The following is a 50,906-nucleotide window of genomic DNA, read 5'->3' as shown; positions in this document are numbered from 1 at the left end:
CCTCCACCCAGAAATGAAGCCGGATGATAGGATGACGGAATCCCGCGTTCTATGGATTACATGAGACAAATCAGAGAGAATGCCTCATATTGTAAGGGTCAAACCTCAGGAGACCTGATAACCATATGATCGACGAGCTGGACCGGAACATCATCGACATTCTAGCCGGGGATGCCCGCATCTCCCTGAAGGAGCTGGCTCAGCGGGTGAATCTGTCTTCGCCCAGCGTCTCCGAGCGGCTTCGACGGCTGGAAGAGCGCGGCGTAATCCGCGCCTTCACCGTCGACATCGATCCCCATGCGATCGGCTACCAATTGCAGGCGATCGTCCGGATCCGCCCCCTCCCCGGCAAACTACACGCGGTCCAGCAGTTGATCGAGGAGATCCCGGAATTCTCGGAATGCGACAAGGTCACCGGCGATGACTGCTTCATCGGCCGGCTGCATCTGCGCTCCATCGAACAGCTCGACCAGATCCTCGACCGGATCGCGGACAAGGCGGAGACCAGTTCGGCCATCGTGAAGAGCCAGCCGGTGAAGCGGCGCCTGCCGCCGCTATGAGGTGCAGGCTCCGCGCCGCGATTGATCAGGCTCGCCTGGTCACGACAATATGTGTGGCGGCGGGCGTCGCACTGTGCTGCGTGCTGGTATAGCCCAATGCGGGCAGGTCGAGATCAATGAAGAGGTTCTCGCCGGTGCCGAGCAGGATCGGCGAGACGGCGAGGTGCATCTCGTCGACTGCCCCCGCGCGCAGATAGTCCCGGATCGTCGCAACGCCACCGCCGAGCCTGATGTCCTTGCCACCTGCGGCTTCACTGGCGCGTTGGAGTGCCGCCTCCGGCCCATCGGTGACGAAGTGAAATGTCGTGCCGCCCGTCATCTCCAGCGGGGGGCGCGCATGATGGGTCAGTACGAAGACCGGAACATGATAGGGCGGATTGTCCCCCCACCAGCCTTTCCAGGCCTCGTCCGGCCATTCTCCCCGGATCGGCCCGAACATGTTCCGGCCCATGATCCAGGAGCCGATATTGGCAAAGCCGCGCGCGGCAAAATCGTCATCGACGCCGGTTTCGCCGCCCTCTTGCCCGAACATCTCTCGGAAAGTGCGCGTGCCGAACGCCCAGCGATGCAGCTTCGCACCGTTCACGCCGAGCGGATTGTCGACATCCTGGCTGGGTCCGGCACCGTAACCGTCCAGCGACAGCGAAAACCCGCGAACCACCAGCCTCGTCATGGCGATCATTCCAAACCAGTTGCAAAACGATATCGGATTCTTGCCATAACCGATCCTGATATGCAACCGGTCATCCCAATCGGACGATAGTCACGAAACTGACAGCCTGGCTTTCGCAGCCCGGAATTTTGCCTAAACCTTGGCTGCGGGAACGCAGCGGGAGCGAAGTTCATGAGACTGTCGACGACGCTAGGCCGAGCCGTCTTCGGATTGCTCGCGACGCTGGCGTGCCTGGCGCCGGCGCAAGCCCAATCCGACGAGCCCGGCTGCCGCCCGGAGATGGCAAGCCTCCGCCCGCCGATCCAGCGCGCGGCGCTCGCCAAGGACGAGGTCCGGCTGACCTTCGTCGGCCACGCCACCTTCCTGATCGAGACGCCCGGCGGCGTGAAGGCCGCCACCGACTACAACGACTACATCCGGCCGCGCGAAACGCCGGATATCGCGACGATGAACAAGGCGCATTCGACCCACAATTCGCGCAATCCCGATCCCGCCATCAAGCAGGTCCTGCCCGGCTGGGACCCTGCCGGCAAGGGCGCCGCGAAGCACGACGTCACGCTCGGCGACATGCGCGTACGCAATGTGCCGACCAATATCCGCTCCTATTCCGGATCGACCGATTTCGACGGCAACTCGATGTTCGTCTTCGAGATCGGCGATCTCTGCATCGCCCATCTCGGGCATCTGCACCACCCGCTCGAACCCGGCCATCTGCGCGCRCTCGGCCGCGTCGACGTCGTGCTCTTCCCGGTCGATGGCAGCTATACGCTCGATCAGGAAGGCATGATCGAGGTGCTGAAATCGGTGCAGGCCAAGGTGATGATCCCGATGCATTTCTTCGGCGGCTCGAGCCTCAGTCGTTTCCTCGCGCGCTCCCAGGATCTCTGGCCCGTCGAACGCCGGGCCGAGGCCGAAATCACGATCAGCAAGGCTATGCTGCCGCCCAAGCCGACGATCATCGTCCTGCCCGGAAACTGACCGGCCTCTCCGGTTTTCAGGCGCGCATTAACCCCTCGCTCAGCCTGGCGAGAGGCTTTTCTTGCCCTCCCGTTCCGCAGCGGCAATCTGTTCCCGTCTCATGGGAGTGCAGCATGATCCGGGTTCTCACGACTGCCGTCATTGCCGCCCTGTTGCTGCCGGCGGGTGCCGAAGCCGCGAAATTCCGCGGCGGAAGCCGTTCGTCGCATGGAAGCTCCCAGACCAGTTCCAGCGGAGGAAGCGGGACCTCCGTCGGGGTCGCKCCGCGGGTCGGCCGATCCTCACAGCAGGAAGCGGCCAAGGGCGACGCCCCGTCGCGCCCTCCCTTCCCGACGGCCAGCGCGGCGGCCCCAGCGATGCTGCGGCTCAGCACCGCCGAGGAACCAAGGATCTGGTGCCGCAGCGAAGTGGTGGTCGGCGGCTTCTGCATGCTGAACTGAGCCGCCGCCAGGCCAATCTTCAGGTGTTGGCGCCCCCATCGATTGCAAAGCCCGCCCCGGTGACGAAACGCGCTTCTTCGCTCGCCAGATAGGCCACCAGCCCCGCGATATCCTCTGGCTTGCCGTAGCGCGGGATCGCCATGCGGGCGCGCTGCTCATCGGCCTGCGGGCCGATCGCCGGATTCATGTCTGTGTCGGTTGAGCCGGGATGCACGATATTGACCGTAATGCCGCGCGGGCCGAGGTCGCGGGCGAGCCCCYTGGTGAAGCCGATCAGCGCCGCCTTGCTCATCGCGTAGAGCGTCGCACCCTCTTCGACCACGCGATCTGCGAGGCAGGACCCGGTCGAGATGATGCGTCCGCCGACGCCGAGATGCGCCGCGGCCGCCTGTGAGGCGAGCACGACAGCGCGAACGTTGACGGCAAGTGTCGCGTCGATATCGGCGAGACTCCACTCGGCAACCGCTCCTCCACGCCAGATGCCGGCGTTGTTGACCAGAATGTCGAGCCCGCCCAGCGAGGCCGCGGCCTTGTCGACCGCCCCCTTGACCGCCACCGGATCCGCGCTGTCGGCAGCAAGTGCGAATCCCTTGCGGCCAAGGGCCTCGATGGCGCGGACCACCTCGCCTGCCTTGTCGGCGGAGTGCTCAAAGGTGATCGCCACATCGGCGCCCTCGCGAGCCAATCGCAGGGCGATCGCGGCACCGATGCCGCGGCTGCCGCCCGTGACCAGGGCCTTCTTTCCAGTGAAGCGTGACATCAGGCAGTTCCATTTCTGTGATGATTGATGCAGAAACAGATGGAGCGCTTGCCTCCCACCGTCAAGATAATTATCTACCGATCGATACAGAAAAGGAATGGCAATGACGGAACGCGGCCGCCCCCGCGCCTTCGATCGATCCKACGCCCTGAAGAAGGCGATGCTGATTTTCTGGGCAAAGGGCTATCAGGCCACCTCCCTCAGCGATCTGACGGGAGCGATGGGCATTGGCTCGCCGAGCCTCTATGCCGCCTTCGGCAGCAAGGAGGAACTCTATTGCGAAGCCATCGACTTCTTCGAAGCGAGTGAAAGCGATGAGATCGCCGGCCCGTTGACAGCAGCGCCAACCGCCCGAGAGGCGGTCTCGGCGTTCCTGGCTGCAAGCGCCGCCGTATTCACGCGGCCGGGGCGCCCGCCCGGCTGCATGATCGTGCTCTCGGCGGTGAATGCCGTTGGCGTCAGCGACGAGACCGCGACCAAACTGCGTGATATGCGCGCCGGAAGCGTCGCGACCATCGCCCGGCGGTTGCGCGCTGCGATCGACGCCGGCGAGATCCCGCCTGGTATCGATGCCGAAGCCCTCGCGAGCTATTACGTCACCGTTCAGCAGGGTATGTCGATCCAGGCGCGCGACGGTGCTTCCCGCCAGCAACTGGACGCGGTTGTCCGCGGCGCGATGGCGGGCTGGGAACAGTTGACGGCCGGCTAGTCTAGGGGCCGCCGACATCGCCATAATCATCCGGGGCGGAGCCCAGAATCTTGCCGGGCGCCTTAGGTGCGGTCAGCGGGGTCGGTATCGGTGTATTGCCGTGGAGGAGATCGTTGCCCGCATGAATATCGCTCGCGACCTGGAGATCCAGCCGTTCATCGTCGCGACGACGCACATCCTCGGCAATCTCAGCGACCTCCTCCTCCGACAGTCCCATGCTGCGCAGTGCGGCTGCGCCGAAAAGCATGGCGGATTCGAAGGTCTCACGAATCTGGTATTCGACATTGCTGCGGATCAGGTCCATCGCGTGGCCGCGATCATAGGCTCGCACGAACAGCTTCGCGTGCGGGAATTCGGCCTGCGCCATGGCGACGATCCTGTCGGCAGTCACGCGATTATCGACACAGACCAGGATCACCTGCGCCCGCTCGGCGCCGGCAGCATGCAGGATCTCGCGCCGCGTGCCGTCACCGTAATAGACTTTGAAGCCGAAATTCGACGCGGCACGGATCAGTTCGACATCGACTTCGATGATCGAGACGCTGCAGCCCCGCGCCAGCAATGTCTGGCTGGCAACCTGTCCGAAACGCCCAAAGCCGATCATCAACGCGCTGCCATGCAGGCCGGAGGCAATCTCGACGCCGTCCAGCGAGGTCTGCTCCGGTGGCAGGAAGCGATCGAGAGCCAATACGAGCAAGGGGGTAAGCGCCATCGACAGGATGACCGTGGCGCTGGCCACTGCGTTGACCTCAGCGCCGAAGATGCCCGCCGCTGCCGCAGCAGCATAGAGCACGAAGGCGAATTCACCGCCCTGTGAGAACAGTGCCACCCGCGTGATGGCGTCGCGGGTCCTGGAGCCGAACAGCTTGGCGACGATGAAGATACCACTGGCCTTCACCGCCATGAACGCCACCACGGCCAACGCGACCAGACGCCATTCACGGGCGATCAGGTCGAGTTCGAGCGACATGCCGACGGCAAGGAAGAACAGGCCGAGCAGGATCCCGCGGAACGGCTCGATATCGGCTTCGAGCTGGTGCCGAAAACTCGACTCCGACAACAACACGCCGGCGAGAAAGGCCCCCATCGCCATGGAGAGCCCACTCAACTGCATGGCGAGCGCTGCTCCGAGCACGACCAGCAAGGCAGCCGCGGTCATGACTTCGCGGGCTTGCGCAGCCGCAAGCAGCCGGAACATCGGGTTGAGCAACCAGCGCCCCGCCACCACGAGACCAATAACGGAGCCGGCGGCGATCAGAAGCGGGAGCCAGTCGCCGGTATCCCCCGGCTTCGCCGGCGCAAGGAGAGCAACGATCGCCAGCAGCGGCACGATCGCAAGGTCTTCGAGCAAGAGGATCGACACCGCCTGCTGCCCATGCAGTGTCKAGGTCTCGCCACGCTCGTTCAGCATCTGCATGACGACGGCGGTCGAGGACAGGACGAAGCCCATTCCGGCCACGAAGGCAGCCGGAAGGCTCAGGCCCGCGAGCAGGCCGACACCGGTCAGCAGCGCACCGCACAAGCAGACCTGCGCGACACCCAGCCCGAAGATCTCACCCTTCAGCTTCCAGAGCCGGGAGGGCTGCATCTCCAGGCCGATGATGAACAGGAACATGACGACGCCGAACTCGGCGACGTGGAGCACGGCCTCCGGGTTGGCGAAGAGACCGAGCCCCGATGGCCCGATGGCGACACCGGCGGTGAAGTAACCGAGCACGGAACCAAGGCCGAGACGACGAAAGATCGGCACCGCGACGACGCCCGCGCCCAGGAGCGCCACGACCTTGACGAGATCACCGGTAAGGCCTTCGACCGCCATGCGCCCTCCTGCTCCTGCCAGGCATCGGCCCGGCTGCGGCACTCGCAAGCGCCTATTGGCGCAGCCCATCCGGAAAGAGCAAGCTCCACGCCGGCGAGGCCGGCCTCAGGCCTTGCGCGTGATCCGGCCCTCCAGCGGGTAKGCTGGATCGCTGTAACCCGGCGTCGAGGGATGGCCGGCAGGCACGAGCCGATCGACCAGGGCCTCATCCTCGGCGTCGAAGCGGGCATCGAGCGCCGCGAGATAGGCCTGCCATTGTTCGAGGGTGCGCGGACCGGCGATCGCCGCCGTCACCAGCGCATTGTTCAGCACCCACTGCACCGCGAACTGGATCGGGGTCAGCCCCTTCGCGGCCGCATGGTCGCGGATCGTGCGGGCGATGATCAGCGATTCCTCGCGCCATTCGGTCTGCATGATCCGCTTGTCCGCGCGGCCGGCCCGCGTGCCCTCCGGCGGTGCCTGACCCGGTTCGTATTTCGCGGTCAGAATGCCGCGGGCGAGAGGCGAATAGGACGCGACACCCAGGCCGTAGAAATCGCAGGCGGGCAAATGCTCGACCTCGGGCATGCGGTTCATCGCGTTGTAATAGGGCTGGCTGACCACGGGCCGGTCGATGCCGAGTTCATCGCAGAGCCGGCAGATTTCCGCGACGCGCCAGGAGCGGTAGTTCGAAACGCCGAAATGCCGGATCTTGCMCTCACGCACGAGATCGGCGAGCGCATGCACCGTCTCGCCAAGCGGCACGGTGTGGTCTTCCTTGTGGAGATAGTAGATATCGATGAAATCCGTCCCGAGCCGCCGAAGGCTGTCCTCGCAGGCCTGCATCACCCATTTCCGGGAGAGGCCACTCTGATAGGGCCCCGGCCCCATAACGCTCGCGACCTTGGTGGCCAGAACCCAGTCATGCCGGTTCGCGGCAATCGCCCGCCCGGTCACCTCTTCGGAGCGGCCCTCGTTATAGACGTCGGCCGTGTCGATGAAATTGATCCCGGCCGCGCGCGCGTGATCGACGATGGCTCGTGCATCGCCTTCCTCAGTCGCACCTCCGAACATCATCGTCCCCAGGCATAGCGGCGAAACCTTCAGGCCGGAACGGCCGAGCCGACGATAGTTCATCTGCGTTGTCCCTGATGCATTGGCGCGCAAACCTGCCTCATCACCTGCGCCCGCACCAGAGCGAGGCACGCAGAGATGCCTTGCAAGGGCAAGAGATTCCTTAAGATTTCATGGGAAGCTGCGACAGTCAGTCAATGGTCGCTCCCGCATGAATCTCGCCGCTCTCGTCCAGAGCCAGACCCTCGCCACCTTGCTTGCCGCCTTGGCTCCCGGAGCCGGGCTCGAGCCCGGCAAGACGGTCGAAGCGCGCTTGCTCTCCCTGGGCAAGGACGGTACCGTGACCGCTTTGGTCGATGGMGTGAAGATCGATCTCGTTCTCGCCGGCCCGGAAGTCCGACAGGCTGCGCTGCAGCCCGGCACAACGCTCACACTCAAAATCGAGGCTCCGGAAGACGGTGGAACGGGGGTGCGGGCGACGCTGCTTGCGGCTCGCCCCCCTGGCGAAGCTCTCACTCCTCCGGCTCAGTTGGTGCCCATCGACGGTCCGCGGCGCGAGCCGGCGCTCGCACCGCTTGCGCTGGAGACGGGCCGCAGCGCCAAGCCGTCGGCTCCGGAGGCCGCCACCCCCGGCCTGCCGGCTTCGTCGCGTCTTGCCGGCGCGAGCTCTTCAGCACCTTTGCCAATCCCCGCTACCGTCGCGGTGGCCCCTGCGCCGACCCAACGGCTGCAGTCCGAGGCGACGCCCTCGCCGCGCGCACTTGCCGGCCCGCTGATGGGCGAGGCTCTCGCTCGCCAGGACAGTCTCGCGCCGCTCTTCGCCAATCTGCAGGTGCTTGCCAACGGTACGATCTCCCTCATCCTGCCCAAGCCCCTGATGGGCCTKATCGACCAGATCCTGGCTCAGGCCATGCCGGCCGAGCGTAGACCCGTAACCGGCCAGGGCTTKAAGCAGGCCGTCGCACGCTCCGGACTTTTCCTGGATGCGCAGGAGGCAAGACTGCCTTCGCGAGCAAGCGACCGCCCGGAGGCAGCCGCACCACGCCCCTCTCCTCACGGCGATCTGAAGGCGGGGTTACGCGCGCTCAGCGACATGCTGCGGCCGCTTGTCGCCCCGGACGCCGCCGCTCCAGGGCTCAAACCGTCGGGAACAGAACCAAGGACGGCAGAGCAGGCAACGAGCGATGCGGAAGCGCATATCCGCCCGTCCCCGCCACGGCGCGACGGCGCGCTCGCCCCTCAATCGATTGCCGAACCCACCCTGTCGGCCGGAGAGAAGCCGCTCGTCATCGCACGCACGCTGCTCGACCAGACCGAAGCCGCGCTCGACCGCGTCAAGCTCGCGCAGTTCGCATCTCTGCCGCCAGAACCCAACCGTCCCGAGGCCGCACAAGGCCAACGCTGGGTGACGGAGATCCCTCTCGCTTTCCAAGCGGGCACCGCGATCCTGCCGCTGCATATCGAGAAGGACCCGCCGCGACGCAGCCCCTCTGGTGTCGAAGGGCCCCTCTGGCGCGTGCGCTTTGCCCTCGACGCCGAGCCGATGGGTCCGCTGCAAGGTGTCGTAACGCTCAAGGGACGCGCGGTGAGCGTCTCGCTTTGGGCCGAACGCGAAGGAACGAGCCAGTTCCTGCGCGGCGCTGCGCCTGATCTCCAGGCAGCGCTGGCCAATGCAAAATTTGAAGACGGAACCGTCGACATTCATACCGGCCAGCCGCAAGCCAGGCGAGCGACCGCCGGCCAGTTCCTGGACCGTCTGTCATGAGCCCTCCCTCTCCCGATCCGCTCGCGGTCGCGCTCGAGTATGACGGCCATGGCGCCCCGCGCGTCACAGCAAAGGGCCGCGGAGAGCTTGCTCAACGCATCATCGAGACCGCCCGCGAACATGATGTCGACATCGAGCGGAACGCTGTGCTCGCGCAGGCTCTCTCCACGGTCGAGCTGGACGATCAGATCCCCGAGGAACTCTACCGGGCTGCGGCGCAGGTCATCGCCTTTGTGCTATCGTTACGGGGCGAGATGCGCCTCGGTAGGCAGGGCGGCGGCCAGTCTTGATCCAGTTCTGCCCAGAGCCTGCTTGCCGCCTCCGCACGAGGGTCGGATGAGCGCCGAGATCGTCATCAGGCGCACGCGGCTTGGCGATTATGTCGGCTATGGTGCAGCCTTCGCCGAACTCGCGGAACGAGCGGTCGAGCCCAATCCCGCCATGTCGCCAGCCACTGTCGCGGCTGCGCGGGTCCTGGTTCCAGATGACCGCATCGTCATCCTGACGGCCTGGCGCAGTGAAGCGCTCGGTTCCGAGAGCCTCGTCGGAATCTGGGTGTTGCGTCGGCAGCGCGACTGGCGCAGCGGCCTTACCCCCATCCTCGCCGCTCCGCTCGTGCCGCTCTACGAGGTTTCATCGGCCCCCGTGCTGGACCGCGACAATGCCGAGGATATCGCGCTCGCTCTGCTGCGCCACCTCGCCGCATCGCGCGACCTGCCGAAAACCCTGGCTCTGCCGCTCCTGCCCGTGCAGGGGCCAGGTTTTCGTGCGCTCCAGGAGGCTTGCCGGGTCACCGGCAGCGGGCTGACGACATTCGAAACCTGGCAGCGTCCCGTGATGATCGCTCAGCCCGGCGACGATGCCGAGCGCTATCTCCGTCGCGCCCTTGGCTCAAGCTACAAGAAGCGCATGCAGCAGTTCCGGGCGATCGCACGGAACGGCGTGGTCTCCTTCCAGCGCAAGCGTCGCCAAGCCGCAGGCGAGGCGTTCGAGACCTTCCTCGCGCTCGAAGCGGCAGGCTGGAAGGGGGAAGCCGCGACCGCAATCGCCTGCCTGCCTAATGACGCGGCCTATTTCCACCGGCTGGTCGAGCTCTTCGTCGAACAGGACGCGCTCCAGCTCGACACGCTGCTGCTCGATGGCAAGCCCATGGCGATGGGCCTGCTCGTCGAAAGCGGAAATACCCGCCAGTTCCTGAAGATCGCCTATGACGAGACCCAGGCGCGCCATTCGCCAGGGCGAGCGCTGACCATTGCGATGCTCCAAGCCGATTTCACGGAGACGCCGCCGGTCTTCTTCGACAGCGGCGCAGGCGACGGCGTCGATCCCGGAACCTATGTCTGGGGCGAGCGCAGGACCATGGCGAATGCGATCATCGCGATCGGCAGCGCGATACCGGGGCCGGCACAGGTCGCCGCCCTGGCCCGCACGTGGCTGCGGCGCCTGCGGAATCGTCATCAATCGGCAAAGCATCGATAGAGATCACGCGGCTCGCCTGGCGACCTCGCACGCATCAACTGAGAGCAACTCCGGCGACGCCGCCCTGTCGAGCCGACGTCGGGCTCGGAAGGCGGCGGCTCATGACGAGATTGACCAGGCTCGCCACCTGCCCGATACCGGCCAGGATCATCCTGCAACGGTGCGACGGCATGACCAGCGATATCAAGATCGGAATCGTCACGGTATCCGACCGGGCCTCAGCCGGCATCTATGCCGACGAGGGCGGCCCCGCCATTCGCGACTACCTGAAGAATGCGCTCACTTCGCCCTGGACGGCCGTTGCGCGGGTCATCCCRGACGACCGCAAGGCGATTGCCGACACCCTGATTGAACTTGCCGACCGCGAGGGCTGCTGTCTCATCGTCACGACGGGAGGCACCGGTCCCGCTCCCCGCGACGTCACGCCCGAGGCCACGGACGACGTTGTCGAGAAACCGATGCCCGGCTTCGGCGAACTGATGCGCCAGGTCAGCCTCACCAAGGTGCCGACCGCGATACTCTCGCGCCAGACCGCCGGCATCCGTGGTCGCTCGCTCATCGTCAACCTGCCGGGACGGCCCCGCGCGATCGCCGAATGCCTCGACGCCGTGATGCCCGCCATACCCTACTGCATTGACCTGATCGAGGGCCCCTACCTGGACACCGACCCGACCGTCATCGTCGCCTTTCGTCCGGGCCAGAAGGCCAAGGCCTGAATTTTTCCACGACCCTGCATTTAACCAATGGTAGTGACGTTGCTGTAAGGCAGCAGGGTCACGACCTGCCTGAGAAGAGCGCGCTTGATGTCAGTCCCGAAAATCGTTCCGCTCGTCATGGCCGGCGGAGCCGGCACCCGGCTTTGGCCGCTGTCGCGCGATACGTTGCCCAAGCAGTTCATTCCGCTGCTCGGAGACGGGATCTCGACCTTCCAGGCGACCCTGCAGCGGCTGCATGACCCGCGCTTCGATGCGCCGATCGTCATCACCAACAATGACTTTCGCTTTATCGTTGCCGAACAGATGCTCGCGATCGGCATCAAGGGCGAGATCGTCCTGGAGCCGGAGCGACGCGATTCCGCCGCAGCGGTCGCAGTCGGCTCGCTATTGGCAGAACAGCGCAGGGCCGGCGCAATCTGTGCGGCCTTTGCAGCCGATCACGTCATTCAGGCGACTGCGGCATTCCGCGACGATTGCGCGATCGCAGCCGAGCTCGCTGCGTCCGGCCTGATCATGACGCTCGGCATTCCCCCGACGCATCCCTCGACGGCCTATGGCTATCTCGCACCCGGCGAGCCGCTGCCCGGCGAGCGCGCGAAACGTCTGCAGCGTTTTGTCGAGAAGCCCGACCTGGAACGCGCCACGCGCTATCTCGAGGAGGGATATCTCTGGAACAGCGGCAATTTCGTCTTTGCCGCGGCGACGATGTGCGACGAGATGGAACGCCACGTTCCGGACGTGCTGAATGCCGCGCGTGAAGCGATTGCCAAGGCGACCCGCGACCTCGACTTCCTGCGCCTCGATCCGGAGGCCTTTGCCCAGGCCACCAAGATTTCAATCGACTACGCCGTGATGGAGCGGACGCGGGCGGCCGGTGTCGTGCAGGCAAGCTTCGACTGGTCCGATATCGGCGCCTGGGACTCGATCCACGAGATCAAACAGAAGGACGCCGATCGCAACGTCCTCGAAGGCGAGGTGGTCGCGCTCGATAGCCACGGCATCTATGTCCGCAGCGATGACGTGTTGACGACGGTTCTCGGCCTCGACGATGTCGTCGTGGTTGCGACGCGCGATGCCGTGCTCGTCTCGTCAATGGCCGCCGCCGGCAAGGTCAAGAACCTCGTCGAGTTGATGAAGACCGATGGCCGGCCGCAGGCGAGCGAGCACTTGAGGGTCTACCGGCCCTGGGGCTGGTATCAGCGCATCGATATCGGCCAGCGCTTCCAGGTTAAGCGCATCAACGTCAAGCCGGGCGGGCTGCTCAGCCTGCAGAAGCACTTTCATCGCGCCGAGCATTGGGTCGTGGTTTCGGGAACAGCCGAAGTTACGGTCGATGCCAAGGTCACGCACGTGCATGAGAATGAATCGGTGTACTTGCCGATCGGCTGCGTCCACCGCTTGCGCAATCCCGGCAGGATCGACCTCGAACTGATCGAGGTACAGGTCGGCTCCTATACCGGCGAGKACGACATCATCCGCATCGAAGACATCTACKCGCGTAGCTGAAGGCGGGCTCAGGCGGCGTGCAGCTCCTGACCGATAGCCCGGATCAGCTGTGAGCCGACCGGGTCCGAGCTCGCGGGAAAGCCGCCTACGAGGCTGCCATCGCGCCCGACCAGATACTTATGGAAGTTCCAGGTCGGGACTTCGGCCGGCCGCCGTGTCGCCGCCCAGCGATAGAATGGATGGGCGTCCGGGCCGCGCACGCTCGATTTCGCGGCGAACGGGTAAGTCGCGCCATAGGTCTGGCGCGCTGCTTCCGCGATAGCCACGCCTTCCAGCGGCTCCTGCCCGCCGAAGTCGTTGCACGGCACCGCCAGCAACATCAGGCCACGGCCGGAATAGCGTTGCCACAGCTGCTCAAGTGTTGCGAACTGCCCTGCGTAGCCGCAATTGGTAGCCGTGTTGACGATCAGGATCGGCTTGCCGCGATAGGCCGCCAGMGGAATATGGCCGCCCTCGAGCCGGGCGAACGCAAACTGGTAGGCGTCGGGTGCGCTCTGCATATCCGGCGATATGGCAAATGATGGGCTCGCAGCGAGCCCGCCGATCAGGCTCAACACGTCACGACGAAGCAGCGGCATGGCCTGCCCTCCCGCCAAACCTCATAATCCGGCGCAGATACTGGCGCAAATGAGAGCGCCCCGCAGCCATGATGGCCCGAGGCGCTGGATCACAATGGTGAGATTAGATCATCGGACAGGAAATCGTATCCGGTCCGATGATCTATCCCTTTATCTTTGCACCGGCTTTCCCGAAAACCGCAATCCACTTTTCGGGCCGATGCTTTAGCCTCGAGCCGCCTGCGCTCAGCAGGCGAGAACCTTCTTCACCCGCACCTCGAGATCGCGGAGCTCATAGGGTTTCACGACATAGTGGTCGGCGCCGTTGCTGGTCGCCTCGTCCATCTTGTCCACCGAGCGCTCGGAGGTCGCCATGATGATCTTGATCTGGTTGAGCTCCGGCACGGAACGGATCGCCCGCAGCAGATCGATGCCGCTCATTCCGTCCATGTTCCAGTCGAGCAAAAGCAGATCATAGCGCTTGGTCTGCATCTTCATCAGCGCTTCGCGCGCATTCTCCGCCTCATCGATGTCCTGGAACTCGATCTGCTTCAGGAAATAGGTGGCAAGACCGCGCATGCTCTTCTGGTCGTCGACCACGAGGATCCGGTAGTCACTTCTGGCTTTCATCACGCTCTCCTCACGCGGTGCGCTGATGCGGACGTTCTGCGATCAGGTGGCCGATAGCGGCGCCAATCTGGTCGAGTGCCACAACGCGATCAGCGGCCCCGATCTCGAATGCTGCTTTCGGCATCCCGTTTACCACACAGGTTTCGCCACTTTGAATTAACGTCTCGGCGCCGGCTTTGCGCATGGCTAACAAACCGTCTGCCCCGTCCCGGCCCATCCCGGTCAGCAGCACGCCTACCGAATGGGCACCCAGGCTGCGCGCCACCGAGTGGAACATGACATCGACCGATGGCGAATGACCGCTGACCAGCGGCCCTTCCTTCAGGACACAGACCAGTTCCCCACGGCGCTCCTCGATCTCGAGATGGCGCAGGCCACCTGGCGCGACGACCGCCATGCCAGGCTTCAGCTTGTCCCCGTCAGCCGCCTCGCGGACGTCAAGCCCGGTGGCCGCCGCCAGGCGTGCCGCGAATTTTGCCGTGTAGCCGGCGGGCATGTGCTGAACCACGACCATCGGGATGCGCAGATTGGCGAGGTCCCGCATCACCACCTGCACGGCCGGTACGCCGCCAGTCGAGGCGCCGATGGCGATCAACGACGTACGCCCACCGGGCGAGGCGGAAGCGCGCCCAGGTTCACGAACGGGAGCTGGCCTTGCCGGCGCGGCTTCGCGCGCCAGAGCGCGCGCGGCTGCAAGCATCTTTCGACTGGCCGAGGCGCGGTGAAGCGCAGCCACCAGATGCTTCATGAAGCCTTCGAGCGTATGCGTCGTGCCGTCCGGCTTCTCGATGAAGTCGATCGCCCCCAGTTCTAGCGCCTGGATGGTGTTGTCGGCGCCTGGGCCGCCGAAGGCTGAGACGATCAGCACCGGCAACGGATCCTGCTTCAGCACGCGCGCCAGCAATTTGAGGCCGTGCCGTCCCGGCAGTTCGAGATCGAGCGTCAGCAGGTCTGGCCGCAGCTCCTGGATCGCGTCCCAACCCTCCTCCGCGCTGCCGGCGACGCCGATCACCTTGAAGCCGGGGGCGGAGTCGATGATCTGCGTCATGAGCTTCTGCATCAGGACGGAATCGTCGACGACAAGGACAGTGACGGGTTTGGCCGATGGTGCTTGGTTCAGGGTCATGTGAAGATCTCGACATCACCTGCGACAGGCTGGGTCTTAAGTCGGTTGAGATAGGCCACTTCCTGCTCATGCTCGCTGCTGCGGACGCTCGGCTGCACATGCTGCACCCAGGCCCGTCCCGTGGAAGGCTGGTAGTGGATTCGCCGTGAGCGTGTGCCGCCGACATCCTTGGAGACGATGGGAATGCCTTCCCGGTTGAGGAAGTCGAGCACGAAGGCAATGTTGCCGTCGCCTATGGCGAGCATGGTCGCCCCCGACAGGACCCGTGCCCCGCCGAAGACCTTGGCTTCGAGATGATTTCGTTTGCCGCCGCGCTTGAGCAGGCCGTTGATGAGAACTTCCATCGCGGTGTCGCCATAACGCTCGCCGGCGCTGGCATCGTTGCCACTGTTGTTCTTCGGCAGCAGGAAATGGTTCAGCCCACCGACCCCTGCCTGCGGATCGCGCATGCAGACCGAGATGCACGAGCCCAGCACAGTCGCGACGATCTCGTCCTTCGCCGAGGTGATCTCGTGCTCACCTGGCGCGACCGTGATGATCGTCGCCTCGAAACGGGGGTCGAAATAGCGCCGAGAGGACCGCGTGATACTCATGGGGTTCTCTCGTAGATCGTGCGGCCGATCAGCCTGAGCTGCGGGTGAGGTTGCGGGAGCGACTCGGAATGACCGAGATAGAGGAAACCTCCCGGCGCAAGCAGATCGACGAAGCGGTCGAGGATCGTGGCCTTGGTCCGGGTATCGAAATAGATGAAGACGTTTCGGCAGAAAATGGCATCGAATGGGCCACGCATCGGCCAGTTTTCGATGAGATTGAGCCGCTTGAAGGCGATCAGCCGGCGCAGATCATCGCTGATCCGCGCCTCTCCACGCCCGACCTGCCCGTCCAGGCGCAGCAGCGGCCTGACATCGGCGGGCAGACGCTCGAACAGCTCCGCCGGATAGATGCCCGCTTCCGCCCGGTTGAGGATGTCCGTGTCGATATCAGTCGCCAGAATGCGGAAATCGAGATCGCTGCGTGAGCCGATGACGTCGCGCKAGACAGCCGCAATGCTGTAGGGCTCCTCGCCGGAGGAGMAGGCAGAGGACCAGATCCGGATACGCCCGCGCCGGCTTCAGGAAGGCGCAGTACTCCGCGACCGAGCCCATTCCCAGCGCCTTGACGCGTCGGGAAAGGCGACCGCGCGTCATCGCTTCCTTGTGTTCGCGGATGACGATGCCGGCATGCTCGTAGACGAGCTTCGATATGAAGCCCATGTCCTCACGCGTCAGCGTGGCTTCGGGAAGACCTTGAGGCGCGAGCATCACTGTGAACCTGACAACATCGAACTAGAACTCGGCCCAATCATCGACACGCCCATTGGCGATGCGGCGCGGCGCTGGACGGACCGCCGGGGCTTTCGTCAGTTCCGKCCGACGCGACTCCGGGCGGCGGACCGCCGGCGCGACACGCGCCTGCTCGACGAGCGCTGCAGCCGCAAGTCGCTGCAACCGGGCGGGCTCGGTCTGCGCAGCATGAACCGACGGCGCAGCGAACCCTTCCTCGATGCGGAAGACGGCAACAAGCTGTTTCAGCCTGTCGATTTCCGCCATCAGTTCATGTGCCGATGACGCACTCTGCTCCGCCAAAGCCGAGTTCTGCTGGGTCATCTCGTCCATATGGGCGACGGTCTGGCTCATCTCCTCGATGCCATGGGCCTGCTCGGCGGTCGCGGAAGAGATCTCCGCGACGGTCGCAGAGACCTTGCTCGCAGCGGCCACGATCCGCTCCAGAGCTTCACCGGTGCTGCGTACGAAGCGCACGCCCTCGCCGACCTGCTCGTTGGAGGTCGCGATGAGACCCTTGATATCCCGCGCAGCCTGAGCGGAACGCTGTGCCAGGGCGCGCACTTCGGAGGCCACAACGGCAAACCCCTTGCCCGCATCACCGGCCCGCGCAGCCTCGACCGCCGCATTGAGCGCCAGCAGATTGGTCTGGAAGGCAATACCGTCGATCACGGAGACGATCTCCGAGATGCGGACGGAGGACGTCTCGATCCGTTCGATCGCGCCAACCRCCTGGGACACGACAACCCTGCCGTCATTGGCCACATTCATGGCCTCTCCGGCCAGCTGGGTCGCCTCGCGGGAGCGGGCCGCGCTCTGCTTGACGGAGGCTGCCAGCTCCTCGGTCGTCGCGGCAGTTTCCTCCAGATTGCCGGCTGTCGCTTCAGTCCGCCTGGCAAGGTCGCCTGCGCCGGAATTGATCTCGCTCGCGGCTCGCGAAACATTGCCTGCCGTCAGTTGGATGGTCGAGACGGTCTGGCCGAGATGGGCGAGTGCTCCGTTCAGGCTGCGCTTCAGCTCTGCGAGGCGGCCGCGATAGTCCCCCTCCATGCGGTGGCTCAGGTCGCCCTCAGCCAGTCCACCGAGCACGCTCGAAAATTCGCCGACCGCGCCTTCGACCAGCGTATTGATCTGATTCAGGCCCTCGGCGATGCGAGCCATCGCCTCCGGCTTGCCCGCAAGCGGAATACGACGCGAGAAGTCGCCCTCGACGGCCGCCGAGACGACATCTGCAACCTCGTTGGCGGCGGCAAGTTCGTCGGTCAGTTCCAGCCATTCGACGGCGGTGCCGAGACGCTCGCCATTGGCATGCAGGACAGGGCTCAAAGACAGCGAAATAGTCCGCCGGCCGAGCGCATAGCGGATCGCGCGGGCCCCGCCGACATCATGCCGCCCGAACACGGGGTCGCCATAGACGGCATCCATGACCCGGCCAAGCATGTCCTTGGCCGAGCAGCCCGGGAAGGCCGTGCGAAAATCCTCCTGGGCCTCGGCAAAGAACTTCAGCAGCGACTTGTTGACGTAGACGACGCGGTTCTGCCGATCGCAGACCATAACATTGGTGCGGCAGTCATCGAGCGCGGCACGGATACGCGCAGCTTCGACCCCTGTCTCGTGAATGCTCTTCAGGGCGCGGGCAAGGTCGCCGATCTCGTCGCCGCGGGCGAGGCCCGGGATCGCGGCGTTCTCGCCCTGGGCCAACAGGCCGACCGCATCGCGCATCTCGACGATGGGCCGGTAGATCGACCGCGCCGCAAACCAGCCGACGGCCGCGATCGCGACCAGCGAAACGGCGCTGATCCCCAGCATCTGCGGAATGGCCGATCGCACGGCACCGTCGATATCGGCGGCGCTCAGCCCGAGCTGCGCGAGGTCATTCAGCCGCCCCCAGGCGACATGATAGGCGGCGGCGCCGATGGCGCCGCCCGAAACGAAAGCCGCGCCGAGAAACATCAGCGGCAGCCGTACCGAGAGTCTCGAAAGGGAACCGGCGAAGCTGCCCATGTTCTTGTCGTGTCTTTCTTGGCGCGTTGGCCTTCCCGGCTCAGTCATCTGGCGCGTTGCCGCGTCAGATGATGATCAAGCCGCCCGGGTGGTCCGAGCGAGAGGGGTTTCCGCCCCGCCTTCGCGGATCACGGCCGCGAGGTCGAGCAAGGCGACGATCTCGGTGTCGAGCAACACGAGGCCTTCGATCAGGCCATGCTCGTCACGCTCCAGATCCGGCGCCGGGCGAACCGCGCTGACCGGAACATCGACGATGTCGGAGACCGAGTCGACCAGCAGGCCGGCGGTCTTGTCCTCGACATCGACGACGACGATGACGTGGGTTGCCGTGGCATCGGTGACACCGAGGCCGATCGAGGTGCGCAGGTCGTAGACCGCGAGAATGACGCCGCGCAGATTGAGCACGCCGCGCACATGCGGAGCCGCATGCGGCAGGGGCGTGGTCACCTGCCAGCCCTTGATTTCACGAACCATGCCGACATCGATGCCGAAAGTCCGATCACCGACGCGGAAGGTAACGATACGACGCACGGCTGATTCAGGCTGCGCCGACGAGAAGTGCTTTTCGCCGAGTTGAAGGGTCATGATCATCCAGCCATTTTCAGTTCGGGAGCGGGTTGCCGGCTGCCGGTCGCGGCCAGCCTCAGCATCGAGTCGACATCGAGGATCAGGGCGACGAGGCCGTCGCCGAGGATGGTCGCGGCGGATGCGCCGTTGACCGCGCCGTAATTCGCCTCGAGGCTCTTCACGACGACCTGCTGCTGGCCGACGATCTCGTCGACCGCAATTCCGACATTACCGCCGCGCTCGGTTTCGGCGATGATGATGATGTTCTCGTCGCGCTGCCCGGACGAGCCCATCACGGCGCCGAGCCGGTAGAGCGGTGTGACCTCACCGCGCCAGCGCAGGACTTCCTGGCCGAAGGTGAGATGCTCGATCGGCGTATTGGCGAGGTGCTGGGTCTCGATCACACTCGCGATCGGGATGACGTAGCGATCGTCACCGCAGCGGATCACCATGCCCTCGAGCACGGCGAGCGTCAGCGGCAATGCCAGGGTGAACTTGCAACCGCGGCCGGGCTCGGAATCGACGCTGATGCGGCCGCCGAGCGACTCGACATTGCGCCGCACCACATCCATGCCGACGCCGCGGCCCGAGATGTCGCTGACGGCCTCCGCGGTCGAAAGCCCGGCGGCGAAGATCAACTGGTCGATCTCCTCGGGTGCAAGCTTTTCATCGGGGCCGACAAGACCACGCGAACGGGCCTTGCCCAGTAGCTTCTCGCGATTGATGCCGCGCCCGTCATCGGTGACGGAAATCACGATGCGCCCGGCCCGATGTTCGGCGGTGAGCTGGATCGTGCCCTCCGGCCCCTTGCCTGCTGCCAGGCGTTCCTCCGGCGTCTCCAGGCCATGATCCATCGAATTGCGGATCATGTGAGTCAGCGGATCGGCAAGCTCTTCGATGATCGTCTTGTCGACCTCGGTATTTTCGCCTTCGAGCACCAGGCGCACTTCCTTGCCCAGGGTCTGCGCAAGCTCGCGGACGAGGCGCGGCATGCGCTGGAACACGGCCTTCACCGGCTGCGCGCGCACGGCCATGACATGGTCCTGCAGCTCGCGTGTCTGGCGCGACAGCGTCAGGATGCCCTCGGCGGTCTTGGCATAGACGTCATAGGGCAGCGAGCGCACGCATTCGACCAGCATGGACTGGGTAATGACGATCTCGCCGACGAGATTCATCAGCTTGTCGATGCGGTCGAGGTCGACGCGAACGCTGACGGCCTGGCGTTGGCGGGCCGCAGGAGCATCATTGGCAGGAGCACGAAGCGCAGGACGCGGCACGGGCGGAGCCGTCGCCTCGACTGGGGCCGGGGCCGGCGCAGGAGCCGGCACAGGAACGGGTTCCGGCGCAGCGGCCGGAGCAGGCCCGAGCTTCGCCAGGATTGCCGAGAGATCGGCAGCAACCGACTGCGGCACCTCTGCTTCGACGGCAGCGACTGGCGCGAACGAGGCCACATCGTCATTGGCCGGCTCGGGCATCGCCTCGATCTCGAACTCCTCGGTCGCGAGGGTGAAATCGAACTTGCCGTGCAGCTCTTCGACCGACAACTGCGTGCGCAGGTTCACGGCAAAGCGCATCCAGCAATCGGTGACGTCGAGTTCCTCCAGCGACGGCACGTGGCTCAGGTCGCAGGAGACGGAAACGATATCCTCCGGCGGCAGAGCCGCCAGCACGACGCGGGGTTCGATCACACGGCGGAAGAGGTCGCGATCCGGCGTGATGCGCAGGCACATCTCGCTGCCGGCCTTCACCGGCTCGGCCGGAGCGACGGCGGCAACTGGCTCGTCGTCCCAGCCGTCATCGATCGGCTTCACGGGCGCGGCGGACTTCGCCTCGACCATCGCAAGCAGATTGCCGAGCGCTGCGATACCCGGCGGGGCGTCGTCGCTCGCAGGCGCGGAGGCCGATGGCACTGGAGGTGCGGAAGCGGCAGCGGCAGGAGCTGCTGCGACGGGTTCGGCCTGCCCGACACGTTCCAGCGCCTCGAGCAGATCAGGACGCGGGCGGGCCGGTTCGTCATTGCGCGCCGCCGACACCAGATCGGCAACGGCATCCGAGCAGCGCAGAAACAGTCCGAAGGGAGCGTCCTCGATCGCGACACGCCCCGAACGCAAATGATCGAGCGAAGCCTCGAAGACATGGGCGAAGGCGACGAGCTCCGTGCAACCGAAGGCCCCTGCCCCGCCCTTGATCGAATGGATCGCGCGAAATGCGGCGTTGACGTCCTCGGGCTCGCGTGAGCCCTCATCAAGCGCCTGAAGCTTTTGCTCCAGAGCGCCGAGAAGCTCTTCGCATTCCTGGAAGAACGTTTGTTTGAGTTCCGCTAACGGATCCATCGGCCAGCCTTAGTTCTGATAGCGAGCAACGAGGCCGAGCAGGGTGTTGGGCTCGAACGGCTTGACCATCCAGGCGCTGGCACCGGCGCGCCGGCCCTCCGCCTTGATCTCGGCGCCGTTTTCCGTCGTCAACACGATGATCGGCGTATTCTGGCCGGCCGGTCGGGCACGGCAGGCGCGCGTGAACTCGATTCCGTCCATCAACGGCATGTTGAGGTCGGTGATCACCAGATCGGGCTGGAACTGGTCGAACTTGACGAGGCCGTCCTCGCCGTTCTCCGCTTCCGCCACCTCATGTCCGGCATTGCGAAGCGTCAGGCTGAGCAGACTGAGCAGGGTCTTCGTATCGTCGATGGCCAGGATTCTCATCGATATCACTCCAGGACGAGAGCGCTTTGGGCAGGATCGAAGCCGATCGCCTGCAGGGACTTGCGGCACTCTTCCGAGGCCGCCTTGAGAGTGACGCTGAGCCCCTTTGCCTGCGCACTGGTCGCGGCGGCATGGAGCAACTGAATCCAGAGGCTGGGCAGGGGGCCAGCTTCAGCGCATTCGACGGCGATGCTCTCCTTCTGCTCCAGCGCGACAAGCAGCTGATTGCGGAAGGCTGCCGCCTCGGAACGACCGAGAAAGGCTGGAAGCGAGACGGTGATGACCACGGCGGCGGGACCCATGATTGGCGGATGGAAGATCACGCCAGATTGGTAAAAATTTCGCTAATCGGCGGCACCCCGGCATCAACGCTTTGGGCGTTTCCGAGGCAGATGTGGTCAGAACATGGCATTGCTGATGGCACGCGGAACGAGCGAGATGCTGCCGTTCTGCTCCTTGTACTTGCGCGGGATGTTGATGATCCCGGACAGGTGCAGCCAGAGCGCGTTGGGCGAGATCGGCTTGGTGATGATCTCGTGCGCCCCGAGCTTGGCCGCCTGCACGACCGAACGGCGGTCGGGGCGTTCCATCATCACCAGAACCGGAGCCTTGGCGAAGGGCGAAGTCTTGAACGAACGGATCGATGCCAGGCATTTGACACTGCCGGAATCGGGCAGGTCCCAGTCCAGGACCACGATGTTCGGCTGCTTCTGGATGAACATCGTTGCGGCCGAGGACAAATCCGGGGCCTCGAAGATGCGGTGGAGCGACGCCTGGTAGAGCATGGTCCGGACGATGCGCCGGTAATGCGCGCTGCTATCGATCAGCAGGACCGAGAGATTGGGAAAAGACGGCGCGATATGCATGACGCTGGACCGGACACTCACTCAACCCGACGCGCCATCCTGGCGCTACGCGTAGTCTTGCCTGCAGGAACGCTCACAGGCCGTTAATGCGGTCGCCTCAAACGCTGAGACCGAAGCGAATTCCGCCCCAATGGCGCCCCTTGACCCAGATCGGCGCGGAGAGGTCCTCCATGACGAGAAACTGGCCGCCGCCCATGTCGCGCCGATAGGTCTGCAGCAGGAAGGGTTTCTGGTTGCGGGCAGCCGCCAACCCGGTGCGATCCGCGAAGACGCGGCGGTTCCGGCAATTCGCGTTGTTCCAGATCGGATCCCGTCCCTGCGCCTGCGAGTACTTGCGGTTATGGGTCGGCAGAAAGCCGTTGCGATCGACGGCCGCGCAGAAAACGACGCGCTTGTTTGCGGCCAGCAGCCTTTCCTGGAGCGGCGGCAGCAGACGATCGGTCAACGCGACGAAACGCGTCATATGCTGCAGGGGGTCCGAGCCGCCGATCGGACGATAGGTCTCATCGAAGAGATCGGCCATCGCGATTTCGCCTTGTGCCACGGCGTCCTCGAAGAGGCCGGAAATGGCTTGCGCCGTCTCCATGGCGGTGGCGATCAGTTCCGATTGCGCGGTGCGCACGCCGGAAGCCGCAATCGAACCGAGGATCGCCTCGCTGATCGAGACGAGCGAAGCCGCCCGGCCCGACGCGAGATCGAGATTGCCGCTCGACTGGTCGACGCCGGCGACCAGCGCCTTGAGATCCTCGCCGACCTTGGCGAAGGCGATGGCATTCTCCCGCGTCGGATTCGAGATCGCATCGATATCGCCGATCAGCCCGACGACCGAGCGACCGAAAATGTCGAGTTCGCCGACCTGCCGGGATATTCCCCTGCTCTCCTCGCTCGCGCGGCGGGCGACCGCTGCATTCTCGAAACTGCGGCGGGCAAGCTGATCGACCGTTTCCACAAGCGCGTCGAGCTGTCGGGTGCTGAGTGCGGTCGCCTCACGCGTCTGCTCGGAGAGTTGCTTCACGGCCGCAGCGATGACCGCAAACCCGCGCCCCGCCGAACCACTCCGCGCCGCCTCGACACCGGCATTGATCGAGAGCAGTTGGATCTCGCGCGTGATCGTCTGGATGGCGTCGCTCGCCTCGCGAACCTTGTGGGCATTGGTGACGGCCTCGGCAAGCGCAGCCGAAATCGATTCGGCCCCCTGGCTCAGCGTCTCGATATCGCTCTGGGCAGCATTCAGCCCCTGCCGAACCGCTCCCGTGACCCGTTCCAGGCCACTCTTGACGACAGACGCCGCCTTCTGAGCGTCTTCCGCCGAACTCTGGATCGAGCGATTGGAGCGCGAAACCTGCTCGACGGACGCAACGACGCGGTGCAGCCCTTCGGCCTGGCCTTCGAGCTGTCGTGTGACATCGCCGATGCGGCCGGAAATATCCGTGATCTCGACCCCGAGCTTGCCGAAGCGCTCCGCGATCTCGCCAATGGCGCGGGCGGCCGCAGTCCCATTGAGCACATCCTCATTGGCCGTCTCCGGCAGCTTGAGAGCCTGTGCTTGCATGGCGAGATGTATCCGCGACCAGAGGAAGCCTCGCTTACCCTAGGCAAAACACGGTAAATCGCGCGTTAACGGCCAGTTCGGCCGTTAACCATCCCTCCGCGTACCGATCACGCTCTGTCGCAGGCGAGGCGGACATCGCCGAAATCGCGCAGCGGGGGGCGTTGCTGCGAACAGCGCTCGACGGCACTCGCACAGCGCGGGTGAAACGCGCAGCCGCTCGGCGGCGCAATCGGGCTCGGCACCTCGCCCGACATCGGCTTGCGCTCCCGGTTCGGTCTCTCGACATCGGGAATCGTGTCGAGCAGCAGCCGCGTATAGGGATGGCGCGGCAGGTTGAAGACCTCATCGGCGGGGCCGGCCTCGACGAAGCGGCCGAGATACATGATCGCCAGATGGTCGGACATGTGCCGAACCACCGAGAGATTATGGCTGATGAAGAGATAGGTCAGGCCGAACTCGGCCTGCAGCCTCACCATGAGATTGAGGATCTGTGCCTGCACGGAGACGTCGAGTGCCGAGGTCGGCTCGTCGCAGACCAGGAAATCGGCCTCGGTCGCCAGTGCACGGGCGATCGAGATGCGCTGCCGCTGCCCGCCAGAGAATTCATGCGGGAAGCGCCGGGCGTCGGCGCGGGACAGACCGACGATCTCGAGCAGATCGCCGACGCGTTCCGTCGCCTCGGCGTCATCGCGGCGCAGCTTCAGCTCGCGGATCGGCTCGGCGATGATGTCGCCGACCCGCCAGCGCGGATTCAGGCTGGCGTAGGGATCCTGGAAGATCATCTGAACGCGTGGCGGACCGAAGCTGCCATCGAGGCGGCGGATATCGGCGAAGCGCAAGCTGCCCTCGGTCGGGCGCTGCAGCCCGACGATCATCCGTGCCAGCGTCGACTTCCCGCAGCCGGACTCGCCGACGATGCTGAAAGTGGTGCCACGCTGGACCGTGAAGGAGATATCCTCGACCGCCCTCAACACACGGCGCGGCTCATGCGAAGCCAGACGGGACAGCCAGGGCGCCGAGACGTCGAAGCGGCACGACGCCGCCTTCACCTCGAGAATGGTTTCAGTTTCAGCCATGAACCAGCTCGCGCAAGGGGAAATGGCAGGCGGCGATATGGAGCCCCGCGCCCAGCGAAGGCCGCTCGTCGCGGCAGCGGTCGCGGCAAGAACCGCACCGCGGATTGAAGGCGCAGCCCTTCGGTATGGCGTTCAGTCGCGGCATGGCGCCGTCGATCTGGTTGAGATGGCGATGGCGCTCATGCACGCTCGGGATCGAAGCCATCAGCCCGGCCGTATAGGGATGGCTGGGGTGGCGCGTCACATCCTTCACAGGGCCGACCTCGACGACCCGTCCGGCATACATCACCGCGACCCTGTCTKCCGTCTCGGCGATCACGCCCATGTCATGTGTCACCAGCATGATCGCTGTGCCATGCTCGCGGCAGAGCCGCTTGAGCAGGCTCATGATCTGCGCCTGGATCGAAACGTCGAGCGCCGTCGTCGGCTCGTCCGCGATGATCAGCTTGGGTTCGGCGCAGAGAGCCAGCGCGATCACCACACGCTGGCGCATGCCGCCCGAGAACTGATGCGGATAATGGTCGATCCGCGTTTCGGCGGCGGGAATGCCGACTTCCTTGAGAAGGTGGAGCGCCCGTGCCCGCGCCTCGCCACGGCTGACCGGCAGATGCGCCAGGATCGTCTCGACGATCTGATCCCCAACCCGGAGCAGTGGATGGAGCGAGGTCAGCGGATCCTGGAAGATCGCGCCGATCTCCTTGCCCCGCACCAGGCGCATCGCCTCGGCTGGGAGATTGTCGATGCGCCGGCCGTTGAGATGGATGCTGCCGCCTGCAACCCGGCCGGGCGGATCGAGCAGGCCGATCACCGCCGTACCGGTCAGGGATTTGCCCGCCCCCGACTCGCCGACAACGCCAAGGATCTCGCCTGGCGCGATCTCGAGCGAAACGCCGTCGAGCGCCGTCAGCGGGCCATGGCGGCCGTCGAAGACGACCTTGAGGTCCCGCACCGAGAGCAGCGACTGGGGCACGGCCATGGCGGTCATGTTCTCTCCTCCCCACGTTCGACCGGATAGCTTGACGAGAAGATCTCGGAAGCCGGCGGGTGGCCATGTGTCCGGCGCGGGTACTGCGCCATCACGCCTTCGAACTGTTTCTGCGCGCGCCGCTTGTCCGCAGCTTCGTCGACGCCCGGGATCTCGCGGTCCTCCATGACGAAGCGGCCGTCGATGATCACCGTCGCGAAGTCGCGGCCGTGTCCGGCGAGCAGCATGGTCTGGATCGGATCGATGACCTGGCCGAGATGTGGCCGGTCGAGATCGAAGACCGTGATATCGGCCCGCGCGCCGGGCTGGAGCCTGCCGAGATCCGGGCGGCCAAGCGCATCGGCACCGCCAATGGTCGCCGCGTCGTAATAGTCCTCGCTGCGCACGCCGGCCGAGCTGCCCGCCATGGTGCGGGCGAGGATCATGCCGACCTGCATGTTCATGATCATGTCCGGCGGGCTGGTATCGGTGCCGAGGCCGAGATTCAGGCCCATCTCGCGATAGCGCCCGAAATGATCGATGGCATTGCCGTGGCGTCCGGAGACCAGCGGGCAATGCACAATGGTCGAACCGGCATCGCGGATGATCTCGAGATCGTGGCCAGGCCGGGAAATGTGCCYGCTGCCGGAGACATAGGTTCCGTGAGGCAGGAGCGTCCGCTCGGTCAGAAAGCCGAGCTTCTCCAGCCATTCCGGCGGGCTCATGCCGTGCTGCGCCAGCACGAGATCGTACTCGATCTTCGACTGGCAGCAGTGCAGCCGCACTGGCACGCCAAGGGTCCGGCCGGCCTCCGCCGTGCGCCGAAGCAGTTCGGCAGTCGAGGTCTCGATCCGGTCCGGCGCGAGCATGGTGCGGACGAGTCCGCTGGCGGCGCCCTCAAAGCGCTCACAGAAGGCGATCGCCTCTGCGAGCTCGGCAAGGCCGCGAGGCTCGTCATAAGCCGTCGTGATCCTGCCATCGGCCTCGACCACCTGGTTCCCGGTGCGGTAGGCCGGGCCGAGATAGGCGCGCAGGCCGAGTTTCGCCGCGGCTTCTGCCGCATCGGAGAACTCTTCCGGCGTCTCGCCCCATTGCCGGTAGAACAGCGAGGCGATCGGCAGCGCCGTGGTGATGCCATTGCGGATCAGCGTCGCGAAGGCATGATGCTTCTGGAAGGCAAGCTCCTCCCGCGAATACATCTCGACCGGGCCGGCCTCGATATAGGACCGCGGCCAGACACGCCCCTTCTTCCAGGCCGGTTGGTTGTCATAGGCGAGGATGGTGGTGTCGAGATCGGAAAGCGCGTCGAGATCGACGAAGCCGGGTCCGATCAGCGCGTTGCCGTAATCGATCCGGCGCATGACCTCGCCGGGGAAGCGATGGCCGATGAAGACCACTTCGCCATTCTCGAAGACGATCTCGCCATTCTCGATGAGCCGATGCCGGCCGTCGCGGTGGCCCACGAGCCAGCGCGCGGTCAGCAGGACCCTGCCCTTGGGGTGCGGCGCGGCCTGCAGCATCAGGGTGCGCTCTTGATCGAGACGCCGTCGCGCGCGACGATCTTGCCGCCCTTGACGACGCGACGCTTCGGCGAGCGGGTCACGATCGCCTCGGCCAGCGTCTCGCCGGGCACGAGCACGAGATCGGCCCGACAGCCCTGGCTCAGCCCGTAGCCGTCGAGTTCCATCACCTTGGCACCCTCGATGGTGCAGACATCGAGCGCGATCCGGAGTTCATCGTCGCGCCGGAAGTTGTTGCGCAGGCCGACGAACATGGCGCGCTCCAGCATGTCGGCATTGCCATACGGCCCCCAGGTGTCGCGGATGCCGTCTGAGCCGGAGCAGACCCGGATGCCGGCCTCGATCAGCCGCTTCACCGGCGGGGCCGGCCTGCTCGCCGGCGCCGTCGTCATGATGGCAATGTCGAGCTCGGCGAGCTGGGCGATCAGCGGATCGATGAGCGCCGGGTCCGGCGTGCCGAGGCAGAAGGCATGGCTGATCGTGACCTTGCCCTTCATGCCGAGTGCCCGTGTACGCTCGATGATCATGTCCATCGAGAAGGCGCCGACCTCACCCGGCTCATGCAGGTGGATGTCGAGCGGCTTGCCGTAGCGCTGGCAGAGCGCAAACACGGCGTCGAGATGGCCCTTGGGATCACGGTCGATCGTGCAGGGATCGAGGCCGCCGACCACTTCCGCGCCGAGCTTCATGGCCTCGTCCATCAGCTCCAGCGTGCCGGGCCGGCGCAGCATGCCGGACTGCGGGAAGGCGACGATCTCGACGTCGATGATGTCGCGATAATCGTCGCGCATCTTCATCACGCCCTCGACGCCCCACATGCCGTGGTCGGTATCGATGTCGATATGGCTGCGGATATGGGTCGAGCCCATCAGCGAGGACTGGATGCTCTGGCGGGCCGATTGCTGATAGGGATCGATGCCGAGCCGACGCTTGTTCAGGCGCTCATTGTCGATCTTGTCGAGAAGTCTCGGGCCAACTTCGTTCTTGTACCAGGGCAGGCCCCAGAGGCTCTTGTCGAGATGGGTGTGAGCCTCGACCAGGCCGGGCAGCAGGATCTCGTTGCGGCCATCCTCGACCACGACACCGGCCGGCGCGGCAAGCCCGGTCCCGAGGCGGGCAATCCGCCCCTTCTCGATCAGGATATCGGTCGCCTCGCCGCCAAGCGGGCGAATATTGCGCAGCAGAAGATCGGTAGCCATCGTTTCCTCGTCAGTTTCTTGTCAGCGGAGTTTCGGATTCAGCGCATCGCGTAGCCAGTCGCCGAGCAGGTTGACCGAGAGCACGATCAGCCCGAGCTGCAGTGACGGGAAGACGACCAGCCACCAGGAGCCGGAGAACAGGTACTGGTTGCCGATGCGGATCAGCGTGCCGAGCGAAGGCTGGGTGATCGGCATCCCGACGCCCAGGAAGGACAGGGTCGCTTCCGACAGGATTGCCAGACCGAGATTGAGCGTCGCGGCGACCATCACCGGCGTCAGGGTGTTTGGCAGGATGTGGCGGCGCATGATTCGCGCCGGCGCGACCTTGATGATGCGCGCAGCGAGCACGTATTCCTTGCGCCGTTCGACCATGGTGGAGGCGCGCACGGTGCGCGCATACTGCACCCAGTTGGTCAGCGAGATCGAGACCACCAGCACCACCGCAGCGAAAGGCTCACGCAGGCCGGGTGGCAGCAACTCGCGGAAGATAGCGCTGACCAGGATCGCCATCAGCAGGGTCGGGATCGAGAGAACGGTGTCGCCGAGGCGCATCAGGAGGTTGTCGATGCGGCCGCCATAGAAGCCCGAGACCAGCCCGACCGTAACGCCGAGCCCCATCGAGACGATCACCGCCGCGATGCCGATCAGCAGCGAGACGCGCGTGCCGTACAGAATGGCCGACAACACATCGCGTCCCTGCGGGTCCGTGCCAAGCAGAAACGGCCACTCCCCGCCGGCCTGCCAGATCGGCGGGATCTCGGCCTTGTCGATGAAGACCTGAGCGAGATCATGCGGGTTCTGCGGCGCGATCAGGGGCGCGAGAAACGCGGTCGCGATCAGCAGCACCAGCACCAGCGTCGAAAGCCAGGCCGCGGGAGTGCGGCAGAAGCTCCAGCCGATATCGCTGTCGAGGAAGCGGCGCAGGCGGCCGGGCTTGGCAGTGGCATCAACGGGCATTGGCGGCTCCCGAAATCGCATCTTCGCGCAGCCTCGGATCGACATAGGCGTAGAGCAGGTCGACCAGCGCGTTCAGTGACACGAAGATGAAGGAGACGACGATCAGATAGGCCGCCATCACCGGGATATCGACGAAGGTCACGGCCTGGACGAAGAGCATGCCCATGCCCGGCCATTGGAAGACGGTTTCGGTCACCAGCGCGAAGGCGATCAGGTTGCCGATCTGCAGACCGGTCACCGTGATCACCGGCATCAGGCAGTTGCGCAGCGCATGGCGGAAATTCACCGCGCGAGCCGGCAGGCCCCGCGCCCGGGCGAAGCGGATGAAATCGGTGCGCATCGTCTCCAGCATCTCGGCCCGCACCAGCCGCATCACCAGCGTGATCTGGAAGAGCGAGAGCGTGATGCCCGGCAGGATCAGCGCCCGCCGGCCGGACGGCGTCAGGAAACCTGTGCTCCACCAGCCGATCTGCACCACCTCGCCGCGGCCGAAGGCCGGCAGCCATTGCAGCGTCACCGAGAAGAGCAGGATGAACAGGATGCCGAGCGCAAAGCTTGGCAGGGAGACGCCGAGCACAGAGACGAATTGCAGCGACTTGGCGAGCAGGCTGTCACGTCTGATCGCCGTGTAGACGCCGAGCGGAATCCCGACTGCGAGCGACAGGAAGGTCGCCACCAGCACCAGTTCGAAAGTGGCCGGGAAGCGCTCCGTGATCAGCGTGAAAACATCCTGCTGATTGCGATAGGAGATGCCGAAATCGCCGCGCGCCGCGTTGCCGACAAAGGTCGCAAATTGCAGGACGAAGCCCCGGTCGAGACCGAGCCGCACGCGCAACTCGTCGCGCTGCGCCTGGCTCGCCTGCTCGTTCAGCATCAGCTCGACGGGGTCGCCGACGAAGCGAAAGATCAGGAAGGCGAGGAAGGCGACGGCGAGCATCACGCCAGCCGCGTTCAGCAGTCGTTTCAGCAGGAAAGCCGGCATCGTCCCCTCCGGTCACAATGGGCCGGGAGCGCCTAAACGCTCCCGGTCGGTCGATGCGGTTCAGCTTACTTCAGCATCGTCAGCCACAGGCGCGGCTTGTTGTCGGAGGCCTGCACGGTCGAGGTCACCGTGTTGCGCATCGCCCACGCCATCGGCTGCTGATGCAGCGGAATGAAGAGATGCTCTGCCTTGGCGATCTTGAGCGCCTCCATCATCATCGGGATGCGCTTGCTGTTGTCGAGTTCGACGCCGGCCTTGTCGATCAGCGCATCGATGCGCGGATCGCCCCAGTTGCCCCAGTTGAACACGCCGCCCGTGCCGCTCTTCGAGCGCAGCACCTGCACCAGCAGCGAGTAGGCGTCGATCATAGGCTCATTGGCCCAGCCAAAGGAGATCACGTCGAAATCGCCCTTGACGCGTTTCGGTGTCTGCTGGCTGCGCGGGGCGAGGCTGAGATTGGGCTTCAGGCCGGCGCGCGACCACATCGAAGCGACCGCCTGGCAGAACTCCTCCTCGTTGACCAGGCTGTCGGCCTGACAATTGAACTGGAAGGAGAAGCCGTTGGGATAACCGGCGGCCGCCAGCAGCTTCTTGGCCCCCTCGAGATCGAAGGGCAGGCGCACATCCTGGGACGGCTCGTAGCCTGGGATCGCCGGAGCGACCAGCGCGCCGGTATTGCGCGAGAGGCCGCGCATGGCCCGCTTCTGGACGGCATCGATGTCGATCGCGCGATAGAGCGCCTCACGGACCCGGATATCCTTGAAGGGGTTCTTGTCCTTCACATCGCTCTCGAACAGCGCATCCTTCAGATTGAGGGCGAAGAAGACCGAGCGCAGCTCGTTGGTCTGCAGGACCTTGACGTCGGGCGAAGCCGCGAGCCGCGGCAGATCCTGCAAGGGCGCGACATTGGTGAAGTCGATCTCGCCGGAGAGCAACGCGGCGACACGGGTCGAGGCCGAGGTGATCGGCGTGAACTCGATGACGTCGATATTGTGCTGCGGCTTGTCCCACCAGGTCGGGTTCTTGATGAAGATCGTCTTGGCGTCGGCGCGGCGGCTTTCGACCTTGAACGGGCCGGTGCCGTTGGTGTTGTCGGTTGCGTAGCCCTTGATACCCTTGCCGGAATCGGTCGGGAGCGAGGTGTTGTTCGCCTCCATCCACTCCTTGTCGAAGATGAAGATGTTGGTGAGGTCGTTCAGCAGCAGCGGATACGGGCCGTTGACCTCGATCTCGACGGTATAGTCGTCGATCTTCTTGGCGCTCTTGTAGGCCGGCAGATTACCCTTGAGCGGCGAGGTGTCATGCGTGACGCGGTCGAGCGAGGCGATCACGTCGTMAGCGGTGAAGGGGTTGCCATTGTGGAACTTCACACCCTGACGCAGCTTGAAGCGCCAGACCGTGGGGGAGACCGTCTCCCATGATTCCGCCAGGGCCGGCTCGATCTTGAGATCGCCGGTGTAGCGCACCAGCCCCTCATAGACATGATTGAGCACGGAGAGCGTGAACGTCTCGCCGTAGGAATAGGGGTCGAGCGAGGCGATCTCGCGCGACGCGCCCCATTTCAGGGTCTTCGCCTCAGCCGCGCCGTTCAGCGCCAGAGCCGCGACAGCCGCCAACAACCAGTGCTTCTTCATCGATCTCTCCTCTCGATGAACCTGCGGCGCATCTTTGGCGCTCGGTCAGGCTCGGTGCCCCTCGTGAATGCCCAATCCCGCGCCACCCTGGCACTTTGTGCAGCATCTCGTGCGCAATCAACAATCAATATTGCATACGATAGAGATATCGTATTGTATACGATTATCGCAGACAAGGGGAAACTGGAGTGGAGCGGGATCCCGTGACATGGAGTGAGGCTGAGACGGCCGAGCCAGAGCGGAGACGCACCATGCCGACGGAACCCCGCCCTCATGGATTGCGTGCGCAATCCGTGTACAAGGCGCTGCGACGCGCGATCATCGAGCAGGCGTTGCGGCCTGGCATGAAGCTTCCCGAAGACTCGATCGGCGAACAGCTCGGTGTCAGCCGTACGCTGGTGCGCGAGGCCTTCGGGCGGCTCGCCGTCGAGGGCCTGGTCGAGCTCAAGCCCAATCGCGGCGCCTCGGTCGCCTATCCCACCCTGGAAGAAGCCCGCGACGTCTTCGACGTCCGCCGCAGCCTTGAACGGTTGGTCGCCGAGACCCTTGCCGGCCGGCTCACTCCGGCGCAGATCACCGAACTTGAGCACCATGTCCGGCAGGAGGAAGCCGCACATGGACAGGACGGGCCGGAATCAATCCGGCTCTCTGGCGATTTCCACATCCGGCTCGCCGAGATGACCGGGAACGTCCTGCTGCTGCGCTATATCCAGGAGCTGAGCTCGCGCTGCTCGCTGGTTCTGGCGATCTACGGCCGTCCGCATTCGTCGGAATGCGCCGTCTCGGAGCACAGGCAGCTGATCGAGGCGCTGAAGCGCGGCGATGCGAAGCAGGCCGCCGAGCTGATGGATCATCATCTGCAGGCCGTGGTCACGCGCGCCCTGCTCACTCCCCGGGCGGAGCGCGACATCCGCGACCTGCTCGCCCCCTACGCATTGAGCGAAGGACTGACTCCCCCATGACCGCTCAGCCGCGCGTCCAGCCCAAGTCCGACACCCAGCCCTCGATCGTCACCTTCGATTTCGCGTCGCTCACGCCACGCGAGCGCTACAAGCTCCTGATCGGCGCGGTCGTGCCACGCCCGATCGCGCTGGTGACGACGGTCGATGCGCAGGGCGTCGTCAACGCCGCGCCGTTCAGCTTCTTCAACTGCCTTTCGGCCGATCCCGCGATCCTGGCCCTTGGCGTCGAGTATCGCCCGACAGGGGGCCAGAAGGATACCGGTCGCAATGTCCGCGATACCCTCGCCTTCACCGTGAACATCGTCTCTGACGCGCTCATTGCCGGCATGAATGTCTGCGCGGTGCCTTTTGCGCCGGGCATCGACGAATTGCGCGAAGCGGGGCTCGATGCCCTGCCGGGCGTCAAAGTGCCCTGCCCCTGGATCGGTCAGGCACCCGCCGCCTTCGAATGTCGCCACCACACCACGCTCGGCATCGGCAACTCCCGAGAGATCATCCTCGGCGAAGTMGTCTACGCCCATTTCCGGGCCGACATCGTCGACGAACGGCTCCATGTCGACCCGGTCGGGCTCGACGCCATCGGCCGAATGGGCGGTCATGGCTATGCCACGACCCGCGACTATTTCGACCTGCCCACGATGTCGGTCGACACCTGGACCCAGCGCCCGGAAGAGGCGAACCGGCGCACGTCGCTGAAGGACTGAACGTCCGATTGCAGGCTTGCGGAACGATCCGCTGAAGTGGAGGTTGGACAAGGCGCCGGCCCGGGCGCGGCCTCCAGGGACTGCATGACTCTCGATCAATCGCTCTCCATCGCCGTCATCACAACGATGATGGCGCTCTTCGTCTGGGGCCGCCTCCGCTATGATGTCGTCGCGGCGCTGGCACTCCTCGCCGCGCTGGCTCTGGGCCTTGTACCGGCCAAGGACGCCTTCAAGGGCTTTTCCGACGATATCGTCATCATTGTCGGCAGCGCGCTCGTGGTCAGCGCAGCGGTCGCGCGCTCCGGCATCATCGAGCGCGCACTCAGCCATGTTGCGCCCTATGTCCGCTCGACACAGATGCAGATCTCGCTGCTCGTGTTCTCGGTCGCGGTGATGTCGGCGATCATCAAGAATATCGGTGCGCTCGCGATGATGCTGCCGATCGCCTACCAGCTCGCCCGGAAGGGTGGAAAATCGCCATCCATCTTCCTGATGCCGATGGCCTTCGCCTCGCTGCTCGGCGGCATCGTCACGCTGGTCGGCACCTCGCCGAACATCATCGTCGCCCGCGTCCGCGAGGAACTGACCGGCCGCCCCTTCGAGATGTTCGACTTTGCGCCGGTCGGCCTCGGTCTCGCGCTCGCCGGCTGCCTGTTTCTATGCGTGGGCTACCGCCTGCTGCCGCGCGACCGGCAAGGCGCAGCCTCGCTCGAACAGGCGCTCGACATCTCCGACTATGTCACCGAGGTTCAAGTTCCCCAGCGCTCGGCGCTTGCCGGCAAAACCATCTCCGAGCTCAAGGCCATTGCGGAGGGTGAGGTCGATGTCGTCGCCATCCTGCGCTCCAAGACGCGGCTGTCCGCCCCGTTCCCAGATGCCGGCCTGCGTCCCGGCGATATCCTGTTGCTGCGCGGCGAGCCCAAGGCGCTTGAGCGCGTGGTCGCGCAGGGCGGCCTCCAACTCGATGCCGACCAGCGCCCGACCCATAGCACGGGCGCGCTCGATCAGATCACCGTGAGCGAGGCGATCGTCGGCCCCGTCTCATTACTGACGGGACGCTCCGTTGGCGAAATCGAGCTACACGAGCGCTATCGCGTCAATCTGCTCGCGGTGAGCCGCTCGGGCGAGCGCTTCCGGGAACGCCTGCGCAACATCACCCTGCGCACCGGCGATGTCGTCGTCCTCCAGGGCGACGAGAAAATCCTGCCGGAGCGAATGCGCKAACTGGGCCTGATGCCGCTCGCGGAACGCGCGCTGACGCTCGGCAGTGCCCGCAGGGGCTGGGTTACCGGCGCGATCCTGCTTGCGACCGTGATCGCGATCGCCTTCAACCTCGTCCCGGTTTCGGTCGCGTTCTTTGCGGCAGCCGCGCTGCTCGTCACCTTCCGAGCGATCTCGCCGCGCGACGCCTATGATTCGATCRAATGGCCCATCCTCGTCATGCTGGCGGCCCTGATCCCGGTCAGCGACACTTTGCGCTCGACTGGAACCACGGATCTGCTCGCCGGCTGGCTCGCGAGTGTCGGCATGCACCTTCCCGGCTGGGGCGCGGTGGCGCTGATTCTCGTCTCTGCCATGGCGGTCACGCCCTTCCTGAACAACGCTGCGACAGTGCTGGTCATGGCCCCGATCGGCGCGAGCTTTGCGAAGAGCCTCGGTTACAGCCCCGATGCCTTCCTGATGGCGGTGGCGATCGGTGCGGCCTGCGACTTCCTCACGCCGATCGGCCACCAGTGCAACACGCTGGTGATGGGTCCGGGAGGGTATCGCTTCGGCGACTACGCCCGGCTTGGCGCGCCGCTGTCGCTGCTGGTGATCCTGCTCGGTGTGCCGCTGATCATGCTGGTCTGGCCGCTACGATAGGGCTTTGGCCCCGCGCCGCCGCTGCGGCAGCATGATGGTCCCGGATGCGGCGACCACCAGTACGAGGCCGAGCCAGTCGCTCGGCGTCGGTCGCTCGCCGAGCAGCAGCACGGAACCCAGAACGCCGACGGCCGGCACCATCAGCGTGCCAAGGCTGGCAATGCCCGCGGGCAGCCGCGCGATCACCGTGAACCACAGGAAATAGGCCAGCGCCTGTGCTCCCAGGATATGGAAGGTCAACGCGGCGAAGGTCCGTGCCTCCAGCATCTTGGGAACGGGCAGGCCCTCGAAGACCAGCATGCCGATCCCGGCGACAACGCCGCCGATCAGCAGCTGCCACGCGGCGATGGTCAGTGCCGGCGCCGAAACCGGCCAGCGCTTGGTGACGATCGTGCCCAGGGCCCAGCTCACGCTGGCGATCAGCGCGTAGAGCAGGCCGATGGAGAACGAGCCGCTGGCGAGCAATGGCAGGCCGAGGCACAGCAATCCCGCAGCGCCGAGGCCGAGGCCGAGAAGGCGCCTTCGGTCAAAGGGCTCGGCAAGGACGAACCGTGCGAGCAATGTCGCCCAGATCGGCATGGTGAAGGTCAGGATCGCCGCCCGCGAGGTCGGCGCGGCGAGCTGTGCGAAGGCAAGCAATACGTTGAAGGCGGCAATCGAAAGGAAGCCGGCAATCGCCAGCCTCAGCCATTGGCCTCTGGGCACCGCCAGAGACTGCCCACGTGCGAGCCCTATGGCGACCAGAGCCAGCCCCGCAAAGCTCATGCCGCCGGCCCGGAGCGTCCAGGGCGCGATCTCGGTCAGCGCGATGCGGACAGCCGGCCAGTTGAAGCCCCAGAGCAGACCGAGCAACGGAACGAGCAGAAGCGAACGGCCGGGGGTTTGCGACATGGCGTGACTATGGCCGAACCGGCGGCGCCATCGTCATGCCAAATCGCGCAGGAGCCGATGCACGTTTATCGCCCCGGCCGCCGCGCGGCGTCACTCCGGGACGCTCTCGACGCCGCACCATTCGGCCACGAACAGGGCCATGGTTCCGGTGATGCGCTTCAGCGAGGCGAGGCTAACCCGCTCGTCGAAAGCGTGGATGTTCTCCGAGATCGGGCCATAGCACAGCGCCGGAATCTTGTCGTAGAGCGCGTAGACGCGGGTATCGAGATAGCCCGCCGTCATGAAGCTCTTCAGTGGTTTGCCGGTCGCGCCCTGATGCGCCCGGCCGAGCACGGCCWCCGCCTCGCTGCCGGGTTCGAGCACATAGCCTTCCGAATAGAAGCCGTTGAAGGTCACGCTCGGCGGATTGTTGGCGAGGAACGAATCGCCACGCGCATGCGTCAGCACGCGGGCCTCGATCCGCTTCGCCAATTCCTCGGCGCTGACCCCGGGATAGAGTCCGATGCGGCAGTCGATCCTGCACCAGCACGGCACGGAGGAGGCCCAGTCGCCGCCCTCGATCTTGCCGATATTCAGGTTGATCGGATGGGCGACGTCCTCGAAATGCTCGCGTCCGGCCTTCTCCGCGTTGAGTTCCTCCTCGAGCTTCCGCAGCGCCCCGATGACGCGATAGGCCCCGTCGATCGCGTTCGCGCCCGCGCCMATCTCGCGCACATGCATCGGCACGCCACGCACCTCGATCTGGAACCAGAGCACACCGGTATTGGCGCGCACCAGCATTTCCTCCTCTGGCTCGGGGATAAGCACCGCATCGGCCTTGTAGCCGCGCAGATGCGTCATCAGCGCGCCGTTACCGGTCGATTCCTCCTCGACCACCGACTGCACGTAGACCGTGGCCGCCGGCTGCAGGCCGATGCGCCGGAGCGCGTCGAGGCAGAACAGGTTGGCGGCATGGCCAGCCTTCATGTCCGCGCCACCACGGCCATAGAGCCAATCTCCCTCGATCACCGGGTCGAAGGGCCGATGCGTCCAAAACGTGTCCGGCCCGGTCGGCACGACATCGACATGCGCCTGCAGGATCAGGGAGCGCCCCTTTTCCTCGCGCGGGTGATGGATGCCGACGACGATCGGCGCATCCGAATGCTCATCGGAGAACGGCGCACCACCGGGATGGGCCGCGATCGCCTCGCGATCCATTCCGAAGCGGTCCATCGTGAAGCCACGCCCCTTCAGCGCCCGGAAGACGAAATCCTGCACCGCGTGTTCTTGCCCGCGCAGCGAGCCGAAGCGGATCATCTCCTGGGTGAAGGCGATTTGCTCGGCAAAGCCGGCCTCCACTGAGGCAAGGATGCGGTCGCGAAGCGCGGGATCGAGAGGCATGGGCAGGTCTCCGGTCGGTTAGGCGGCAAGCAGGTGCTCGCCGTCACGCTCAGCCTTGTGCCGAGCATCCGCGCCTCGCGACGCGGATGGCAGGTGTGGACATGGATGGTCGGGACAGGCCCGACCAGGACGATGAGGCAATGGCCGGCAAGGCTGCGTCACAGCGCGAAGCGGCGGCCGCCGGGCACGGCGGCGAGCAGTTGGCGCGTGTAGTCATGCTGCGGATTGGCGAAGAGCGCAGCCGTCGGGCCGGTCTCGACGATACGCCCGCGCTGCATCACGGCGATGCGGTCGCAGATCTGCGCAGCCACGCGCAGGTCATGCGTGACGAACAGGATCGCCAGGCCGAGCCGCTGCTGGATATCCTTGATCAGCGTCAGGATCTGAGCCTGAACCGAGACGTCGAGCGCCGAGACTGCCTCGTCCGCGACCAGCACGTCGGGCTCGAGCGCGAGCGCGCGGGCGATGCCGATGCGCTGGCGCTGCCCGCCCGAGAATTCATGCGGGTAGCGGTCTATCGCATTGGCCGAGAGGCCGACGAGCTCAAGCAGCTCCCTTGCCCGCCCGAGCGCCTGCGCGCGCGGCGTGCCATGGGCCACCGGCCCGTCCGAGATGATCCGCCCTACCGTCTGGCGCGGATTGAGCGAGGCGAACGGATCCTGGAAGACCATCTGGATGCGCTTGCGATGCTCGCGCAGCGCTGCCGGACCGAGATCACTCAGGACGAGGTCTCCCAGGGCGATCCGCCCGCCATCGGGCTCGATCAGCCTGAGGCAGCAGCGCCCGACCGTCGACTTGCCCGACCCGGATTCGCCAACCAACCCAAGCGTTTCGCCGCGAGCCAGGGTGAAGCTGATATCGTCGGCAGCCTTCACCTCGCGCCCGGGCCGGAAGAAGCTGCGCTTGCGATAGACCTTGCCGAGTTTCTCGACGCTCAGCACAGGCACGGTCTCGGCGATCGGCGGGCGCTCCGGCGGCGTCATCGACGGCACGGCCGCGAGCAGCCGCTTCGTGTAGTCGTGCCTCGGTTGCGACAGCACGGCATCGGCCGTGCCCTCCTCGACGAGTTTACCCTGCTGCAGCACGGCGATGCGATCGGCGATCTCGGCAACGACGCCGAAATCATGGGTGATGAAGAGCACCGCCGTTCCATGCTTGCGACGCAGATTGTCGATCAGCTTCAGGATCTGCGCCTGCGTGGTCACGTCGAGCGCGGTGGTGGGCTCGTCGGCGATCAGGAGCTTCGGCTCGAGTGCGAGCGCCATCGCGATCATCACGCGCTGACGCTGGCCGCCGGAAAGCTCATGCGGATAGGCCTTGGCCAAGCGTTCGGGGTCGGGCAGGCCGACCTCGGTCAGCAACGCGAGCGCACGGGCACGGCGCTCGGCATTGCTGTGCAGGCCATGCGCCTCGAACGTCTCGACGATCTGGTCGGCCACCCGCATCACCGGGTTGAGCGAGGTCATCGGCTCCTGGAAGATCATGCCGACCTCACGGCCGCGCACGTCCTGCATCGCAGCCTCGTCGAGCGCCAGCAGATCGCGACCCGCAAGGCGGATCGCACCCGCAGCGGGCTGCACCGCCTTCGGCAGCAGCCCCATCACCGCATGCGCGATCATCGACTTGCCGGAGCCGGATTCGCCGACGACGCAGAGCGTTTCACCGGGAGCGATGGTCAAAGAGACATCCTCGACCGCGAAGGCGCGGTCGGCGAGGGCCGGGAGAGCTAGCTTCAATCCCTCGATCGCGAGAACGGGCGTCGTCATCACTCCCTCCCCCGCGCCAGACGCGGGTTCAGCGCGTCGTTCAGCCCCTCGCCGGCAAGATTGAGCGCAAGAACCGTGAGGAAGATCGCAAGGCCGGGGAAGAAGCTGATCCACCAGGCATCGATCAGGCGAGTGCGCCCGGCACCGACCATATAGCCCCAGCTCATCAGGTTGGGGTCGCCCAGCCCGAGGAAGGAGAGCGAGGATTCGAGCAGGATCGCCGAGCCGATCATCAGCGAGCCCATCACGATGATCGGCGCGATGGTGTTGGGCAGCACCTGGCTGAAGATGATGCGCGGCGTCGACTGGCCGATCGTCACGGCGGCCTGCACATATTCGCGCGTCTTCAGCGACAGGACCTCGCCACGCACCAGTCGCGCCACGGGCGGCCAACTGACTACCCCGATCGCGAGCACGATCGAACCAAGCTGTGGTTGCAGGATCGCGACCATGACGATGGCGAGTGCGAAGCTGGGGATCGTCTGGAAGAACTCGGTGAAGCGCATCAACGCATCATCGACGAAGCCGCCCGCATAGCCTGCAATCGCGCCGAGCGGCACGCCGATCAGCAGCGCGACCACCGTCGAGACCACGCCGATCATCAACGAGACACGCGCGCCATGCACCAGCCCTGAAGCGATGTTGCGCCCCAGCGTATCTGTGCCGAGCGGGAAGCGCTCCATGGCGAAGGGTGCAAGGAACGGACGGCCGACCGTGCGCCATGGCGATTGTGGAAAGAGCGACGGCGCCAGCAAGGCGAAGACGATGACGACGAGCAGGATGATCAACCCGACCACCGCCCCGCGGTTGCGCGCGAAACGCTTAAGGAAGCTCATGATGTCGCCTCGATGCGCGGGTCGGCCAGCCGGTAGACCAGGTCCGTGAGGATATTGAAGCCGACGACCATGGCCGACGAGACGAAGAAGACACCGAGCAGCACCGAGTAATCGCGCTGCACCAGGGCATCGAACATCAAGCGGCCGATGCCGGGCCAGGCGAAGACCGTCTCGGTCAGCACGGCCCCGCCGACGAGCTGGCCCGCCTGCAGGCCAGCCAGCGTCACGACCGGAAGGATAGCGTTGCGCGCGACATGCCGGCGCGAGACGACCCCGGGTGAAAGCCCCTTCGCGCGCGCCGTCTTGACGAAATCGGCACCGGCAATCTCCAGCATAGAGGCCCGCATCATTCGCGCGTAGAGCGCCGTGAAGAACAATCCGAGCGTCAGCGCCGGCAGGAAGAGATGCTGCGCGATATCGAGCGCCCGAGCGAGGCCGGTATAGTTCGCGCCGATCGTCTCGAAGCCGACATTCGGCACGAGGCCGAGCTTCAGCGAGAAGACGATCTGGCTCATCAGCGCGATCCAGAAGAGCGGTGTCGCGTAGAAGACGAGGGCAAGCGTGGTGATGACGCTGTCCTGCCAGCGCCCGGCACGCCGCGCCGCAAGCGCGCCCATCAGGACGCCCAACCCCAGCGAGACGAGAAAGGCTGCGCCGGTCAGCAGCAGGGTCGCGGGCAGTCGGTCCAGGATCAGCTCGAGCACGGGCCTCTGCTGGCGATAACTGAAACCGAGATCGAGCGAGGCATAGCCCTTGAGATAGATCCAGAGCTGTTGGATCAGCGGCTGGTCGAGGCCAAAGCGCGCCCGCAACTGCTCGAGCAGCACCGCATCGGCCGCACCGGCCTCTCCCGCGAGAACCTGCGCGGGATCGCCCGGTGCGGCGCGGATCAGGAAGAAATTCAGGATCGCGATGGCGAAGAGGACGACGATCCCCTTCACCAGCCGGCCCGCGAGAAATTGAGCGAGGTTCATCAAAATCCTTCGGCGCTACGGACGGGCAAGATGACCGGTCCGCGTCTCCCCGAAAGGAGCACGCTCAAACCCGGGATGGTCTTCAGGAAGAGGCGCGTCACAGAGTAGTGGCGTCATGTCGTCCCGGATCGCCGCGACGCGACGTCCGGGACGGCAATGGCCTCACTCCTTCCAGGCGTCGCGGAAACCGTCATCCACGCCAATGCCGGTGGTGACGAGGTTCTTGACGTTGCAGCGATAGATCGTCGGGAAGTCCATCTCGAGCAGCCAAAGTACCGGCAGCTCGTCTGCCAGCAGCTTCTGCACCTTGGTATACAGCTCCTGGCGCTGCGCATCTGTCGGCGCGACGGCCGCCTCGGCGAAGAGCTTGTCGACCTCCGGGTTCGAATACCCGCCGACATTGGCGAAGGGATTACCCTTGGCGATGTTGCTCGAGATGTAGCTGCGCGCCACCCCCATCGCCGGATCGCCGAGCTGGTAGAGGAAGTTGAAATTCAGGTCGAAGTCCCAGTTGCTGGCCTTCTGGGTCCAACCGGGCACGTCGGTGTTTTCGATCTGAATCTTGACCCCGACATCCTCGAGATTCTGCTTGATCGCCTCGGACCAACGGCTCCAGGTCTCGCCATAGGGCAGGTTGAGCAGCTTGATCGTCTCGCCCTTGTAGCCAGACGCCTTGATCAGCTCCTTCGCCTTCGCCGGATCGAAAGCATATGTCGGCACGTCGGACGAGTAGAAGCGCGTCTTCGACGAGATCGGCCCTGTCGGCAGCTTGCCGAGCCCGCCCCAGACCACATCCTTCCCGAATTCGCGATCGATCGCGTACATCAGGCCCTGGCGGAATTGCTTGTTGCCGAGGATGCCGTTGCGCACATTCGGCGTCAGCCAGGCATGCGGGGCGAACATCTCCCAGCCGTTGKTCGTCATGCAGGTATTGGGCAGCTTCGAGAGCCGCGCCACGTCGTAGACATCGACAGAGCCCCCGGTCAGCACGTCGACCTTGCCGGTCTCGTACGCCACCGCGCGCGCCGCCGCATCCGGGATGATCTGCCAGTAGATCTCGTCGAGGTTCGGCTTGCCCTTCAGCCAATAGTTCTCGTTCTTGACGAGGTGGATATAGGAGCCCYTCTTCCACTCCTTCAGCTTGAACGGACCGGTGCCGATTGGCGTGTTGTTCGCCGGATTCGCCCGATAATCCGTGCCGTCATAGATGTGTTTCGGGATCATCGGCGCCGAAGCGACTTCCTGGGTCATGATCATCGGGCCGAAGGGCTGCTTCAGTGTGATCTTGACCGTGAGATCATCGACCTTCTCGATTTTCTCGACCTGAGCGTTGACGATCGGCCGCCAGCGCGGATGAACCTCGCGCAGGAACTTATCGAGGGTGAACACGACGTCGTCCGCCGTGAAGGGCTTGCCGTCATGCCAGGTCACGCCCTCCTGGAGCTTGAAGGTGTAGACCTTCGCGTCAGGAGAAATCTCCCAGCTCTTGGCGAGCGATGGCTGCGGATTGAGCTTCTCGTCGTAACGCAGCAGCGACTCGTAGATATTGCCGGCGACCATGTTGGTCGGGCCATTCTGGTTCAGCCCCTGCATCAGCATTGGAGGCTCGGGCTGCACCACGACATGCACGGTGCCCCCCTTCTTCGGCTCCTGCGCGGTGGCTGCCCCGAGCGCGAGCACTGAAGCGGCAAGCGCCAGGCCAAGTCTCAATCCGGTCATCGTTGTTCTCCCGTTCCCCTGTGCCGGTTCCGGCAGCTGCGTGAGCGCACCGGGCACGGCCTCTCTTTTCGACTGGCATCGCGGCCTACCGGGATCGCACCCGAACATGTGCCGATTAGCAAGCTCCGCGCCATTGAAAGCCAGAGTCAAAATTCGTGTCAATGACTGACATGGCGTGTTATTAGACGACACGATGAAAGATCGGGCGATTGGCGCTGCGAGAGGGCCGATGAACAGCGCAGGCGACAGCCGGACCGCGAAACTTCCGCCGGGCGTCCCGATCGTCAGGGCGCTCGACCGGGCCATTGCCCTGCTCCGCGCCTTCCGCCCCGAGCAACCACGCCTCGGGCTGAGCGAGCTCGCTCGCCAGGTCGGACTCGACAAGGGCACGACGCGGCGGCTGCTGCAGACATTGCAGCTCAACGAACTGGTCGAGCACGACGAACGCTCGCAGACCTATGCATTGGCGGTCGGGCTGATCGAACTCGGCAGCGCCGTCACGACCGGGMGCGAGCTTCGGGACGTGGCCGGCCCCTATCTGACCGAGATCGCCGAGAAGACCGGCGCGACCTCGTTCCTATGGGTTCATATCTCGGGCCGCGCACTCTGCGTGGACCGCGTGCGCGCCTCACTGCCGCATGTCGATGCGACATGGTTCGCGGTCGGTGCTCAGGCGCCGCTGAACTGCGGCGGCGGCCCACGGGTGATCCTGGCCTATCTCGACGAGGCGCAGCGGCGACAGGCACTGGCCCTGGAACTGCCAAAGCGCGCGCCGGCAAGCCAGACGGACCCCGACCTGCTCTGGCGCGAGGCTGATCGTATTCGCGCGCAAGGCTGGGAGCTGGCCGCCGACGACTTCTTCATTGGCTTGACGGGCGTCGGCGTACCGATCTTCGACCGCAGCGGCGCGCTTGCCGGCGCACTCAGCATCTCGTCGCTGACCTCGATCGTCGCACCTGAAGGGCGCCCAGCGCATCTCGATGCCTTGCAGGACGCTGCCATGCGCATCGGGGCGCGCCTTCTCCCCGCCTGATCGACGTCTGCCTAAGCAGCAGGCTAGGGAAAGGCAGCTGATTCCTGTATGGGACGCAAGGCGCGCGACGAACCCGCCAATCGGCGAGCGCGCTTGCCGACTGGAGCCGACGCTCGGGCTCTCAAGGGCTTCGAGCGTTCATTTCGCTGCAATGAAGCATGGCCATCACCGCTGAGGCGGTCAATCCACGGCCTTTAAGGCGTTGGACGGCTATTCGATATTGATTTGCCGGCTTTCTAACATAGGTTCTGTTTACGGATGGGAGGGCACAGGTTTCGATGAAGAAGGCGAAGTCAGGATTGGGGAAGCCGCGCTCGCAGATCGCCGCGCTCCCCATCCGCCGATCGCCGACGGGGGAGCCGGAGCTTCTCCTGGTCACGACACGCACGACGCGGCGATGGATCGTTCCCAAGGGCTGGCCCATCAAGGGCAAGAAGAACCATGAGGCTGCGGCGATCGAAGCGCGCGAAGAAGCCGGCGTGATCGGCAAGGCCCACAAGAAGCCCGCGGGGCGCTACATCTATTGGAAGCGGATGAGCGACCACTTCGTTCTCTGCAAGGTGGCGCTCTATATTCTTGATGTCGAGCGTCGGCTTGAAAAATGGGCCGAGCACAATCAGCGGCTTTCGCACTGGTTCACGCTTGAAGATGCTGCCGAGATTGTCGACGAGCCCGGCCTGAAGGCTGCGATCCGCGCGCTGAAGTTGAATTGACCGACGCTGCGGGTTGCGCAGACTCAGCGCCCCTCGGCGGCGCCTCCTGATCCCGGTCACCGCCCGGTCAGGAACAGGCCGGAGACAAAATAGGCGATAGCCGAGATCAGTCCTGCCATCGGCATCGTCACGATCCAGGCGAAGACGATGCCGCGAGCCACCCCCCATCGCACGGCCGTCACGCGCCGGGCGGCGCCGACACCGATGATCGCGCCTGTGATCGTATGCGTCGTCGAGACGGGGATGCCGAGATAGGTCGCCATGAACAGCGTGATCGCGCCGCCCGTCTCCGCGCAGAAACCCTGCTGGGGTGAAAGCCGGGTGATCTTCGAGCCCATGGTGTGAACGATCCGCCAACCTCCACAGAGCGTGCCGAATGCCATGGCCGCCTGGCAGGAGATGACGACCCAGAACGGCACCGAGAACGTCTCGCCCATCATGCCATGCGAGAACAGCAKCACCGCAATGATGCCCATCGTCTTCTGCGCATCATTCGCCCCGTGTCCGAGCGAGTAGAGCGAAGCCGAAACGAACTGCAGCAGCCGGAAGGTGCTGTCGACCTTGATAGGGGCCACGCGCAGGAACACCCAGGAGACGATCAGGACGAGGACCAGCGCCAGGGCGAAGCCGATGGCCGGAGACATGAAAATCGCGACGAAGGTCTTGCCGAGCCCCCACCAGACGATCGACGAGAAGCCAGCCTTGCTCAGCCCGGCCCCGACCAGTCCGCCGATCAGTGCATGCGACGAACTCGACGGAATGCCTGCAATCCAGGTGACGACATTCCAGACGATGGCGCCGGTCAGGGCACCGAAGATGACACGGTCATCGACGATGGCGGTCTGGACAATGCCGGACCCGACGGTCTCGGCGACATGCAGGCCGAAGAACAGGAACGCGATGAAATTGAAGAAGGCAGCCCAGAACACCGCCCAGCGCGGCGCCAGAACCCTGGTCGAGACGATGGTCGCGATCGAATTGGCCGCATCGTGAAGTCCGTTCAGGAAATCGAACAGAAGCGCGACCGCGATCAGGAAGACCAGGGCAAAGGCGACGCTTGAGAAATCCACCGGGCCAACCGCCTAGAGATGTTCGAGGACGATACGGCTGACGCGCTTGGCGACATCCTCGAAACGGTCCACCACCTTCTCGAGATGGTCGTAGATCTCTGCGCCGACGATGAAACCCATCGTGTCCGAAGTCTGGTGCGCCTTGAACAACGCCTTCAGGCCCTGGTCGTGCAGTTCGTCGGATCGCTCCTCGATGGCCCGGATATCCTTGGCGAGTGCGCCGATCGAAATCGCATGTTTCTTGATGTCGCGCAGCATCGGCAGCAGCACGACGACGCGCTCGGACGCCTGGACGATGACCGCCCCGAGTTCCTTCATGCAGGGCTCGAAGCTCGTAACCTCGAACAGCGTGATCGCCTTTACGGTCTTCTGCATCTGGTCGATGGCATCGTCCATCGAACCGATCAGCTCCTCGATATCGCCACGGTCGAAGGGCGTGATGAAGGTGCGGCCGACTTCCAGCATTACCTCCGCGGCGATCTCGTCAGCGCGATTTTCCTGGAAAAGCACCTCGGTGCAACCTGCCTCCACCGGGGTTTCGCCCCTGAGGAGGCCGTTCAGGGCCGCGGCACCTGCCACCAATGTCCTGGAATGGCTCTCGAACAGGTCGAAGAACTTGGGCTCCTTGGGCAGGAGCTTCTGAAACCAGCCGAGCATCGGCGCCTCGTTATGTCATCGATCCGTCACAATCGCGATAAGCGGTTGGTATATCGCTGTAAAGCGGCATGCGCGATCGCACGGGGCGTAATCCCGAGGGCGGCCGTCGCTAGGTGATTGAGAGGGAAATGGTGGGCCGGGCCGGATTCGAACCGGCACCGGCGCTGTTATGAGCAGCGAGCTCTAACCGTTGAGCTACCGGCCCGCTCTTCGCCTAACACCCTCGCCTTCTGTCCCGCAAGACCCCAGGCAGCCCCCGCAACTGAAACGGCCCCGCTGCGTCTCGCGAGCGGGGCCGTTAGCAATGGTTGGATGCAGTGGATCGCTCAGGCCGCCCGGGCGACCGACGCCCCGCCGTGCCCGGCGACGTGTCCCTCGCGGAACTGGAAGCGCCCGATATGTTCGGTCAGCGCGCGGGTCTGCTCATCCGTCAGTGCGAGCGCGGCATTCGTCTCCTCGACCAGCGCAGCATTCTGATGCGCCATCGTGCCGATGCCGTCGATCTCGTTGTTGATGGCGGAAACGTCGCTTGCCTGGCTCCGCGCCGTTTGCGAGATGCCGTTCATCAGTCCGGAGAGATCGTTGACCGAGGACACAATACTTTCGAACATCGCCGAGGTCTCCTCGACGAGGCCGACACCGACCGCGACATCGCCATGCGCGGCCTCGACCAGGCGCTTGACGTCGTTCGAGGCATCCGCCGAGCGCTTCGCGAGACTGCGCACCTCGGCCGCGACGACCGCGAAACCGCGGCCGCTGTCGCCGGCGCGCGCCGCCTCCACTGCCGCATTGAGCGCAAGCAGGTTGGTCTGGAAGGCGATCTCGTCGATCATCGAGATGACTTCCGAGATCTTGTCCGACGACGCGCGGATGCGGCGCATCGCGTCCAGCGCCGAGGCGACGACCTTTTCGCCCTGCTGGGCACGCTGCTCGGCGCTCTCGGCCATGCCCATGGCTTGCGAGGCCTCGTCGGCCGTCTTCTTCACGGTGCCCGCGAAGGCGCCGAGCTGATTGGTCGCCATCGAGACAGCGTTGCTTTCTTCCGTCGTACGCTCGGCGAGGTCGGTGACACCATCGAGAATCTCGCTGGTCGCACTGCGCACGGCCGAAACCGTATCCGAAAGACGCGCGAGCGTGCTTTCAAACTCTTCGGCGAGGCCGTTGGCGCCGTCCTTGAGCTCGGCGAAAGCGCCGTGATAGCTGCCCTCGACCCGGGTCGAGAGCTGGCCAGCCGACAGTTCGGCCAGCACTTCGCAGGTTTCCGAAAGCCCGGCCTGGACGGTTTCGAGCAGGGCATTGAYGGAACCCGCAAGCGCGTTGAGCTCGGCATCTGCGAAGCTTGCCGAGACGCGGCGGCTGAAGTCGCCGGCGGCCGCGGCCTCGACCACCTGGCCGAAGGCCTCCCCCAGCTCCTGCATCATCTCACGGCGGCGCCGCTGCGCCAGGGCCTCGTCCTCGATCTTCGCAGCTTCGGCGGCTCGCAGCGCCAAGGCATTGTCGCGGAACAGCAGCACGCTGCGCGCAATGTCCGAGATCTCGTCATTGCCCTTGGTCTCGACGGTTGCGTCCAGCTGCCCATCGGCAATGGCCCGTGTCGCCGTCCACAGCTTGTTGAGACGGCCGACGATCATCGGGCGGACATAGAAGAGCGAGAGCGCCAGCGCGACGAGCAGCGAGCCGAGACCGATTGCGCCGAGCCACCACTTGCTGTCCTCGATCAGGTTGCCGGTCGACGTGCCCGCCGAATGCGCCTCGTCACGAGCCGCCTTGACCAGCGTCTCGACCTCGCGGCGCACCACTTCGGCCGCGCGATTGAGGTCCGACAGGCCGGCGCGGATTGCGCCCTGAGTCACGATGTCGCGGTCGCGCACGTCGAAAAGGCCGCTGCTTCCTTCGGCGACGTTGAGGATCGCATTGACCGAGCGCACGCGGCCCTGGTTCGGCACGATCTTCTCAGCGTCGGCGAGGCMGGTGCGGACAAGCTTGGCAATGGCCTGGAAGCGTTCGCGCGCGGTTCCAAGCTGCGAGCTATCGCTGATCTGCGCGATCTCGCGCAGGATGCCGCCGAGCTCGCTGACATCGGCCTGCAGGCTTCTGGCCAAGTCGAAGGCCGTGAAATCGCGGCCGGCGAGCGATTTCAGAGCCGAGGTCAGCTCGTCGCCCGACAGATTGGCCGCATTCTCGATGCCATAGGCAAGATTGAACTTCGCCTCTTCAGCCTCGGTTCCGACAGCCCTGACGAAGTCCTCCCGGGCCTTTCCCAGGGTCTCGATCGCGATCTGCGCCTCGCTGGAGTTGCGCAACCGCTGCCCCGTCAGGTCGTTCAGATCGTTGATCTGCCGTGAAAGTTCGTCGATCGCCTTCTGGGCCTTTGCCTTGTCCTGCCCGCGATCGGAGATCTTGCGCAGCAGTTCGAACTGCTTGGCTTCAATGAGATCGAGCTCTCCCGTCAGCTCGGACCGCTCCTTGGCATTCTGGACTTCGCTGAAACGCGCGGCGAGTGCCGTGGATTTCGTCGCCGCCTGCGAGAGCTCGAGCGCCAGCTCGACCACCGGCATCTTGTTCTCGATCATGTCGTTGACTGTCTGGTTCACCCGGCCATAGGAAAACCAGGCGACCGCGGATGCGACGATCGTCAATACGGTCAGAATGCCGAGCGCGGCATAGATGCGCGCGGCAATGCCGACGCGCAGCGGCGTGCGCTGCCGCGTGGGCTTCTTGACCTTCTTCATAGTCGTTCTCCGGGATGCATGCAGCGCGCGACGGCGGGGCCTCAGGAAGGAAACCGCGACGCAGACAGCGGGGCTCGGCAGGAGCCTCGTTGATCAGGCATGAACAGTTCCCCAGCTCTCTTTAGGTTAGCCCTTAGAGTTAGGCTTCTTGAGCCCTAGGATCGGGGACATGCGCTTAAAAAACGCTTAAGTGAGCGCCCTGTTCTGAATCGCCCGATGGAGCGGCCGATTCAGAAAGTGTTAAGGGTAGCAAGACCGCCCACCGGCCTCTCAATGAGCGATGCGGAGTGAATTGATATCTTGGGCAATGGCACGGAAGGCGTCCTTCAGGGACGAGCCATTCGATGGGAAATAGACGTGTTTCGCGCTGGTCGCGCAGTTGGTAAGCAGCGTATTCGCTTGAGCATTCGAGCCCACGCCAAGTCCGACGGTGTAGACTATGACACCGGAATCCTTGATGTTCTGGCAGATCTTGGCCGCCTGGTTCGAGGAGCTGCCGTTTGTTGCGGGGCAATTGATACGAAAGCGTTTTTCCGAGCTGTCGCTACCGGCATCCTTGGCGACGACTCCCTTGCAATACGGCGTGTTGAATGCACCGTCCGTCATCAACACGACCACCTTGATCAGTTCACGCGTGCCGTAGGCAGCAGGCCGGCTCTTCGCATCGGGCCAGAGGAACCCGAAATTCGGCGACACCATATACCAAGCCCAAGCGAGCCCGATATGACCAGCCGTCACCCCACTGGCGACAAAACCATCGACGGTAGTTTTCAAGGTAGTCCTATTATCAGAGAGCGGCACAATCTCGTTACTGAGGCACTTGCCATCGGACGTGTAGTTCCGCCCCAGCAATGCAAGAGTCGGGGGGGAATCCGTATAGGCATAAGTCCCGGCCCGCTCAGTCACACACGTACTGATTCTGAATGTCTTTGAGTCATTCTCGGCGTTTGTAAAGGTAAATTTCTCCTTTCCCGGCATCGTGCTTATTTCATCCTTCGTATATCCCCCTCGAATCTTGTCGGCATACGAACCCACATTCACAGCCATCGAGTAAGGCACAAGCGCGACGCGGGAATAGTACGGCGTCTGTTGATCCTTGACGACCAGATCGATCAGTTCTTTCGCCGCTGCCCTAAGATCAATGATGTCCTGCCCCTGCATCGACCCCGTGACGTCGAGGGCTAATCCAACCTCTATGCTGTTCGACGATCGCACCACCTCGGCCTTGGCAGAAACCGGAATGTTCTCCTTCCCCAGCAGCGCCATGATTGAAACGGGAACCGTCGCTTCCGCCGTGGCTATGACGCGCTGCTGCGCATCCATTCGAAAGTTCGCAGAGGTCAGTGTGCCGTATTTTGCGTTGTCCATATTCGCGCGCAGCATTGCCATGCCGAGACGCTGAATGTCGGCCTCGCTCGCCGCATTGGAGCGAGCGATGTACAGAGCGGCAGAATCCAGACCCGTCTGAAGTGCGAGCCTGGTGGTCGAGG

48 protein-coding genes and 1 tRNA gene are annotated in these 50,906 nt (G+C 64.8%); 14 read left to right on the top strand and 35 right to left on the bottom strand.

The window, feature by feature from the left end:
• The first annotated feature begins 125 nt into the window (after positions 1-125).
• Positions 126-560, top strand: a complete 435-nt coding sequence (locus tag AC1DJT_RS10385; RefSeq protein ID WP_043233394.1) for an Lrp/AsnC family transcriptional regulator — start codon at positions 126-128, stop codon at positions 558-560.
• A 25-nt stretch (positions 561-585) separates the two neighbouring features.
• On the opposite strand, the gene AC1DJT_RS10380 is transcribed toward AC1DJT_RS10385, so the two are convergent.
• Positions 586-1,233, bottom strand: a complete 648-nt coding sequence (locus tag AC1DJT_RS10380; RefSeq protein WP_441505311.1) for a dihydrofolate reductase family protein — start codon at positions 1,231-1,233, stop codon at positions 586-588.
• A gap of 171 nt (positions 1,234-1,404) precedes the next feature.
• Here AC1DJT_RS10380 and AC1DJT_RS10375 point away from each other — a divergent pair, with 171 nt between their 5' ends.
• Complete coding sequence (locus AC1DJT_RS10375; RefSeq protein ID WP_441489344.1) at positions 1,405-2,211, top strand: MBL fold metallo-hydrolase; 807 nt, start codon at positions 1,405-1,407, stop codon at positions 2,209-2,211.
• A gap of 113 nt (positions 2,212-2,324) precedes the next feature.
• Positions 2,325-2,651, top strand: coding sequence for a hypothetical protein (locus AC1DJT_RS10370; protein ID WP_441489345.1), 327 nt, complete (start codon positions 2,325-2,327; stop codon positions 2,649-2,651).
• 19 nt (positions 2,652-2,670) lie between these two features.
• Here the strand turns inward: AC1DJT_RS10370 and AC1DJT_RS10365 are convergent, their stop codons facing one another.
• Positions 2,671-3,411, bottom strand: coding sequence for an SDR family oxidoreductase (locus tag AC1DJT_RS10365; protein WP_476834012.1), 741 nt, complete (start codon positions 3,409-3,411; stop codon positions 2,671-2,673).
• Between the two features lie 160 nt (positions 3,412-3,571).
• On the opposite strand from AC1DJT_RS10365, the gene AC1DJT_RS10360 reads away from it, so the two are divergent.
• Positions 3,572-4,120, top strand: a complete 549-nt coding sequence (locus AC1DJT_RS10360; RefSeq protein ID WP_476834011.1) for a TetR/AcrR family transcriptional regulator — start codon at positions 3,572-3,574, stop codon at positions 4,118-4,120.
• A 1-nt stretch (position 4,121) separates the two neighbouring features.
• Here the strand turns inward: AC1DJT_RS10360 and AC1DJT_RS10355 are convergent, their stop codons facing one another.
• Positions 4,122-5,939 carry a monovalent cation:proton antiporter-2 (CPA2) family protein gene (locus AC1DJT_RS10355; RefSeq protein ID WP_476834010.1) on the bottom strand — a complete coding sequence of 606 codons (1,818 nt, stop codon included), beginning with the start codon at positions 5,937-5,939 and terminating at the stop codon, positions 4,122-4,124.
• 105 nt (positions 5,940-6,044) lie between these two features.
• Positions 6,045-7,055 (bottom strand): aldo/keto reductase, encoded by a 1,011-nt coding sequence (locus AC1DJT_RS10350; RefSeq protein ID WP_476834009.1) that lies wholly within the window; start codon positions 7,053-7,055, stop codon positions 6,045-6,047.
• Between the two features lie 148 nt (positions 7,056-7,203).
• Here AC1DJT_RS10350 and fliK point away from each other — a divergent pair, with 148 nt between their 5' ends.
• The 5 genes from fliK (at position 7,204) to AC1DJT_RS10325 (ending at position 12,458) form a co-directional block, all read left to right on the top strand.
• The gene (gene fliK, locus AC1DJT_RS10345; RefSeq protein WP_476834008.1) at positions 7,204-8,757 is read left to right on the top strand and encodes a flagellar hook-length control protein FliK; all 1,554 of its coding nucleotides are present in this window, start codon (positions 7,204-7,206) and stop codon (positions 8,755-8,757) included.
• Positions 8,754-9,047 carry an EscU/YscU/HrcU family type III secretion system export apparatus switch protein gene (locus tag AC1DJT_RS10340; RefSeq protein ID WP_476768411.1) on the top strand — a complete coding sequence of 98 codons (294 nt, stop codon included), beginning with the start codon at positions 8,754-8,756 and terminating at the stop codon, positions 9,045-9,047. Before fliK ends, AC1DJT_RS10340 begins: the two co-directional genes overlap by 4 nt.
• 46 nt (positions 9,048-9,093) lie before the next feature.
• Complete coding sequence (locus AC1DJT_RS10335; protein WP_476768410.1) at positions 9,094-10,236, top strand: GNAT family N-acetyltransferase; 1,143 nt, start codon at positions 9,094-9,096, stop codon at positions 10,234-10,236.
• A gap of 170 nt (positions 10,237-10,406) precedes the next feature.
• Positions 10,407-10,952, top strand: coding sequence for a molybdopterin adenylyltransferase (mog, locus tag AC1DJT_RS10330; protein WP_441505369.1), 546 nt, complete (start codon positions 10,407-10,409; stop codon positions 10,950-10,952).
• Between the two features lie 87 nt (positions 10,953-11,039).
• On the top strand, positions 11,040-12,458 hold the full coding sequence (locus AC1DJT_RS10325) for a mannose-1-phosphate guanylyltransferase/mannose-6-phosphate isomerase (protein WP_476834007.1): 1,419 nt from the start codon (positions 11,040-11,042) through the stop codon (positions 12,456-12,458).
• Positions 12,459-12,466: 8 nt separating this feature from the next.
• Here AC1DJT_RS10325 and AC1DJT_RS10320 read toward each other — a convergent pair whose 3' ends face one another.
• The 20 genes from AC1DJT_RS10320 to AC1DJT_RS10225 all read right to left on the bottom strand — a co-directional run bounded on the left by AC1DJT_RS10320 (position 12,467) and on the right by AC1DJT_RS10225 (position 32,116).
• The gene (locus AC1DJT_RS10320; protein WP_441505305.1) at positions 12,467-13,036 is read right to left on the bottom strand and encodes a glutathione peroxidase; all 570 of its coding nucleotides are present in this window, start codon (positions 13,034-13,036) and stop codon (positions 12,467-12,469) included.
• Positions 13,037-13,261: 225 nt separating this feature from the next.
• A complete protein-coding gene (locus AC1DJT_RS10315) occupies positions 13,262-13,645 on the bottom strand; it encodes a response regulator (protein WP_043233413.1) in 384 nt (127 codons plus the stop codon).
• A gap of 10 nt (positions 13,646-13,655) precedes the next feature.
• Positions 13,656-14,771, bottom strand: a complete 1,116-nt coding sequence (gene cheB / locus AC1DJT_RS10310; protein WP_476834006.1) for a chemotaxis-specific protein-glutamate methyltransferase CheB — start codon at positions 14,769-14,771, stop codon at positions 13,656-13,658.
• Positions 14,768-15,364 (bottom strand): chemoreceptor glutamine deamidase CheD, encoded by a 597-nt coding sequence (locus tag AC1DJT_RS10305; RefSeq protein WP_441489356.1) that lies wholly within the window; start codon positions 15,362-15,364, stop codon positions 14,768-14,770. Before AC1DJT_RS10305 ends, cheB begins: the two co-directional genes overlap by 4 nt.
• Positions 15,361-15,819: a CheR family methyltransferase gene (locus AC1DJT_RS10300; RefSeq protein ID WP_476834015.1), complete on the bottom strand. Its 459-nt coding sequence runs from the start codon at positions 15,817-15,819 to the stop codon at positions 15,361-15,363. The genes AC1DJT_RS10305 and AC1DJT_RS10300 overlap by 4 nt, the downstream gene beginning before the upstream one ends.
• A complete protein-coding gene (locus AC1DJT_RS10295) occupies positions 15,752-16,024 on the bottom strand; it encodes a hypothetical protein (RefSeq protein WP_476834014.1) in 273 nt (90 codons plus the stop codon). Before AC1DJT_RS10295 ends, AC1DJT_RS10300 begins: the two co-directional genes overlap by 68 nt.
• A 72-nt stretch (positions 16,025-16,096) precedes the next feature.
• Complete coding sequence (locus AC1DJT_RS10290) at positions 16,097-18,097, bottom strand: methyl-accepting chemotaxis protein (RefSeq protein ID WP_476834005.1); 2,001 nt, start codon at positions 18,095-18,097, stop codon at positions 16,097-16,099.
• Between the two features lie 75 nt (positions 18,098-18,172).
• Complete coding sequence (locus tag AC1DJT_RS10285) at positions 18,173-18,682, bottom strand: chemotaxis protein CheW (protein ID WP_069882586.1); 510 nt, start codon at positions 18,680-18,682, stop codon at positions 18,173-18,175.
• 2 nt (positions 18,683-18,684) lie between these two features.
• Complete coding sequence (locus tag AC1DJT_RS10280) at positions 18,685-20,997, bottom strand: chemotaxis protein CheA (RefSeq protein WP_441489359.1); 2,313 nt, start codon at positions 20,995-20,997, stop codon at positions 18,685-18,687.
• 9 nt (positions 20,998-21,006) lie between these two features.
• Positions 21,007-21,366: a response regulator gene (locus tag AC1DJT_RS10275; protein WP_441476827.1), complete on the bottom strand. Its 360-nt coding sequence runs from the start codon at positions 21,364-21,366 to the stop codon at positions 21,007-21,009.
• 5 nt (positions 21,367-21,371) lie between these two features.
• Entirely contained in the window at positions 21,372-21,668 is a 297-nt protein-coding gene (locus tag AC1DJT_RS10270; RefSeq protein ID WP_441505301.1) for an STAS domain-containing protein, read from the bottom strand.
• 96 nt (positions 21,669-21,764) lie between these two features.
• The gene (locus AC1DJT_RS10265; RefSeq protein ID WP_162768079.1) at positions 21,765-22,253 is read right to left on the bottom strand and encodes a response regulator; all 489 of its coding nucleotides are present in this window, start codon (positions 22,251-22,253) and stop codon (positions 21,765-21,767) included.
• A 76-nt stretch (positions 22,254-22,329) separates the two neighbouring features.
• The gene (locus AC1DJT_RS10260; RefSeq protein ID WP_476768404.1) at positions 22,330-23,784 is read right to left on the bottom strand and encodes a methyl-accepting chemotaxis protein; all 1,455 of its coding nucleotides are present in this window, start codon (positions 23,782-23,784) and stop codon (positions 22,330-22,332) included.
• Between the two features lie 107 nt (positions 23,785-23,891).
• Complete coding sequence (locus AC1DJT_RS10255; protein ID WP_476768403.1) at positions 23,892-24,860, bottom strand: ABC transporter ATP-binding protein; 969 nt, start codon at positions 24,858-24,860, stop codon at positions 23,892-23,894.
• The gene (locus AC1DJT_RS10250) at positions 24,853-25,830 is read right to left on the bottom strand and encodes an ABC transporter ATP-binding protein (protein ID WP_476834013.1); all 978 of its coding nucleotides are present in this window, start codon (positions 25,828-25,830) and stop codon (positions 24,853-24,855) included. Before AC1DJT_RS10250 ends, AC1DJT_RS10255 begins: the two co-directional genes overlap by 8 nt.
• Before the next feature lie 11 nt (positions 25,831-25,841).
• The gene (locus AC1DJT_RS10245; RefSeq protein ID WP_476834004.1) at positions 25,842-27,344 is read right to left on the bottom strand and encodes an amidohydrolase family protein; all 1,503 of its coding nucleotides are present in this window, start codon (positions 27,342-27,344) and stop codon (positions 25,842-25,844) included.
• On the bottom strand, positions 27,344-28,543 hold the full coding sequence (locus AC1DJT_RS10240; RefSeq protein WP_441489364.1) for an amidohydrolase family protein: 1,200 nt from the start codon (positions 28,541-28,543) through the stop codon (positions 27,344-27,346). The genes AC1DJT_RS10245 and AC1DJT_RS10240 overlap by 1 nt, the downstream gene beginning before the upstream one ends.
• Positions 28,544-28,564: 21 nt before the next feature.
• Positions 28,565-29,500: an ABC transporter permease gene (locus tag AC1DJT_RS10235; RefSeq protein ID WP_441489365.1), complete on the bottom strand. Its 936-nt coding sequence runs from the start codon at positions 29,498-29,500 to the stop codon at positions 28,565-28,567.
• On the bottom strand, positions 29,490-30,482 hold the full coding sequence (locus tag AC1DJT_RS10230) for an ABC transporter permease (protein ID WP_069879765.1): 993 nt from the start codon (positions 30,480-30,482) through the stop codon (positions 29,490-29,492). The genes AC1DJT_RS10235 and AC1DJT_RS10230 overlap by 11 nt, the downstream gene beginning before the upstream one ends.
• A 65-nt stretch (positions 30,483-30,547) precedes the next feature.
• Positions 30,548-32,116, bottom strand: a complete 1,569-nt coding sequence (locus AC1DJT_RS10225) for an ABC transporter substrate-binding protein (RefSeq protein WP_476834003.1) — start codon at positions 32,114-32,116, stop codon at positions 30,548-30,550.
• Positions 32,117-32,367: 251 nt separating this feature from the next.
• Here AC1DJT_RS10225 and AC1DJT_RS10220 point away from each other — a divergent pair, with 251 nt between their 5' ends.
• The 3 genes from AC1DJT_RS10220 (at position 32,368) to AC1DJT_RS10210 (ending at position 35,645) form a co-directional block, all read left to right on the top strand.
• Positions 32,368-33,078 (top strand): GntR family transcriptional regulator, encoded by a 711-nt coding sequence (locus tag AC1DJT_RS10220; RefSeq protein ID WP_052513480.1) that lies wholly within the window; start codon positions 32,368-32,370, stop codon positions 33,076-33,078.
• Complete coding sequence (locus AC1DJT_RS10215) at positions 33,075-33,782, top strand: flavin reductase family protein (RefSeq protein WP_201788634.1); 708 nt, start codon at positions 33,075-33,077, stop codon at positions 33,780-33,782. Before AC1DJT_RS10220 ends, AC1DJT_RS10215 begins: the two co-directional genes overlap by 4 nt.
• Before the next feature lie 84 nt (positions 33,783-33,866).
• Complete coding sequence (locus tag AC1DJT_RS10210; protein ID WP_476834002.1) at positions 33,867-35,645, top strand: SLC13 family permease; 1,779 nt, start codon at positions 33,867-33,869, stop codon at positions 35,643-35,645.
• Here the strand turns inward: AC1DJT_RS10210 and AC1DJT_RS10205 are convergent.
• The 6 genes from AC1DJT_RS10205 to AC1DJT_RS10180 all read right to left on the bottom strand — a co-directional run bounded on the left by AC1DJT_RS10205 (position 35,637) and on the right by AC1DJT_RS10180 (position 43,211).
• Positions 35,637-36,536: a DMT family transporter gene (locus AC1DJT_RS10205; protein WP_441489368.1), complete on the bottom strand. Its 900-nt coding sequence runs from the start codon at positions 36,534-36,536 to the stop codon at positions 35,637-35,639. The two genes, AC1DJT_RS10210 and AC1DJT_RS10205, sit on opposite strands and share 9 nt — an antisense overlap.
• 90 nt (positions 36,537-36,626) lie before the next feature.
• Entirely contained in the window at positions 36,627-37,916 is a 1,290-nt protein-coding gene (locus tag AC1DJT_RS10200) for an ArgE/DapE family deacylase (RefSeq protein ID WP_476834001.1), read from the bottom strand.
• Between the two features lie 158 nt (positions 37,917-38,074).
• Positions 38,075-39,682 (bottom strand): ABC transporter ATP-binding protein, encoded by a 1,608-nt coding sequence (locus AC1DJT_RS10195; RefSeq protein WP_476769797.1) that lies wholly within the window; start codon positions 39,680-39,682, stop codon positions 38,075-38,077.
• Entirely contained in the window at positions 39,682-40,518 is an 837-nt protein-coding gene (locus tag AC1DJT_RS10190) for an ABC transporter permease (protein WP_441505295.1), read from the bottom strand. The genes AC1DJT_RS10195 and AC1DJT_RS10190 overlap by 1 nt, the downstream gene beginning before the upstream one ends.
• Positions 40,515-41,492 carry an ABC transporter permease gene (locus AC1DJT_RS10185; protein WP_069879759.1) on the bottom strand — a complete coding sequence of 326 codons (978 nt, stop codon included), beginning with the start codon at positions 41,490-41,492 and terminating at the stop codon, positions 40,515-40,517. The genes AC1DJT_RS10190 and AC1DJT_RS10185 overlap by 4 nt, the downstream gene beginning before the upstream one ends.
• 162 nt (positions 41,493-41,654) lie before the next feature.
• Complete coding sequence (locus AC1DJT_RS10180) at positions 41,655-43,211, bottom strand: ABC transporter substrate-binding protein (protein WP_476834000.1); 1,557 nt, start codon at positions 43,209-43,211, stop codon at positions 41,655-41,657.
• 229 nt (positions 43,212-43,440) lie between these two features.
• On the opposite strand from AC1DJT_RS10180, the gene AC1DJT_RS10175 reads away from it, so the two are divergent.
• Complete coding sequence (locus AC1DJT_RS10175) at positions 43,441-44,244, top strand: IclR family transcriptional regulator (protein WP_476833999.1); 804 nt, start codon at positions 43,441-43,443, stop codon at positions 44,242-44,244.
• 278 nt (positions 44,245-44,522) lie between these two features.
• Complete coding sequence (locus tag AC1DJT_RS10170) at positions 44,523-44,957, top strand: NUDIX hydrolase (RefSeq protein ID WP_441489374.1); 435 nt, start codon at positions 44,523-44,525, stop codon at positions 44,955-44,957.
• Positions 44,958-45,013: 56 nt separating this feature from the next.
• Here the strand turns inward: AC1DJT_RS10170 and AC1DJT_RS10165 are convergent, their stop codons facing one another.
• The 5 genes from AC1DJT_RS10165 to AC1DJT_RS10145 form a co-directional block, all read right to left on the bottom strand.
• Positions 45,014-46,027 carry an inorganic phosphate transporter gene (locus AC1DJT_RS10165; RefSeq protein ID WP_476833998.1) on the bottom strand — a complete coding sequence of 338 codons (1,014 nt, stop codon included), beginning with the start codon at positions 46,025-46,027 and terminating at the stop codon, positions 45,014-45,016.
• A 12-nt stretch (positions 46,028-46,039) separates the two neighbouring features.
• On the bottom strand, positions 46,040-46,684 hold the full coding sequence (locus tag AC1DJT_RS10160) for a DUF47 domain-containing protein (protein WP_441489375.1): 645 nt from the start codon (positions 46,682-46,684) through the stop codon (positions 46,040-46,042).
• A gap of 129 nt (positions 46,685-46,813) precedes the next feature.
• Positions 46,814-46,889: transfer RNA gene (locus AC1DJT_RS10155), tRNA-Ile, on the bottom strand.
• A 121-nt stretch (positions 46,890-47,010) separates the two neighbouring features.
• Positions 47,011-49,416, bottom strand: coding sequence for a methyl-accepting chemotaxis protein (locus AC1DJT_RS10150; protein ID WP_476833997.1), 2,406 nt, complete (start codon positions 49,414-49,416; stop codon positions 47,011-47,013).
• Positions 49,417-49,686: 270 nt separating this feature from the next.
• Positions 49,687-50,906, bottom strand: a 1,220-nt coding sequence (locus AC1DJT_RS10145; protein WP_476833996.1) for a vWA domain-containing protein, incomplete at its 5' end; no start/stop codon positions are given.

This window comes from Allobosea sp. 05T422_2 (genome assembly GCF_056396265.1).
This window is presented reverse-complemented; position numbering and strand designations above follow the sequence as displayed.

Excerpts from the sequence above, each read along its gene's own strand:
- AC1DJT_RS10385 (WP_043233394.1), top strand. The coding sequence starts at position 126 with ATGATCGACGAGCTGGACCGGAACATCATCGACATTCTAGCCGGGGAT.
- AC1DJT_RS10380 (WP_441505311.1), bottom strand. The coding sequence starts at position 1,233 with ATGACGAGGCTGGTGGTTCGCGGGTTTTCGCTGTCGCTGGACGGTTAC.
- AC1DJT_RS10360 (WP_476834011.1), top strand. The coding sequence starts at position 3,572 with ATGCTGATTTTCTGGGCAAAGGGCTATCAGGCCACCTCCCTCAGCGAT.
- AC1DJT_RS10340 (WP_476768411.1), top strand. The coding sequence starts at position 8,754 with ATGAGCCCTCCCTCTCCCGATCCGCTCGCGGTCGCGCTCGAGTATGAC.
- AC1DJT_RS10335 (WP_476768410.1), top strand. The coding sequence starts at position 9,094 with ATGAGCGCCGAGATCGTCATCAGGCGCACGCGGCTTGGCGATTATGTC.
- AC1DJT_RS10315 (WP_043233413.1), bottom strand. The coding sequence starts at position 13,645 with ATGAAAGCCAGAAGTGACTACCGGATCCTCGTGGTCGACGACCAGAAG.
- cheB (WP_476834006.1), bottom strand. The coding sequence starts at position 14,771 with ATGACCCTGAACCAAGCACCATCGGCCAAACCCGTCACTGTCCTTGTC.
- AC1DJT_RS10305 (WP_441489356.1), bottom strand. The coding sequence starts at position 15,364 with ATGAGTATCACGCGGTCCTCTCGGCGCTATTTCGACCCCCGTTTCGAG.
- AC1DJT_RS10285 (WP_069882586.1), bottom strand. The coding sequence starts at position 18,682 with ATGACCCTTCAACTCGGCGAAAAGCACTTCTCGTCGGCGCAGCCTGAA.
- AC1DJT_RS10280 (WP_441489359.1), bottom strand. The coding sequence starts at position 20,997 with ATGGATCCGTTAGCGGAACTCAAACAAACGTTCTTCCAGGAATGCGAA.
- AC1DJT_RS10275 (WP_441476827.1), bottom strand. The coding sequence starts at position 21,366 with ATGAGAATCCTGGCCATCGACGATACGAAGACCCTGCTCAGTCTGCTC.
- AC1DJT_RS10270 (WP_441505301.1), bottom strand. The coding sequence starts at position 21,668 with ATGGGTCCCGCCGCCGTGGTCATCACCGTCTCGCTTCCAGCCTTTCTC.
- AC1DJT_RS10260 (WP_476768404.1), bottom strand. The coding sequence starts at position 23,784 with ATGCAAGCACAGGCTCTCAAGCTGCCGGAGACGGCCAATGAGGATGTG.
- AC1DJT_RS10255 (WP_476768403.1), bottom strand. The coding sequence starts at position 24,860 with ATGGCTGAAACTGAAACCATTCTCGAGGTGAAGGCGGCGTCGTGCCGC.
- AC1DJT_RS10240 (WP_441489364.1), bottom strand. The coding sequence starts at position 28,543 with ATGGCTACCGATCTTCTGCTGCGCAATATTCGCCCGCTTGGCGGCGAG.
- AC1DJT_RS10235 (WP_441489365.1), bottom strand. The coding sequence starts at position 29,500 with ATGCCCGTTGATGCCACTGCCAAGCCCGGCCGCCTGCGCCGCTTCCTC.
- AC1DJT_RS10230 (WP_069879765.1), bottom strand. The coding sequence starts at position 30,482 with ATGCCGGCTTTCCTGCTGAAACGACTGCTGAACGCGGCTGGCGTGATG.
- AC1DJT_RS10220 (WP_052513480.1), top strand. The coding sequence starts at position 32,368 with ATGCCGACGGAACCCCGCCCTCATGGATTGCGTGCGCAATCCGTGTAC.
- AC1DJT_RS10205 (WP_441489368.1), bottom strand. The coding sequence starts at position 36,536 with ATGTCGCAAACCCCCGGCCGTTCGCTTCTGCTCGTTCCGTTGCTCGGT.
- AC1DJT_RS10195 (WP_476769797.1), bottom strand. The coding sequence starts at position 39,682 with ATGACGACGCCCGTTCTCGCGATCGAGGGATTGAAGCTAGCTCTCCCG.
- AC1DJT_RS10190 (WP_441505295.1), bottom strand. The coding sequence starts at position 40,518 with ATGAGCTTCCTTAAGCGTTTCGCGCGCAACCGCGGGGCGGTGGTCGGG.
- AC1DJT_RS10185 (WP_069879759.1), bottom strand. The coding sequence starts at position 41,492 with ATGAACCTCGCTCAATTTCTCGCGGGCCGGCTGGTGAAGGGGATCGTC.
- AC1DJT_RS10170 (WP_441489374.1), top strand. The coding sequence starts at position 44,523 with ATGAAGAAGGCGAAGTCAGGATTGGGGAAGCCGCGCTCGCAGATCGCC.
- AC1DJT_RS10160 (WP_441489375.1), bottom strand. The coding sequence starts at position 46,684 with ATGCTCGGCTGGTTTCAGAAGCTCCTGCCCAAGGAGCCCAAGTTCTTC.